Below are 57162 nucleotides of genomic sequence, written 5' to 3'. Positions count from 1 at the left end.
AACTGTCAACATAAAAACACATTAAAATTTAACTAACGATTCAAGAAAAAGGAAGCAATGTAACTGTACGATAAAATCATGATATCCAGCTAATTCCCTTCTCCTTAGCGATTTAGCGCATATACGTTACGAAAATGACAATCTCTATTTGTCAAAGGAAAGTGTTGGATTCTTTATGACAAAAAAGCTATGTTATGATTTTTCTGTAGAAACAAACAACTCTAGGAGGTTATGAACTAATGAAGAAAGCATTTATTTTATCTGCTGCCGCTGCGGTTGGATTATTCACATTCGGGGGCGTACAGCAAGCATCAGCGAAAGAACTCTCCTGCCAGCATGTGGTAACGGTAAAAACGGGGAACACTGTGCAAAACATGTCCCTTAACGATGCAGTGAAAAAACTGCATATGAAAACAAATATCAAAACATTAGACGCTGCAAACGAAAAAGAGATCAAGCAGCTTCTTCAAAAATATGCGAAGCAATCTAACATGAACATTCAGGATGTTCAAAAGACTGAAACTGCAAAACCTGCACAAAAAACTGCTGAAAAAGCAGCTGCTGAAAAAAACACTGCTTCTAAAGCACCAGCTGCTACTGAACACAACACCGCTTCTAAAGCACCTGAAGCTGAAAAAACAAACACAACTACATCTGCGCCTTCATCTGTAAGCGCCTATGAGAAAAAAGTTGTTGAGCTTACAAATGCAGAAAGACAAAAACAAGGGTTAAAACCTCTTCAAATTGATGAAACGTTGAGCAAATCTGCTCGCGCAAAATCTCAGGATATGAAAGACAAAAACTACTTTGACCACCAAAGCCCAACTTACGGCTCACCGTTTGATATGATGAAATCTTTCGGAATTAGCTACAAAACAGCAGGTGAAAACATCGCTAAGGGCCAAAAGACACCAGAGGAAGTTGTAAAAGCTTGGATGAACAGTGAAGGACACAGAAAAAACATTCTAAATCCTAACTTTACTCACATCGGTGTAGGCTACGTTGAGTCTGGAAGCATCTGGACACAGCAATTCATCGGAAAATAATAAATATCCTGTACGAGACAAGTAATCTTCAGCTTGTAGAGAAAACCATGTTTTCTCTACAAGCTTTTTTGTTTTTTATTTCTAATCTGTTTCCATAACAAGAAAAAGTTCCCGTATATCCAGCCCTGCTCGGATAGGTGTGTGATAATTTTCTTCATGTTTTGGCACACGGCTGCGAGGAAAACTCGTTCGGTCACTTCCGTTTTCCTTGAAACAGACAAACGATTTTGTCTTCCATACATGCGGGGTGATTTATATGATCGATGGCTTTTACAGTATGTGCAATTAACACCAAGTGATGGCGAAATAGAGGCTGCCGAGGTTTTCTCGACTGCCAGAGGAGCCAAAGAGTGGCTCCTCATTCTTTGATTAAGTTTAGTTTTCCTATTTTGTTACATTCTAATGCAAACCACACTGTTCCCTCATTATCACATCCAATTCCATGAGGTTCAGCATAAGGTGTATTGATTGTATATTCTTCAATTGTGTGATCAATTGTCAGCCTTCCTATTTTATTTGCCCCCCATTCGGTAAACCATAAATCAGATTTCACGCCTGCCACGATTGCATGGGGACGTGCATTTGGTGTAGGGATGTCATATTCAGTTATTTCACCGGAAACCGTAATCTTACCTACCTTATTACCCATTATTTCTACAAACCAAAGTGCATCATCATGCCCGTTTGTAATCCCTACTGGTCCTGCTGCTGGTGTAGAAATTGGAAATTCCGTTAACTCTCCTGACTCGGTTATTTTGCCTATAGCATTGTTCTGGTTTTCAGTGAACCAAATTGACTGATCTGAACCTACTGTAATAAAAGTAGGGTATGATCCTTGATTAGGTAGTTCATATTCATGAATCTTGCCCTCTGCCGTCAATTTACTTATTCGATTTCCATTCATCTCAGTAAACCAAATATCGCCGTTTGGACCTTCCGTAATTCCATATGGGGCGGAATTTGGATGCGGCAAAGGATATTCTATAAATTGCCCATTTGTTGTCAGTTTTCCTATCTTATTAGCTTCATTTTCGGTAAACCAAATATCTCCTTTTGAAGACACCGTTAAACACATTACTCTAGCATCAGGTGTCGGAACAGTGTACTCTTGAACTTGTCCCTTCTTATCAATACAACTAATCTTGTTTGCTTTATGTTGAGTAAACCATACCTTTCCCTCGGGTGAAACTGCTATTCCATATGGACCTGAATCAGAGCCTAGAATATTTATTTCCTGCTGTTCAAACTTCATATACACTCCCCCATTAAAAATGGTGTGCAAAAAAATGCCTCCTATTCTCATTTTTCTGAGATAGGAGGCAATGCATAGTTCATACCTAAGTAGGCTTGATCTTTAAAGCCACTTAGTCTGTACAAATAAAGAACATTACTTCATAATCCTATCTCAGAAAATCAATCAATAAACAAACCAAATAAGCATTCAGATCAACGAAAGAATTGTACTGAAACTGAATGAATATGTTAAGCTATTGATTCTTTCTCAAGTTAGTATTATTGAATCATGTTCTTATTTTCACCCTTCCGTATTAGTTAAAGCAACAGTAAAATAATTTTGTTAAATGAAAAAATGGGTATAGAAAAGGGTGATTTTTTAAGAAACAAGAATATAAAATAAATGCAGATCAGTGGCAACAGCATTGTAAACCGTATGCCTCAAGTTTTAATTAGAAAAGCTGTCAAGATTTTCTCGACAGCCTAATGGATCACTGTATGATTCAGATATCTTTTTTATTTCACCCAAAGCTTATATATACTTTGGGTTCCGCTGTTTTCTTCACCTTGTGCAGCGAGCTTGTCATATAAAGATTTTGCAAGTGACAAGCCTGGCATTTCTTCTCCCATTAATTCCGCTTCCTCTAGTGCAATTCCCATATCTTTTATAAAATGTTTCACATAAAAACCTGGCTCGAAGTCACCTTGCAGCATACGGGGAGCGAGATTTGACAGTGACCAGCTTCCGGCTGCCCCCGTTGTAATGCTTTTCAGGACATTTTCCGGCTGCAGGCCTGATTTTTGGGCATATGCCATCGCTTCAGCTACACCGATCATACCCGCCGCAATTGCAATTTGATTACACATCTTCGTGTGCTGGCCGCTTCCAGCCGGTCCTTGATACTGAATGTTTTCTCCCATTAAAGAGAAAATCGGCATACAGGCTTCAAATGCTTCTTTTTCCCCTCCAACCATTATCGCGAGTGTTCCGTTTTGTGCACCGATATCTCCGCCGGAAACAGGGGCATCTAAAGCGAACAATGCTTTTTCTTTGGCCGCTTCCGCAATCTTCTTCGCAAGCGAAGGTTTAGATGTCGTCATATCAATGAGATATGCGCCTTCTTTTGCATTTTCAATAATTCCGCCGCTTCCGAAATACACTTCTTCCACATCACTGGGATAGCCGACCATTGTAATGATAACGTCCGCTTCTTTAGAAAGATCTTTGACCGTTTCTTTCCATACCGCGCCTTTTTGCAGTATGCTTTCTGCTTTTTCTTTTGTCCGGGTGTACACCAAAACAGGATGGCCGTCATTGAGAATATGTGATGCCATGCTTTTCCCCATCACCCCAAGACCGATAAAACCAATTGTTTTTTTCAAGGTCATTCCTCCCAGATGTTTCGTTTTGATTTTAGCTAAAATTTATCATTTTCACTTCATTTTCTAGACTACCATATTCATTCTTTATATAGTAGAGTCTTAAAATAAAAAACTCCCCAAAACAAATCATGTTTTGGGGCTGTATTTGAATTACAATGTGAATTTTGCAATTGTGTTCATAAGCTCTTGGCTTGCATGTTTTAACGTTTCCGTTGAGTGTTTGACTTTATCAAGCGTGATTAGCTGTTCATCAGTTGATGCGTTCACTTCTTCTGCTGCAGCTGCCGATTCCTGTGATATGGCGGAAATGCTTTGAATGGCTTCAGAAATCGCAAGCTGTTCTTCACTCATCCTTTGAATTTCTTCGTAAATGTGATCAATGCCTTGTACCAGCGACTGCATTTCCGCAGTGATCGTGTTTAATACCTCTCCTGTCTCATGAATGGCACTGTTTTGTTCATCATTCATTCTGCTTGCCTCAACCATTGCGTGAGAGGCTTCTTTTGTCTCAAGCTGGATCAGCTTCACAGTCTCGCTGATATGCTTTGTAGAAAGGGCTGATTGCTCAGCCAGCTTCCGCACTTCATCGGCTACGACGGCAAAACCGCGTCCGCTTTCTCCGGCTCTGGCTGCCTCAATGCTGGCATTTAAGGCCAGCAGGTTAGTCTGATCAGATATATTCGAAATCGCTGTAACGACTTCTTCAATATTTTTTGTTTGATTTTCCAAATCCAGCAGCATCGTTTCAACCTTTTTCGTTTCCATGTTGGCTTCGTTTGACTTCATCAGCAGCTGGCCGAGCGCGTCAAGTCCTTTATAGCTTGCATCCTCAGATGATTTTGAGCGTTCTTTCATTCCGCCTGCCTCCTGAGCGATTTGTCTGATTTTCGTTGACAGGCTTTCTGATTTTTCGTTAATGGTTTCAACTTCAGAAGCCTGTTCTGATGCCCCTGCAGCTACTTCTTCAATCGCTTTTGCAATTTGTCCGCTTGTTTCATTTGTTTCCGCAGAGACAGCCGTTAATTGCTCAGAGGTATCAGATACTTTCCCTGAAGAAAGTCTCACTTGTTCAACCATTTCCCTCATATTTTCAACCATCTGGTTAAAGTCATTTGTTAAAATCCCGACTTCATCCTTGGATTTTGATTCAGCGTGCACTGTTAAATCGCCTGCGGAAACTGCCTTCGTTTTTGCAATCAGCTGCTGTATCGGACCGGTTATCGTTTTGGCCAGGAAGTAGCTGAGAATAATTGTGATGATAAGCGCAATCAATGATATCCAAAGATTCGCCCGATTCATTTTATCTGAAATCCACATTAATTGATCGGTATCAAATTGTGTGCCGACTTTCCATCCCGTTTCCCCAATCGTTTGGTACACAACCATTTTCCCATCCACATCCTGTATCCCTTTTTTCTCAGATGCAATGGTTTGCAGTGTTTGATCCTTTGATATATTTTTTCCTTGGTTTGACGGATGGGCCAAAAGATTGCCGCTTGCATCAGCTAAAAAGGCAAATCCATTGTAAGGCACCTGTTGCTTATTGACCATGCTCTGGATAGCAGAGAGCTTCAAATCGTAGCTGGCAACCCCTATCACTTTTTGCCCGTCAAGGATCGCTTTCGATGCAGTCACAATCATATCTCCCGTCACGACATCTTTATAGGGCTCTGTCCAAACAACTTGATCAGGGGTTTGAGCTGCAAGCTTATACCACGATCTTGAGGTCGGATCATAATCATCAGCAAAATCGGCTTTCGGATATGTAAACATTTCTTTTTTCGCGGTGCCTATGTAAGCCAACGCAACATAATCATCGTTATCTTTGATTTGTTTAATGTCATCGTTAAACAGCTGAGAAGCTTCTTTACTTGGTTTTGTTACAAATGTATGAGTTAATTCCCCATTAGCCAATCTTGATAACGAAATAGCATAACTCTTTAATTGCAATTCAATATTTTGTTCAAGTGACTGCGTCACGTTTTGAGTTGTATTTTTCCCATCCTCTGTAATCAGCGGTTTTAGCGTCAGATAAGAAGACAGCATTAAAAGAACAACTGTGACGATTAACATAATCGAAACAAAAACAGCAATCTTCATGTGAAGTTTTTTAAACAAACCAATCCCCTCCTAATTTTTATATCGGTCCTTTTGTTTTAAAAATGAATAATGAAGTAATAAATTATATGAACACCGGAATATATTTACTGAAAATTCAATCCTCATTATCATGGAACGACAACACAAGGAGGGGTGATGATCATACTAAAACAAATGTACGTGCACAACGGCAGAAAATTTGAGGTTCTGACCATCCGTAACTATTCAGAGACTGACATAAAGGGGCTGATGTCACTTCAAAGAGAATGTTTCCCCCCTCCGTTTCCTCAGGAATTGCTGTGGTCAGGGGAACAGCTTGACAGCCATATCAAAACCTTTCCGGAAGGCGCTTTGTGTGCGCTGATCAATGGCAAAATTGTCGGTTCTATGACTGCTCTTATCGTACATTTTGAGCCTGAGTCACCTGACCATACATGGGCGCAGGCGACAGACAACGGATCTATTAAAAATCATGATCCTCATGGGAATACTTTATATGTAGTGGATATTTCAGTTTCTCCTCAGTATCGAAAGCTTGGAATTGGAAAATGGCTGATGAACACGATGTATGAGCTGACTGTTGACAAACGGCTGGAGCGTCTTCTCGGCGGCGGGCGCATTCCTTTTTATCATAAATGCGCAGGTGAGATCAGCGCTGTACAATACGTTGAAGATGTAATAGAGGGCAGAAAAAAAGACCCTGTGCTGTCCTTTCTCCTGCACTGCGGCCGTTCTCCGATTCGAGTAGTCAGCAATTATTTAGAGGATGAAGAATCATTGAATTTCGGTGTTTTAATGGAATGGAAAAATCCTTTTTATAAAAAAACGAGCTGTTCATCAAAACAGCCCTTTTAAGTGAAATATTCGATTTTCGCATTAGGGAAGTAGGTATCGATATAGGATTCAAGCGCTTCCCGCAGTGCGTGCTCTTCATCTTTCTGATAAATGTACTTACCGATTCCGTAACGGCCCCATTTATAACGCCGTTTTTCTTCATCTAGCTCAAGCTTTGTCTTCGGATAATTCTTCTCGATAACCCGTTTGGCCGGTTTTGTAAAACGGTGCTGAATTAATTCAAACGTAATATCATGCCTGACATCCTCCGGCAAAGCGGCATCAAGTTTTTCAAACAAATGTCTGTACCCTTCTTCCCAGCCTTCATGAATATAAATCGGTGCAACAATAAAGCCTAGCGGATACCCTGCTTTTGCAACCTTTACGGCCGCTTCTATCCGCTTATCAAGAGGTGAGGTTCCCGGCTCAAAGTTTTTAATCACATAGTCAGCATTAATACTGAATCTGAATCTCGTTTTCCCGTTATGCTTTGCATCTAATAGGTGATCGACATGATGGAATTTCGTTACAAACCTGAGCTTTCCGAGCTCGCTTTGTCCAAAATGTTCAATGGCGCGCTTCAGCGTGTGTGTGAGATGATCGATTCCTACAATGTCTGACGTACATGAAGCCTCAAACCTGGTGAACTCTGGTGCGCGCTCCTTCATATACTTATCTGCCTGATCCAAAATCTCTTCGACGTTTACATAAGTTCTGATATACGGCTTTGACCCCATCGTTGTTTGCAGATAGCAGTAATGGCAATGCCCCATGCAGCCTGTTGCAAACGGTATGGCATATTCAGCCGAAGGTTTGGAAGAATCAAATTTTAATGTTTTCCTGACTCCGATGACTAAGGTTGACTTCGCATTGCGATATTGCTGAAGGTGGTTTTTTCCGGGAATATTACGCACCTGATTGTGGGATGTCGTTTCTCTGATTTCAATGCCCATTTTCTCAAATTTATCATGTAATTCCTGGGCCAGCGGATATTCCAGCGCTCTCGGTTCAATATACACAAGCTGCGGAACAAATGGGTTCTGCATAATGCCACATCCTTTTCCTTTACTACCGTTACTTTTCACATAAGACGGAAAGGATATGAGTTGTAATGATTTCCTTGTTACTCATACGGATCAATATCAAATAGTTCTTTGTAGAGTGATTTGGCTTCTTCATAGCTTGCAAACACAGCATCGTCCTCAGCAAACGGATGATAGGTTTCATAAATAAACAGGGAAAGCTCACCTTCATGGTATGGATGGTGCACAATTTCAGCTTCCTTTATGTGGGCAACATTGGCGGCGTGCGGATTTCTGTAAATAACGTAAACTGTATCTCCTGCGTTAAATTGGTTTGACATACTATCCCTCCTAGCCATGTTATTGTGCCCTTCTATACCCTTACTTATGAAAAAAACCAGACAGGCCGGAGGCCGTCTGGTTTTTGTATATTACTTGAATGTTTCTTTTACGAACGCGACAACTTCTTCTGTCGTGCTCATAGATAAGATTTTCTCTTTGAATGACTCAGCTTCTTGTTTAGACAATTTGCTGATTTGTGTTCTTGCCGGAAGGATAGACGTTGCGCTCATTGAGAACTCATCTAAGCCTAGGCCGAGAAGGATCGGAATCGCAATCTCGTCTCCTGCCATTTCTCCGCACATGCCAACCCATTTACCTTCTTTATGTGCCGCTTCAATTACAAGTGTAATTAGGCGAAGGATCGCCGGATTGTATGGCTGATACAGGTAAGATACACGTTCATTCATACGGTCAGCTGCCATTGTGTATTGGATCAAATCGTTTGTTCCAATACTGAAGAAATCAACTTCTTTAGCAAACTGATCAGCGATGACTGCAGTTGACGGAATTTCAACCATCATACCGACTTCAATATCGTCAGATACAGCCTGTCCCGCTTTTACAAGCTTTTCTTTCTCTTCAAGAAGGATCGCTTTTGCTTCTTTGAATTCGTTAACTGTCGCAATCATAGGGAACATGATTTTCAAGTTTCCGTATGTACTTGCACGAAGCAGCGCGCGAAGCTGTGTTCTGAAGATTTCTTGCTCTTCAAGGCAAAGACGAATCGCTCTGTATCCCAAGAACGGGTTCATTTCTTTAGGAAGCTGTAGGTAAGGAAGCTCTTTGTCTCCGCCGATATCAAGTGTCCGCACGACAACTGATTTTCCTTCCATACGCTCAAGAACCGTTTTATAAGCATCAAACTGCTCATCTTCTGTAGGCAGCTGATCTCTTCCCATGTAAAGGAATTCTGTACGGTAAAGGCCAACTGCTTCTCCGCCGTTTTCAAGAACGCCTTTCACATCATCAGGAGTACCGATGTTCGCTGCAAGCTCTACATGATGTCCGTCTTTTGAGACAGTCGGTTCATTGACTAGCTTCGCCCACTCAGCTTTTTGGGCCAAATAAGCATTATGTTTTTCTTCATACTCTTTTACAGTTTCCGCAGATGGGTCAATAATGACATCGCCATTGATGCCGTCAACGATAACAGTCACGCCGTTTTGGATCGTGCCTGTAGCCGCTTTCGTTCCGACAACTGCAGGAATCTCAAGAGAACGCGCCATGATGGCAGAGTGAGAAGTGCGTCCGCCGATATCAGTTGTGAATCCTTTTACGAACTCACGGTTTAATTGAGCTGTGTCAGACGGTGTTAAGTCTTCAGCTACAATAATAACCTCTTCTGAAATCATGCTTGGGTTTGGAATTTCAACGCCAAGCAGGTGGCCGGTTACGCGTTTTGTTACGTCGCGGATATCTGCCGCACGCTCTTTCATATATTCGTTGTCCATTGATTCAAACATGGTAACGAACATAGAAGACGTTTCTTTTAAAGCGAATTCAGCATTCACTGAATCAGTGCTGATTTTTTCTTTCACAGGGTTCAGAAGCTCAGGGTCACTGAGAACTAAAAGGTGAGCAGAAAAAATATCAGCTTTATCCTGACCCAGTTCTTTCAAAGCGTGCTCTTTGATTTTTTCGAGCTCTTCTTTTGAACGTGCAATCGCTTCATCAAAACGGCTTACTTCCGCTTCAGAATCAGAGATGTTTTTCTTTTCAACCGTTAAATCTGGCTCTTCAAGCCGGTACGCTTTTGCAATCGCGATGCCGGCTGAAGCACCAATCCCTTTTAATTCTTGCATTACTCGCCGAGTCCTTCGCTTTTCATTGTTTCTTCTAAAGCGTTAAGAGCATCGTTTTCGTCAGCGCCAGTAGCAGAGATTGTGATCTCAGCACCTTTAGCGATACCTAGAGACATAACGCCCATGATAGATTTAAGGTTAACTGTTTTGCCGTTATATTCTAAATTAACGTCAGCGTCGTATTTGCTTGCAGTTTGTACTAGAACTGTCGCAGGACGAGCGTGGATTCCAGAATCTGCAGTTACTTTAAATGTTTTTTGTGCCATTTTTATCATTCTCCTTTTAACTTAAAGCTTTATTACTTCACAATATTATATCATACAGCCGTACTTGTCATCTGACAAGCACAGCGTACTAACACCTTATTTTTCAATCTTCACAATATCTTCTTGTTCTCTGTTGACTGAGCCGCTTGCTTTAATGCTGACTGTTTCTCCTTCAGCAAGGTTCGTAAATACAATCGGTGTCATGAGAGATGGTACATTCGGTTTGACTGCGTCCAGATCAACTTCAAGAAGTTTTTGTCCAGGCTCAACGCGGTCTCCCTCTGATACGAAAGACGTAAATCCTTCGCCCTTCAGGCTGACAGTATCAATACCAAAGTGGATCAAAATTTCTCTTCCGCCGTCAGATTGCAAGCCGATCGCATGTTTCGTCGGGAATACATTTAGAATTTTTCCTCGCACCGGTGATACGACAATTCCTTCAGAAGGAAGAATCGCAAAACCGTCACCCATCATTTTTCCTGAGAAGACTTGGTCAGGAACATCAGTAATCGGGTGAATTTCCCCGGCAATCGGAGAAACGAAAACTTCCTCGCCGATTTCATTTTGCAGCGGTTCTGCAATCACTTCTTCAACCTGCTGTCCTACTTCTTCTTGAGCAGATGTTTTCGGTTCAGGTCTAGGCTTGCGGCCCGCAATAATGTCCTGCATTTGTGTTTTCAAACCGTCAGAACGCGGTCCGAAAATAGCCTGAATGTTGTTGCCGACTTCCAGCACCCCGGAAGCACCAAGCTGTTTCAGACGGTCTTTATCAACCTTTTTCTGATCGTTTACAGTCACACGCAGACGAGTGATACAAGCATCAAGGTGTTTGATGTTTTCCTGGTCACCCATTGCCTGCAGGATCTCATAAGGAAGATCTCCCGCTTCACCTGTTTTCCCAGCTGCTGCTGTTTCTTCCGCAGCATCCTCGCGTCCCGGTGTTTTCAGATTAAATTTGCGGATGGCAAATCGGAATCCGAAGTAGTAAATGAGCGCAAGTCCTAAGCCGACAGGGATGACAAGCCACCATGCCGTCCGGTTCGGCAAAATGCCGAATAGGAAGTAGTCAATTAAACCGCCGGAGAATGTCATACCAATCTTCACATTCAACAGCTGCATGACCATGAATGAAAGTCCCGCGAATACACAGTGAATCGCAAACAGGACAGGGGCAACGAATAAGAATGAGAATTCCAATGGCTCTGTGATCCCTGTTAAGAAGGATGTCAAGGCCGCTGAACCCATAATACCTGCAACGAGTTTTTTGTTTTGCGGTTTTGCTTCATGATAAATCGCAAGCGCCGCAGCAGGCAGACCAAACATCATAAATGGATATTTACCAGTCATGAACGTACCTGCTGTTAACTGTACGCCGTCTTTAATCTGCGCCATAAAGATACGCTGATCCCCGCGGATGATTTCTCCTGCTGCACTCTTGTAGCTGAAGAATTCATACCAGAACGGAGAATAGAAAATGTGATGCAAACCGAATGGAATAAGCGAACGTTCAATCACCCCGAAGATGAATGCAGCAAGGGTTGGATTCGCTTCCACTAATCCTGTTGAAAAGGCATTCAATCCATGCTGGATCGGAGGCCAGATCACTAACATAATAAGACCCAGAATCAGTGCAGAAATTGACGTCACAATCGGAACGAAACGTTTACCCGCAAAGAAACCAAGATATTGCGGCAGTTCAATTGTGTAAAATTTGTTGAACAATAATGCAGCTAATACACCGACGATAATACCGCCGAACACGCCTGTCGCCAATGTAGGTATCCCCAGCATGTTTACATATGCAGGATGGTTTTCCGTGAAGAACTTGGCTCTTTCAATTGAATCAGAAGGAATGGTTCCGTTTGCAAGAAGAACCGCACTCATGGATACGTTCATCACCAGATAACCGATAATCGCTGCAATCCCTGCAACTCCATCACCGTTGGCAAGCCCGATGGCTACACCCACTGCGAAAAGAAGCGGAAGGTTATCGAAAACAATTTGCCCAGCGCTTTCCATAACACCTGCTACGAGCTGTACATTGTCATTGCTCAAGAAATGAAGGACTTGAATCATGTCCTTATTTTGCATCGCATTTCCGATCGCAAGCAAAATACCCGCAGCCGGCAGGATTGCAACTGGAAGCATAAGCGCACGCCCAATTTTTTGAAGAACGCCGAATAATGCTTTAAACATAAGAATTGACCTCCTCTTTTTACTAGTCTGACCTTACAGCTAAAAATCATGACAACGAATTCACAGGCGTAAGTCTTCCAGTTTAACCGTTTACATTTGCCCTTTTACACAACAAAAAGGGCATGAGCAAAATTGGGTGCACAAAAGAACGAGAATGAACTTCCCGTTTTTTCCCCTCAATCACTCATGCCTGATCGGATCAGTAACACGTTATAAGGTTAAACTGAATTTATGAAATTTTATTGGTTAATCGGTACAGATGAAGCGTCAGATAAACCGCTTCCGCCTCATGAACTGGTTTCTTCAATGTTTGCTGCAAGATTTTAATCAATTTCCAAGCTGTATTGTAGCATAGCGGATATTCATTTTTCAATAACAACATTAATTTTTCTGGTTCTTTAGTCGGTTCTTCTTTTTTAATTCTTTCTATTGTAAATCTGATATGCCGGATCAGCCGCAAATAGTTGACACTTTCCTTGTTTACTTTCATTTGAAACGAGTCTTCAATCACCTCAACAAGCTGCGCCATCAGCTGCGAGTGCTGATTGACTTCGGACAACGGACGGTTTGTCAGGGCTGAATGGATATGCAGGGCGATAAAGCCGATTTCTCCTTCCGGTAAGCAGATTCCCGCTTTTTCATTGATTATATCTATGACTTCTTTAGCAATTTGGTATTCGTCAGGATATAGTGACTGAGTCTCCATTAAAAATGGATTTTTCATATCAAAGCCCTGCTGCTGTCTTTTAATCGCAAATGCGATATGGTCTGTCAGCGCAATGTGAATATGTTCATTTAATGAGTGGTTAGTCCTATTGCTGATGTGATAAATGACATCGTTTGAAATATCAACGAGCTTTTCATCAACATAGTCAAGGAGCTTTTTAAACTGCTTTTGTTCCTTCTCGTCCTTTAAAATGAACATTTTATCGTAGCCTTTATCTTCAATGACATCATCTTGTTTTTTTCCGAAACCAATACCTTTTCCGATTAAAACGACTTCGCTGTATTTATGATGAGAAGCAATTAATACGTTATTATTCAGTACCTTTTTCACTGTGAAGGACCCATTCACGATCCTCAGCTCCTTTTGTCATTCAATACATCATATCGTACATAACGAACGGAATGCACGTCAAACCTTTTTTCGATGCTTTCACTAAACAGTCGATCTTTTGATGAGACGGTAATCCAGAACCTTCCTTCCGATTGACTGCCCTTGAATTCTTTTTTGCAGCATGGCAAATGCCTGCTTTCCCATTTCCCTTGTCTGAATATCGATCGTTGTAATACCAAGCGCTTGGCTGATTTCATGGTTATCAACGCTTAGGATTGCAAGTTCATCCGGTACCGATACCCGCTGGTTCTTTGCTTCAAGAAAAAGCCCTGCTGAAACCTGGTCATTGGCAACAAAAATAGCCGTCGGCTTTTCCTTCCACTTTTTCCATTTATGAAAAAGCGCCTTGCCATCATTGATTGTAATCGCTTTCTCAACTACCCATTCTTCACGAAATACTTCTCCGATCTCTTCCAATGCTTCTTTATACGCTTTAATTCGAAAATGGCTGTTCATGCCCTTTTTCCTTGCCAAGCAGATCGCTATTTTTGTGTGCCCTTTGGCAATTAAATAGTCTAAGCCATTCCGGAATGCTTCCCGGTGAGGAATGCTGATGGTTGGAAAACGGCTGATATCTGAATTCTGGCAAAGCAGTATCGGTCCCTCCCATTCCATGAGTTTCTCATCAGCAAGCGCCTTTGAGCAAAAAATCAACCCGTCAACCTGGCGTTGCTTTAATTGGGACAACGCAAAGATTTCTTTCTGTACATCATAGTTTGTTTGGAATAAAGAGAGGTGAATTCCTGATTCTGCGGCTGCGTCAGCTATTCCTGCAATCAGCTCGGCAAAATAAGGCAGGTTAATCGTCGGCAAGACAACACCAATCATGTTTGAAAATCCTTTTGACAGGTGCACAGCGTGGATATTTCTCGTGTACTCCAATGCCTCCATGGCCTCAAGCACTCTATTTCTTTTGTCTTCGCTGACGTAAGGGTGATTGTTTATGACTCTGGAAACCGTTGTAACGGAGACACCGGCTTTTTCTGCAATGTCCTTAATATTCGCCATAGATTCCCTTCTTTCTAAATTCCCTTGATCTGGAATGCGTTTCATACAATATGATAGGGACGTACCAGACATATTTTGTGTTTTTAGCTGAAAGGAGAAGATCACATGGGTTTCTTCATTTTAATTGGATTATGTCTGACTGTTCTCGGCGGCAGTTGTCTTGCTGTAAAACCTCTCAACCAAAAACATGAAATTAAACCCTTTCGAACATTTGATGATTTTTTTATTTAATGCAGATAAAAAAGGACGATGTCGAGAACAAAGTCCTTTTTTATTTCTATTACGGCAGTATGATTAATTCCTTCGGATATTGGGTCAGGGCAACCGCTCCGTCCTTTGTTACGTGAACGTCATCCTCAATGCGCACGCCGCCAACTTCAGGCACATAAATCCCCGGTTCGATCGTGTAGACCATGCCTTCCTGCAACAGTGTATCGTTGGCTTGGCTCATAGATGGGTACTCATGGACAGAAATTCCGAGCCCGTGTCCAAGCCGGTGAGGAAAATAATCTCCGTATCCCGCTTTTTCAATGATGCCGCGCGCAGTTAAATCAAGGTCACCGATTCTGACACCGGGCTTGCTTGCCTCCATCGCGGCTTTTTCTGCTTGAAGCACGGTCTCGTAGATCTCCTCTTGCTTCGGATTGATGGACTTGTATGCAAACGTTCTTGTAATATCAGAGCAATAGCCATCAAGAATAACACCCAGATCAAATAAAACAAAATCACCTTTTTTCAATGTGGCTGTACCCGGATTTCCATGAGGCTGGCCTGATTTTTCTCCGAATAAAACCATTGTAGAGAAAGACATGCCCTGAATTCCTTTTTTCTTCAGCTCATACTCAATTTGAGCGAGCACTTCCACTTCACTGATGCCCTCTCGCAAAGCGGCTGTGCCGACTTCAACACCGTAATCAGCAAGCTTTGCCGCCTCTTTGAGCAAACGAATTTCATTGTCGTCTTTAGTCAGGCGAAATTGATTAAGTGTTTCTTCTGCTGAAACGAATTGAGCCCCGCCGGCCGAATGCTTCAGCTGTTCTGCGCGTGCTAGTGAGATTGAATCCTTTTCTACCGCAAGTGTATGTATGCTGACATTCCGCTTTTTCAAGGCTTTCTCTATCAGTTCCCACGGATTTTCGTGATCTGCATAGCCAATAATCTCATGATCCCAGCCGGCGCTGCGGGCCTGGTCTGCTTCCATTCCCGGGCAAACGAAGAAAGGCTCCTCTTCTTGAAAAATAAATAAGCCCATTAATCGTTCATGCGGCTCTGTGTAAAAACCAGTTAAGTAAAAAACATTTTCTTTCGTATGAATAAATGCGGCCGTATGCCCCGCTTCCTTCAGCCATGAAGAGACGCGCTCTATTCTATTCACTTTTTGTTCCTCCCTGCCATTTGCAATGCTTTGTTCTGTCTTTCATTGTAACAGGTTTTGCAGGTCTTTGCCTTTCGCGGCGCCTTCATTTTCACCCCTTTTATTTTCCGCCTCTCATCCTGTATACTGGGAGTAGAGTTCAATCGCAGGGAGTTGTTCCGTTTGCTGATGAATTTTTTCAGACGAAAAATAGTTATGCTCTTAACGGTTTTGGGAATTTCCGCTCCTTTTATCGGTATGAAGTTGGTCGGCTTTTATTATTACAGCTCTATCCTAGGCTGTGCTGCGGGTTTTCTCTGCTGCATTCTCGCGCTCATTATTATCACGAAAAGATCTGATAAAGACAAAAAAGAAGGCAAAGCTTGATACATAAAAAAACCAGCAGCCCGATTGGACTGCTGGTTTTATTTTAAAAGTCTTAACCCGTTTAAGATCACCAAAATCGTGCTTCCTTCATGACCGATCACCCCAAATGGCAATTCCATCACCTGCAAAAAGTTCGCGCAAATCAGCAGGCAGATCACGCCTAGAGAAAACACAATATTCTGTTTGACAATCCTGTTCATTTTCCGTGACAGGCTGCACATGTTTACGAGCTTTTTCAAATCGTTTTGCATAAGCACCATATCAGCGGTCTCAAGAGCGACATCTGTTCCGCCGCCCATCGCAATGCCGACATCCGCCGCCTTAAGTGCCGGTGCATCGTTTATTCCGTCACCGACCATTGCAATCGTTCCGAATTCTTCCTTTAACCGTTTGATTTCATTTACTTTTTGGTCAGGCAGGCATTCTGCCGCAACAGTTGTCATGCCGGCTTCCTTCGCTATCGCTTGGGCCGTGTCCTTATGATCTCCTGTCAGCATGGCTGTTTTAATCCCAAGCCGGTTCAGTTCCTCCATGACCTCTTTTGCTTCAGGCCTGATTTGATCTTTCAGTGCGATACAGCCCGCTATTTGATCATCCTTTTTCACAAATACAATCGTGTGCCCGCTTTGAGTGACATCTGATGCTGCTTGTTTTATAAATTGCCCTGCCATTTCCGCGCCGATAAAATCTGCTTTGCCGATCTTCCATTTTGCTCCCGACACTTCAGCCATAACGCCAAACCCTGATGTTTCTTCTATCGATATGTAGCCGGACTGATTCACGCCGCGGCTTTCAGCGTACGCTGTTATCGCTTGCGCGAGCGGATGGCTTGATTGCGTTTCGATGGCATAGACAGCCTCAAGAACCTCTGATTCACTGAATCCTTCTGCGATTCTGACAGTCTCAACAGCAGGCTGTCCTTTTGTCACAGTGCCTGTTTTGTCAAAGGCGATCATTTGCACAGAGCCGAGCTGCTCAAGAAAGACGCTCCCTTTAACAAGCATACCGTTGCGTGCGCCATTTGAAATCAAGGAAAGCGCCGCCGGCATAATAGAGGCAACAAGCGCACAAGGTGACGCGACAACCATAAACACCATTGCGCGGTAGAAGGTTTCACTCCAGCTCCAGCCAAGCGCAAAGTGCGGAACGAATAATAAGAGCCCTACTGCGATCAGCACACCTTTTACATAGGCATTTTCAAATCGCTCGATGAAAGCCTGTGCGGGTGACACACTGCTTTGCGCAGATTCAACCAATCTGATAATTTTTCTGAATAACGAATCTTCATTGGCTTTCGTGACACGGACCGTCAAGGAGCCGTTGCGATTCACAGTTCCCGTAAACACAGCATCGCCGGTGCTTTTTTCTACAGGCATTGATTCGCCTGTTAATGCTGACTCGTCAAGGCTTGTTGAGCCCGTTTCAATGACTCCGTCGGCCGCTACACGTTCTCCAGGTTTGATCACAATCATATCTCCGGCCTCTAAGTCCGAAACCGGAACTCTTTTGGTTTCGCCATTGACCATCAGTGTTGCTTCTTCAGGCTCAAGCTGCATTAAAGAAGTTAAATCTCTGCTGCTTTTATTCATCGTGTATGTTTCTAAAGCTCCGCTTAAGGAAAAAATAAATATTAAAATAGCACCCTCTGCCCAGTATCCGATCAAGGCGGAACCAATGGCAGCGAAAATCATTAAAAGCTCTACATTCAGTGTTTTGGATTCGAGCGTTTCTTCGATTCCTTCCTTTGCTTTAGCGAATCCGCCGATCACAAAAGCCAGCAAGTAAAGCGTTACTGATAATACTTGATGTCCGGATAAGAGCCAGCCTGCCAAAATAAGAGCGCCTGACACAAGTGCTGCGATAAGCTCAGCATGCTGCACCCAGTTTTTCTCTCTCTGTCCTGTATTTAATGGCTCGTGCGGATCTTGTTGAACGATAACTTGTTCATTCATATCAAAATCTCCTCTCTAATTGAGAACGCAAATCATCTTCATTTCTCTTATAAAAACAAAATCGCCGCCCAAAAGGCAGCTATATCGTCAGTATCTCTTGATGTCTATCTTTATTATAGCATGCGTGAAGAGAATTTCAATTATAATTATTTTAATTCCTTCTTGATAATAATTATCATTAATATTTATCCAATTCTTCATTATATGAAAAAAGCTGAGAGGCTATGCTCTCAGCTATTCTTCCGTCCATTCTTTCAGTTGTTCCGCCGTCATCGGGCCTATTTTTGTTTTTTCAATTTCTCCCTTTTCATTCAATAAAAACGAGGTTGGGATCGTGATGATGCGATATTCTTTCATCAATTCCCCTTTTGCATCAAGAACAATCGGAAATGTCAGCTTGTTTGCTTTTATAAAGTCTTCAACGGCTTGCTGATTTTGTTCCGAATTCACTAAATTTACCGTTACCAGCTTCACGCTGCCGGATTGATGGGCATCATAAAATGATTGAAACTGGGGGAGCTCTTTTTTGCAGGGCGGACACCAAGATGTCCAAAAATGCAGGATCGTTTTTTGCCCTTTATTCGGAATCGAGATATCCTCCCCTTCTATTGTTTTCATGAGAAAAACAGCGGGAACGGCAGGCTGTTTATCGTCAGCGGCTGACACAGCAGGAGACCATGCAATCATCCCCAATAACATAAGGCATACAGTAAGCAAGCGCTTTGTCAACATGGAATCTTCCTTTCATGCTTTTCAATTAGCTTGCCCCTGCTTTTTCTTTATCATCCTTCAATTCGCGGCGTTCTGCTTCCACCCGTAAGAAAAACTGATACCCGCAGCGCTTTGCAAATCTGTGTATAGTGAAGGCTCGTCAGTAAAATCATGCCTGTGTTCATCCCCAGGATAATCCCGAGCATTTGCAGATTCTCCATTGATCCCAGTACATACATCATACTTAAAGCAACGATATGGCTCCACACATTGTGATAAAACGCTTCTTTCACAAAGCCCATCCCGATTAAGCATGCCTGGAGCGGCATGACAAAAAGATGAAAGAGAAAGTAAGGCCACAACAGCTGCAGGTAATACTGAGCTTCAGGGGAGTGAAAAAACAGATGCGTGAGAGGTCCCGCAAACTGAAACATGATCCAGACAGCCGGGATACCGTAACCAAATGTAATGAAAATTGACTGTTTCAGCCTTTTTAGGACAACGTCATACTGCGAAAGCGCGTAAGCTTCAGAAATACTCGGTATCATAACGACCATTAACGAATGGGCAATAAAAGCGGGGAACGAGCCTATTGTCACAGCCACTCCTGCCAGCATTCCATACTGATCGATCGCCGCTGTCCCGGCAACACCTGCTCCCAAAAGCGCCCCTTTTATTAAAAAGGGTTCAATGGCATTGACAATGGCATGAAAAATGCGCAGCCCTGTTGTGGGAATGGAAACAGCAAGCAGTCTTTTTCTTACATCCTTTCCGCGCAAATGAATGTGCTGCTGGCCGGTTACCGCCCGCCTCGCCATGATGAATTGTGAGTATAAATAAACAAGCACGACCACATCACTCACGACCAAAACAAACAAGGAAATCAGCACCGCCATATCCAATTCGAATGAGTACCATTGAAAAAAGAGGAACAAGCACAAGAGCTGGATGATTTTTTTCAGCACATTGGCGACTGCGATCTTCCCCATTTTTTGCACACCCATAAAGTAGCCCCTGGCGATTGAAGTAAAGGCAACAACAGGAATTAAGCCGATGACAATCCCTTTAATAAACGGGTGGTATGTATCAAATACCGGAATAAACGGAAGCGCAATACTGGCGGCGGCCGTAGAAAACGCTGTAAAAACGGCTGTCATTCTGAAAGCGTGCCTCAGCATGCTTTCATGAAGCTTAGGGTTTGATTCGGCAATAAATTTAGAAATTGAAATCGGCAGTTCCAAGCTTGCGATGACAATAATTAAAAAGATTGTAGGCAAAATACTCATGTAAAGCCCCATCCCGTGCTCGCCAAGCTCCCGCGCCAAAATCATATTCACGACAAATTCAAGGCATTCAGCGAAAAAGGCGGCAATGGATAAAAGAATGATCCCTTTCACAAATCGATTCATGATGTCTCCCCTTGTCTCTTGTACTACCAACATCATATGAGACAAGTTCAAAAATTATTTTATTTTTACTCTTTATATGAAAAAAAGCATAGCTGAGACACATTGTCTCTTCTATGCTTAAATGGCAAAAACGTGCCTGCCGATTCTTTCTACGATCTTTCTTGAGCGAATCCAATCATCCGACGCTGTTTTCGGATTATAAAAGAATATGGCATCTGTTTCTCTATTTTTAGAAGACAGCGCTTCTTCAGCTGCTGCAATCGATTCTTGATCAGGCTCTTGATTAATGCTTCCGTTTGAGACTGGTTCAAAGGCGTTTTTCTGATAAATAACCCCTCTTATGGTATCAGGAAAACCTTTTTTCTCCGTTCTGTTCAGCACAACGCTCGCTACAGCAACCTTGCCTTTATATGATTCTCCCTTAGCCTCTGCGTGAACGAGGCGGGACAGCAAATCTTTTTCAGACTGTGTATATGTGTCTTTCTTTTCATTTGTTTCGGCTGGTTTGTCTTCCTCTTTCTTTTCAGTGTGTGCTGACAGCTTGATTGGCTTTATTTTTTTCTGGTCCTTATCAGCAGACAGTGAAGGGAAAGATTCGTTTGTGTCTAGATCTATATGTTCAAGCCATTTCGCTTCTTCATGTTTTGTCTTCTTTGTGCTCAGTAGTGAAGCTTGTGTATGTTCAATTTTTGCTGCAGGCATGAAACAAAGAAGAAAAACAGCCAGAGCAGTGAATTTCGACGTCATACAGTTTCCTCCTTAAAGTGCTCAAAAAACACTTCATAACCTTAACAAGAGATCCATTCATTTTCACGGAAAAAGATTTTCCAACTCTCCCAAAGTGGTATCAGGATGGAATATACCGGATGACGCGTTAGTTAACGGAAGAAAAACAGGATGAAATTCTATAAATCTTGTCATTTTAAAACATGTTTATCCATTTTTGGCGATTTACATTTTGTTTACGTATGTTACAAACGAATGTAATAAAGGGTCTTGATTCTGTCATATATGATAAAAAGGCTTCCCACGAGTGAGAAACCTTCAGCTTCTTGGCTGTTCTAAGTATTGAAATATAACATCTCCGCCTTGCTGGGCAATGCCTCGGAAATGTTTAAAATCATCTTGTTTAGATAACACGGCCCTGAAATCCAGGAAATGCTCTTTCTGGACTCTCAGTTCGTTTATTGCACCAGTGCGCAGCTGTTCAATCAGTTCAGTTATCTCTTCGGGATGCAACGAAAATTCCCCCTTTTTCTTTCTTTTGACGAAAATCAATATATCATCTTTATAACGTCAGGACAATTCCTTAGGGAGATAAAACTCCTTATCGCTTTACTTCTCAATGAAAATACTGCAAAATACTTTCAAAAGGCATTATTATGTTTAAAGGAGAGGAAGCTTGTGAAAATCGCTAAGGTTGGAAACGTCATTGAATTTAAGAACGGATTAACCGGTGTTGTTGAAAAAGTAAATGAGAATTCTGTTATTGTTGATGTGACGATCATGGATAACTATCGGGATCTTGAGTTAGATTCATTGACAGTTGTTAATCATAAAAATTACAAGATCATCAGAGACTCCTATTAAAACCTCCTTATTTCCACATTCATACGCAACTGCAAGACGATCAATTAAACACCTTACATATGAAATTCGCTTTCTCAAAAGCTGCCGCCGGCAGCTTTTTTACATAAAAACACCGATTATGAATCGGCGTTTTTGTCTGTTTCCGTTATTTCTATATAAAATTCGCTGGCGGATCCTGGTTCGTACAGGTTGACCAATGACGTTGAATAATTTGTGATTTCCCCGTTGAAGACAAGGTTTCGCTCCGGAACCTCGACGTTAAACGTTTTTTCATACAACAGGACAGCGATATCATGGTAAGTCTCACTCGTCACGTTAAGGGTAAATAAAATTTTACGCTTCGGCTCGTTTTCTTCTTGATATGCAGCCATTTCTAACGTAACACCGTTTAATCGCAATGTCTTCACTTTTCATCACTCCTTTATAGTCCATGCATCTTAGCATATCTTAGCGGACGTTTACAATGAATCTGTTCCGATCGTTATGTTACCCAATTCGTAAGAAAAGACACCTTTACAAACATACGTTCGATATTTTATAATAAAACAGACGAGCTGCCATCCAGCATCCCGTCTTTTCATTAGAAAGCGGCGAGTGACATTCCCCCGGATTCACTCGTCTTTTTTATGTAAAAACCTCCTCATTTCTCAGGAGAAACTATATGATCGATTATCAACAAATTACGGTTCACCATGCGGCACTGTGTCAGGCTTTGTACGAATCACGGATCATAACAGAAATGCTGTATCTTGGCATCCATTAATGAGAGCGGTCAATCAAGCCGTTCATGTGAAGTTCATACAATCACATTCATTATATTTTTAAAAAAGCATCCATTTTGCAAAAAATTACATGTGTGTATGTTTCGTGCTTCTCCATATCAATCCTGAACACTTCTGAATGAAATGTAATCATCCTGCTCACAAGGTAGCGTGTGTATGGTTTCCATCATGGAAGCAGATTCTACATGAAATGCGCTCTATAACAGAGTTTGAATCTGTATTTCAAGCACAATATACTGCCTCTTAGAACATTTTCGGACAAGAATCTATGGAATGCAAACCCTTGTCCTCACTATTTACCTGTTCTCATAATAAGGATGTCCAAGATTTAGAGATTCAATGCAATTATCTTCGATTTTTACTCTGACCTATACATCCTTATATATTGTTAAATACTGTGTCCCAGACTGACGTATTCTCTTGTCCAAGACTCCAGCTGCCAAGACCCTTCAGATGATATTTTTGAACGAGTTTTATTTTTGCTATGAGTGATTGTTCATTTTTAAACCATAATGTATATGTTCCCTGTGGCCATGGGCCCTTGCAGTGTTTGACAGTAAAAACAGCTTTTAGAGATTGACTCTTCGTATCAAAAATAATTGTCCCGTTATGTCTTTTTATGATTGAGTTAACAAGGGAAAGGGAAATGGCTTGTGAGGCAGAGTGGCCTTGCATCCAGCAACAGCCATAGAAAGGCAATCCTAAAACTAGTTTTTGGGGAGAGATTTTTTGAATGAGAGCATACTGAATGGACTTTTCCACCCAGCCTACACTTGCAGTAGGCCCAGCAGAGCGGCTTTCATCATAGGCCATAACCATAAGATAGTCTGCATACTTAGCTAAATGCTCATAATCATATGATCCGTGCCAGCCCTTCGTCCAGCCAAAAGGATTTGCCGCCACTGCAACTGATACCTCTTTACGCTTAGGAATACCTTTTCTCACCAGTCTAACAAAATCCGTAAATGCCTGCCGATCTTTCTCTGTAAGATTTTCTATATCGATATTGACTCCGTCTAGGTTCAGTTCTTCTATTGCATTAGAAATTTGTTTAGCCAAAAGCACTCGGTTCTTTAATGCAGATCGTCCCAAACCCTGATCCCAATGATTGCTTAGAAAAGGAACTACTTTTAATTTTCTTCTATGAAGGGCCTTAATTACATCGGGATTAGCTGAACGGAGAAGCAATGATCCATCTTTCCTGATATAGAAAAAGTCAGGAGACACGACATTTAATACTCCATTCGTTTGATCAACGTGATGAATATAATCGCAACCTAATCCAGAATAGAAATAGCTCATTTGAAACATATCATAACCCCTTCATCCCCAAAAATATCAAATTCCCACAAATAAAAAATGAAGACGGATTATTTCAATTTGTTTCGTTTCCGAAACCTCTCAATTATCTCTCTCTTATCTTTATCATTTGTCCAGGGTAAATGATATCCGAAGAAAGCTTATTAAGGTTCATCAGTTGTTGTACCGGAATATTAAAGGATTTGGAAATCGTCCATAACGTATCGCCAGATTCCACATGATATACTTCGTAAGTCACGGGAAATTCCATATAACGGGGCGTTCTTTTTGCTTTATTCACTTGGTTTCTTGTTTTAGGTATTTTTCCCTTCATTCATATTACTCTCCTTTAGAAGAATATGTTTTTCACATCTCTAGACCGTTTCTTTCTAATCTTAATAATTTGTCCAGCATATATTTGATCTGATTTAAAATGATTAAGCTCCATGATTTGCTGCAGAGCAACTTTATACTTCATGGCAATTTTCAATAATGTTTCACCGGGAGTAACATGATGAATCTCGTATTTTTCTTTGAGAACATCTACGTAATGTATGGTTTCCCCTACGTTCCTTATGATTCCTCTTCTTTTTAGCACCTCAATCATTCTCTCAGCTCTATGCCGATAGGAGTCATTCTTCACTGCCTTTTTACCGTTTATCTGAATCTTTTTTCTCTCGCTATCGTGATTCAAATAGTATTTCACCTTTTCAAATGTTTCTTTTGGCGAGGAAGAGACGATGAGATCGCGGCCAGGTTTGAATTTACCTCGAACTGCCGGTGTATCCGATGTTAATAAAACCCCGCCGGAACCAAGAATCTCATAGGTGCGCTGCGTAAGCTGGCTTTCACAGTTTTGCAAACCGATAATGATTTTTGCTGAACTGTAAACTTTATATGCTTCAGTATAATCGAGGTATCCATGAATCCAATTACGGGGAATTTCTTTTCCTATATGTTTACTCATTTTTTCCCAATTTTTCCCCCAGAAATCTATGCGAATCCCTTTTCGTATAAGAGGGCGAATAAGCGTTTTTAAAGAGGACGAACGGAACACTTCCGGATGTTCTTCAAGATAATTAGGGTAAGCATTAGCCACCACTGCTATATCACAACTGTATTTCTCCAATGGTTTAATCTGATGATGTATACTTTCGTGATATGCAAAGTCTAAGTGAGCTGCTTTAATCCCCATGCTTTCATAAATTTTACACAGAGAAGGTGTAACGGTGAAAACAAAATCCGGTTTCATCTTTTTAATTAACGGGATGGTAAAGTTTTGAGTGTGCAGCGGGTCTTCAGTTGCCCAATAAACGAGAGGGATATTCACCTTTTTAGTTGCGTTGCGAATCCAGGCTTGCTTTTCTCTTGAATGCTCTGGTGTCCATCCCATAGATACGATTAGATCCGGTTTAAATTCGTCTATCATTTCAGTAATATTTTCCCGGCTCACAGGACCCGAAATCATTACGGTATGGCCTGCTTCCCTAAACCCATTCGGTAAACCATAGAGCCACATGGGATGACTCTCAAGAAAAAGAATTTTCACACAATTTCGTCCTCTCTTTCACTTTTTGATGTCTACTTTATTGGTATGTAGACGTAATATAACTTGTCGCGGTACTAGTCTAAAAAAGACGTTCAAGCTTCCTGCAAAATAAATTTAAGAGAACGTAAACTTCACCACTGAAAAATGCAGAGGATAACTGGAATATACTTAAGGTGCTTCCGGATTGCGCTACCCATATACAGTGTAAATAATAGCTTGTGCGGATGTCCTACAGAAAAAGCAGGCGATTTTCAACATATTTCCCTCTGATTTTGCCAGCCTCTCTGTCAAAGAACTTACGTAAGTATTTTTGCACAAAAAAAGACGTACATATTTGTACGTCTTACATTACTTCCGCGACCGTAATTCACTGCATAAGAGTCCACTTTTATGTGGCTTCTCTTATTACCGATTATCAATCGTCTCCGGATATAAGTCATGATTCATCATACGGTATTCGGCCATTTTCTCATACTTCGTGCCAGGCTTTCCGTAGTTTGTGTATGGGTCAATGGAAATTCCGCCTCTTGGCGTGAATTTGCCCCATACTTCAATGTAGCGCGGGTCCATTAATTCGATCAAGTCATTCATGATGATGTTCATGCAGTCTTCGTGGAAGTCACCATGATTTCTGAAGCTGAACAAGTATAGCTTTAATGATTTGCTTTCAACCATTTTTTCATCAGGAATGTAGCTGATATAGATTGTTGCAAAGTCAGGCTGTCCTGTTTTCGGGCATAAAGATGTGAATTCAGGACAGTTGAATTTTACAAAGTAATCACGGTTTACATGTTTATTTGGGAAGGATTCAAGCACGTCCGGCGCATATTCAAACAAATAATTTGTTCCTTGGTTGCCAAGCAGTGTTACACCTTCTAATTCTGATTCTTTTCTTGTCGTCATATTTATCTTCCTTTCTATTATACTCCGCGTTTGTTTCCCCATAACAGGGTGTGCAGCTGCGGGAGCACTCTGACCAGATTCAGCTCCGCATCAACAGCTACCTTATCAACAAGGGCTTCATATTTTCCAAGCAAATGGGCAATCAATGTCTGATCATCCGTCGTATGCACGTCATCATTACCGACTTGTAAATAAAACGGGATTCCCGGGTAACGCTTGTGCACTGTTTTGGCAAACTCCAAATCTTCATCATTAAAAATGACTACCTTCAAGCTGACAGCATGCTGTCTATTATTCTCTTTAAGCGAAGTTAAAATGTGATCAAGCTTTTGGAAGTTCGTCACCATTTTTGAGCTTGGCGGTTTTGGGGAAATCGTCAGATCATCGATCAGCGTAAACCAATCCTGATAAACGGTTCCCTGGGTTTCAAGCGCTGCACGGATGTTATTTTCCTTCAGCAGTTCAATAAAAGCATCCAGCTGCTTTAACAGGGCCGGGTTGCCGCCCGAGATCGTCACGTGGGAGAACGCGTCTCCCCCAATATCCTTAAGCTCTGCAAAAATCTCCTCAGCCGTCATCCAGCGAATATCTTTTTTAGCAGAACCGTCCCAGGTGAAGGCGGAGTCACACCAGCTGCAGGAATAATCACAGCCCGCTGTCCGGACGAACATTGTTTTCTGTCCGATCACCATGCCTTCCCCTTGAATCGTCGGGCCGAAAATTTCTAACACAGGAATTCCTTTAGCCATTCGAACCACCCTTTTTCGGACGGTAAACACAATAACTTGTCGGTGTTTCACGGACAAACACCTGTACACAGCTTGGCTTATTCTCCAATGTGTCTAAGTAAGCCTGCACCTTGTCATAAATCGTTTTCGCCACGACTTCAGTTGTCGGCAGTGAATACCGGTCGTCCTTAGAAAATTCTTCATGATCATTTAAAAGCGTATGATCATAGTTTCCGTGCACCAATTTTTTTAGCACGCTGAAATTGACAAGAAAGCCTGAATCGTCAAGTTCGTCGCCGGCAATGGTTACATTTACGGTATACGTATGGCCGTGAACCCTGCTGCACGCGCCTGCACTTTCCCGAGGGATAAAATGAGCAGCAGAGATGTGCATGTCCTTATTCAATTCAAATGAATATGGGTGCTGGGCCTGCGGATAAATTTGAGATAACAATTTATGCACGCTCTCCTTTCATTGCCATATATTCTTCATACCCTTTTGAACGAAGGTGGCATGCCGGACATTCGCCGCAGCCGTCTGCGATGATGCCGTTATAGCATGTCAGCGTGTTGTTTTTTACAAAGTCAAGGGCACCAAGCTCATCTGCAAGCTTCCACGTTTCCGCCTTATTGAGCCACATAAGAGGCGTATGAATCACAAACGGCTTCTCCATCGCCAGGTTCACCGTTACATTGCAAGATTTTACGAATTCATCACGGCAATCAGGATAGCCGCTGAAGTCTGTCTCGCAAACTCCCGTAATAATGTGGCGTGCGCCAATTTGGTATGCCAGGATAGACGCAAAGGATAAGAATACCAAGTTGCGGCCTGGAACGAATGTAGATGGCAATTCACCATCTTTTGCTTCTATTTCAATATCATTTCTTGTCAGAGCATTCGGTGCAAGCTGATTTAAAAGTGACATATCAAGCAAATGGTTTTTCACACCAAGCTTTTCTGCAATAGATTTTGCCACTTCAATTTCCTGCGAATGACGCTGATTATAATGAAAAGTCACCGTTTCGACTTCTTCGAATTCCTTTAGGGCCCACAGTAAGCATGTGGTGCTGTCTTGACCGCCGCTGAATACGACAATTGCTTTTTCTTTTTTCATGATTCCTCTCCTTCTCCGCAATAAAAACGTCGGCGAGAGACATCGCTACAGCTGATTCACGCAAAAAAACACCTTTTCGGAAGGTGCTCTAGAAAAACATAAAAAAGGCCGTATCCAAGGATACAGCTCGTCCTTAGTTTTTTATAGAGGGTGTAGCTAGAACCTCTCCCGCATATCGCACGGATTTTCTTCAATTTTTTTCACTTCCGCTATCTTACCATAATGTTGTTTTTCTTGACAATAAAAAAAGTAAGCTCCAGCGTCCCGGTCAAACGCTGTTCTGCAATGACGGCCCGCTTCATTATATATGTGATTATAAACTGTGCCGCCGCGGAGCCTTTTTGCAAATCAGGGCGCCAATAAAGGCCAGACTTACATAACCAAACAATGGATAAATCGTTGAAATGAGCTTGCCGTACCCGATTTGGCTCGTGATATAAGCCGTGATCATAATGGCTGCAAAGATATATTTGCTTTTGATTGGAAGAAAGCTTTGCACTTGTTTTTCTAATCCGTATAGATTGCCGATAACCGATGTGAACACTTCACCGAAAATAATGAGCAAATAAATCAAATGGACAGATCGTGCAAAGAGATAAACCACTTGAGCCATCGGTATATCATACAAAAATACATCCGGGAGCATCGATAAAGACAGAAAACTCGCGGACAGCACAATCGTCAGCATCGTGCCTCCGATTAAAGCGCCTTTTTTGATCACTTTTTCGGATGACATTTCATTCGCCAGCGGAACCAAAACCGCTTGGGCAAGCGATAAATTCAAAGCGCCGTAAGAAAACGCTGATAAGAGCCAGTCCCAGCGATGGGGCCATATCCACTGAGCTGCGTTTCTCGACTCGCTGAAAATAAAAGAATCGGCCACCACAATCATAGAAAAGATGATCAAAAGAGGAACAACAAACACGTTGACACCGAAAATGCCTTTTACACCTCTAGTCATCACAATTAAGCTCAACCCAATTGTAATCAGCATCCCAATTTGAGCGGACATCCCCAGCTGCTCCTCAAAAAGCGCCCCTGCGCCTGAGAGCATAACAGATGTGACGCCGAGGAGAACAAACAGCATAAACACATTAATAATCCGGCCAGCCGTTGCCCCGAACAAGAATATGTTCATTTCTTGATATGACTTGGCATTGATTCGCTTTGAAATGATCATCAGCTTGGCTCCCAGTAACGTAAACATCCCGCCGCTGACGATAATGCCGAATAAACCGAACCAGCCGAACTTCAGAAAAAACTCAACAATTTCCCTGCCAGTCGCAAATCCAGCTCCAACCACTGTGCCGATATACACGAAAGCAAGCTGACTTGCTGATCCTTTTGATTGTTCCATTTCTCCCCTCCGAACGAACCGCAGTTTGATCCATCTATGCCTTTTTATAACCTATGAGACAAGTTCCTTGAAAAGACGAAGAAAACATGTTTTACTGTGTAAACAAATTCAAAAATTTTTTACGCAAAAGACTTGAAAGTCAAAGATAGTCAGAGTATACTATTAATCAAAGTTGGTCAAACGAATCGGCCTTTTTTAAAACTCAATTGGTCAAAGTTAGTCAAATAGTCAGACTGCTTTGAGCATATTGTTTTGAAAGCCGTTAAGTTTGCCGTATACTATTAGTCAAAGAAGGTCAAATCCAAACGGCCTTTTTCTTCACATTCATTGGTCAAAGAAGATCAAACTTTTAAGGAGGTTTTGGCAAATGCGTTGTCAACATTGTCATAAAAACGAGGCGACGATTCGCCTTAACATGCAAATAAATTCTGTTCATAAACATATGGTTCTATGCGAAACTTGCTATAACGAACTGACCCGTAAACCTTCAATGAGCATGGGTCCTCAATCTTTCGGTTTTCCGTTTGAACAAGCATTCCAGCCGAGAGAACAAAGCGCAGCAAAACAAAGCGAGAAAAAAGGATTGCTTGATGAGCTGGCCCAAAATATTACAAACGGTGCAAAAGCGGGCCTCATTGACCCTGTCATCGGCCGTGATGAAGAAGTGGCGCGCGTGATCGAAATTCTGAACCGCCGCAACAAAAACAATCCAGTCCTCATTGGTGAGCCGGGTGTAGGGAAAACCGCCATCGCCGAAGGACTTGCTTTAAAAATCGCTGAAGGTGATGTTCCAAACAAACTGAAAAACAAAGAGCTTTACTTGCTTGATGTTGCATCCCTTGTTGCAAACACAGGAATCAGAGGCCAATTTGAGGAGAGAATGAAACAGCTGATCACTGAGCTGAAAGAACGAAAAAATGTCATTCTGTTCATTGATGAAATTCACCTTCTCGTCGGCGCAGGCTCTGCAGAAGGATCAATGGACGCAGGCAACATTCTCAAACCCGCCCTTGCCAGAGGCGAACTGCAAGTTATCGGTGCGACTACATTGAAAGAATATCGTCAAATCGAAAAAGATGCCGCGCTGGAAAGACGTTTTCAGCCTGTCATGGTGCAGGAGCCTTCAATTGAACAGGCCATCCACATTCTGCAAGGAATTAAAGACAAATATGAAGCCTACCATGGCGTGACATTCAGTGATGAAGCAATCAAAGCTTGTGTGACTTTATCATCCCGTTACATTCAAGACAGACACCTGCCGGATAAAGCAATTGACCTATTGGATGAAGCAGGGTCAAAGGCCAACCTGTTAATTGATGAACTGAATGATGAGGATGCGGCTGAACGTTTAACTGCGATTGAAGCTGAAAAAACAAAAGCCCTGGAAGAAGAAAATTATGAACTGGCTGCAAAGCTTCGTGATGAAGAAATCGCATTGGAGAAAAAACTGAACAGCTCTTCCGCTCATTCCGATGTCACTGTGGAGGCTGAGCACATTCAGGAAATTGTTGAACAAAAAACAGGCATCCCTGTCGGCAAACTGCAGGCAGATGAACAAACAAAAATGAAAGAGCTTGAGGCAAAACTTCATGAACGTGTCATTGGACAAGAAGCCGCTGTTCAAAAAGTGGCAAAAGCGGTAAGACGAAGCCGCGCAGGATTAAAATCCAAAAACAGACCAGTCGGCTCCTTCCTCTTTGTCGGCCCTACCGGGGTAGGGAAAACAGAGCTTTCTAAAACACTGGCAGATGAATTATTCGGCACGAAAGATGCCATTATCCGCCTCGATATGAGCGAATACATGGAGAAGCATGCCGTATCTAAAATCATCGGTTCACCGCCTGGATATGTCGGCCATGAGGAAGCTGGTCAATTAACAGAAAAAGTGCGCCGCAATCCATACAGCATCGTGTTGCTGGATGAGATTGAAAAAGCACACCCTGACGTTCAGCATATGTTCCTCCAAATTATGGAGGATGGCCGTCTGACAGACAGCCAAGGCAGAACCGTAAGCTTTAAAGACACTGTGATTATCATGACAAGCAACGCGGGTGCTGGCGAAAAACAAATAAAAGTCGGTTTCCAATCAGATGACAGTGTAATCGAAGAACAAACATTGATTGATTCACTGAGCATGTTCTTTAAACCTGAGTTTCTCAACCGTTTTGACAGCATTATTGAGTTCCGCTCACTGGAAAAAGAACACCTGGTCAAAATCGTCGGCCTGCTGCTTGGTGAACTTGAAGAAACATTGGCAGAACGCGGCATCAGCTTGAGTGTGACAGACGAAGCGAAAGAAAAAATTGCTGAGCTGGGCTACCACCCGGCATTCGGTGCACGTCCGCTCAGAAGAACCATCCAAGAATGGGTGGAGGATGAAATGACTGATCTGCTGCTTGACAATAGTGAAATCACACGTTTTCACGTTACTGTAGAAGACCATACAATCAAAGTGCAAGCGAAATAACGATCAGCGGGTTCCTATTTAGGAAGCCGCTTTTTTTGTGCATTCATACTCTTGGCTGAGAAAATACCATTCCTTCCCCTGAAGCCTTCCTCTCCTTCATCTCTTACACTTTTCTTAAGGAGGGATGGAGCGTGTTCATATACAGTGAGTTGATATTTCTATTATTATATGAAGACAGTCTGAAGAACAGCTTGCAATCAAGCTGCCAGGTTCACTATCGCTAAACTGCGGGCTTTTCAATTTTGAAAGGCCCGTTTTTGTTTATTTCTCCCTTCTATGCCTCTTCCTTGAATATTTCATGAACAAATTCACAATGTCCCTAAAGTTCCGGGCACCGAAACCGATATTAACCATAGACAAGCTAGTAAAAAAGGATTTGGTGAAAACTATGGATAAAACTTCGTTAATCGGTATTATTCTTGCTTTTGTGGCATTGAGCGTCGGGATGGTTCTAAAAGGCGTCAGTTTCAGCGCGCTTGCAAACCCCGCTGCCATTTTAATTATTATCGCAGGGACGATCTCAGCAGTAGTTATCGCATTCCCAACAAAAGAAATTAAAAAAGTGCCTGCGCTGTTCCGAGTGTTGTTTAAGGAAAACAAACAGCTGACAATAGAAGAGCTTATTCCTATGTTCTCTGAATGGGCCCAGCTTGCACGCCGCGAAGGTTTGCTTGCTTTAGAAGCAAGCATTGAGGATGTAGATGACGCTTTCCTGAAAAACGGACTCAGCATGGCTGTTGACGGGCAAAGCGCAGAATTTATCAGAGATATCATGACAGAGGAAGTTGAAGCGATGGAGGACAGACACCAAGCCGGAGCCGCTATTTTTACACAAGCGGGAACTTATGCGCCGACACTCGGAGTACTCGGCGCTGTAATCGGACTGATTGCCGCCCTCTCTCATATGGACAATACAGATGAGCTTGGACACGCCATCAGTGCAGCCTTTGTTGCCACCCTTCTCGGTATCTTTACGGGATATGTGCTATGGCATCCTTTCGCAAATAAATTAAAACGAAAATCAAAACAAGAAGTAAAACTGCGTGAAGTGATGATTGAAGGCGTCCTGTCCGTATTAGAAGGACAAGCACCGAAAGTCATCGAACAAAAGCTTTTAATGTACCTTCCTGCGAAGGACCGCTTGAAATTTGCAGAACAAGGAGAGGCGCAAAATGGCGAGAAAAAAGAAGAAGAAGCATGAGGACGAGCACGTTGATGAATCGTGGCTGGTTCCTTACGCCGATATCCTTACTCTTCTCCTGGCATTATTTATTGTGCTGTACGCGAGCAGCTCGATTGACGCAGCTAAATTTCAAATGCTTTCAAAATCATTTAATGAAGTCTTTACAGGCGGCACCGGCGTACTGGACTATTCCAGTGTCACCCCTACTGAAAACGAGTCAGACGGCATCGATGAAGTGAAAAAAGAAAAAGAAGAGAAAGAGAAAAGCAAGAAAGAAAGAGAAAAAGCAGCTGATCAAGAAGAACTTAAAAATGTGAGAAGCCAAGTGGAAAAGTTCATCAAAGATAAAAAGCTGGAACATCAGCTGGAAACAAAGATGACAAGTGAAGGCCTGCTCATTACGATTAAAGACAGTATTTTCTTTGATTCTGGAAAAGCGACCATCCGCAAAGAAGATGTTCCGCTTGCAAAAGAGATTTCAAATCTTCTTGTGATTAACCCGCCGAGAAATATTATTATCAGCGGACATACTGATAATATGCCAATTAAAAATTCTGAATTCCAATCAAACTGGCATTTAAGTGTCATGAGAGCCGTAAACTTTATGGGGCTCCTGATTGAAAACCCCAAACTTGACGCAAAAGTGTTCAGTGCCAAGGGCTATGGTGAGTATAAGCCGGTGGCTTCCAACAAAACAGCGGAAGGCCGAAGCAAAAACCGGCGCGTTGAAGTTCTCATCTTGCCGAGAGGCGCAGCAGAAACAAATGAAAAATAGTAAAAAAGGAAGCCTTGTGACATATCAGGCTTCCTTTTTTTACTTATTATGAAATTGTTTTGCGTTTAATCCTACTCTTTTTAACATTTCCGTGCACATCTCTACCTCTTCTTCGCTTAATACGCTGATCATTTCATCAATTTCAGCAGCGTGACCAGGAAAAATATCGTTCAAAAGACCGATGCCTTTTTCAGTAATTTGTGCAAACGTCACTCGTCTGTCTGTAGGAGACGCTTTTCGAATAAGGAGTTCTTTTTGCTCCAGCTTATCTACTACGTATGTGATGCTCCCGCTGGCCAAGAGAATTTTATCCCCTATCTGCTGCAGCGGCTGATCGCCTTTATGATACAAGAGCTCAAGCACAGCAAATTCAGTCGGATTCAGCCCATGCTTATGAATATGCTTATTCATATGATCGTTAATAGAACGATACGCGCGCGACAGCACGATAAATAACTTCAGTGATTTTTCTGTCATGTCTCAATCATCCTTTTAGAAACCGTTACAGAGAAACATTAATAAACAAAGACCGAAATGTCAATAAAAATCTTTCCAATATTTCTCTTCTTTTTTATGTTGTAAGCTGTTCAACATCTTTTTCTAATTTTTTTGGTTATTTTTTCTTATTAAAGATGAAGAAACAATGATATAATACCTCTAATCAGGTGTATGTTGGAGCGATGCAAATTGAAAATACTAAAAGGCGCCTGCGGGAGAGTCAAACTTTATATTATACTGGTCGTGATTCCGGCAATCGTCATCAGCTTTTTTGTATATGAAAAAGAAAAAGATACAATAGCTGCAGAACATAAGCAAGAAGCGAGTGTCCTGCTGAACCTTCACCGCAACAAAATCAATTATTTAATCGGAGAAACAAAGGCGAGGATGACCTCCTTGTCCATCGCCATTGACAGACCGGTTGATATAAAGAAAATGCAGTCAGTTTTGGAAAAAACCTTTGATTCAGAGCCAAGATTTTCGGGCCTCTATTTTCTAAATGCCAAAGGAGACGTCACCGCAAGCACAACGGAATTAAAAACGAAAGTAAACCTGGCCGACAGATCTTTTTTTACAAAAGCAAAGGAAACAAAAAAGACAGTCATTTCAGATAGTTATTCGAGCAGAATTACAGGTCAGCCGATTTTTACCATTTGTGTCCCTGTTTTGAACTCGGAAGAAAATGTGACTGATTATCTTGTCGCAGCTATTCAAATTGATTATTTGAAAAACCTTATTAACTTGCTGAGCCCTGATGTTTATATCGAAGTTGTGAACCAAGACGGGAAAATGATTTTTACGAGCGGACAGGCCTCTCATGCAGAAGATCAAAAACCCGTCAGCGGATATCTGGATGATATCAGCTGGAATATGAAAGTATATCCGAACCCGGTCACAATAGAAGAACTGACGAAAAGCCTTGTGCTCCCACTTTCATGTATTATTGTTCTACTGAATATCCTTTTTATTCTCGTGCTGTATTATTTGCTGAAGCGGCAGACCCAGCTGGAGCGCTCGGAAAATGAGGCACAAAAATTAGAGCTGATCGGAACGCTTGCAGCCAGCACGGCCCATGAAATCCGTAACCCGCTCACCGGCATAAGCGGCTTTATTCAGCTGTTGCAAAAGAAATATAAAGGCGAAGAAGATCAGCTTTACTTCTCTATCATTGAACAGGAGATAAAGCGCATTAATCAAATTGTGAGTGAGTTCCTCGTTCTCGGCAAGCCGACAGCTGAAAAATGGGAGCTGAACTCGCTTCAAGATATTATCGGCGAAATTATGCCGATCATCTATTCAGAAGGCAACCTATACAACGTTGAAGTCGAATTACAGTATTTAACTGAGCAGCCCTTACTAGTAAAATGTACAAAAGATCATATTAAACAAGTGATTTTAAATGTAGCAAAAAATGGCCTCGAGTCAATGCCTGAAGGAGGCAAACTGACGATCTCCTTGGGAGCTTCGGATAAAAAGGCCATCATCAAAGTTGTGGATCACGGTCAAGGGATTTCTCAGGAAATGCTGGATCATATCTTCCTTCCCTTTGTGACTTCTAAAGAAAAAGGAACGGGTCTCGGCCTTGTCGTATGTAAACGGATCGTGCTGATGTACGGAGGCTCCATTCATATCGAAAGTGAAGTGCGAAGAGGAACAGAAGTGACGATCACTCTCCCAGTATCCGCTTCATAGCCCCCTGACTGTGTCAGGAGGGTTTTTTACCGTCGTGACCGGGCATTGCCGTTCGATTTGTTTGCTGTTCTGCCAGAAAAGAGCATTTTGATCAAGCGCAACAACATTTTCAAAAGCAAAAACAACATAAAGAATACCAAAAAACCCTTTAAGCCTTCAGTAGCATCTAAAAACTCCATATTCCCTCTCCCCGTCACTTTTTGCTGAATTTCAATCGCAAATACGATGACGATAATGACTGTAACGGTATAGATAAAGGATAGGGCTGTCATGCTCCACTTAGAAAGCCATGTAAACACAGCGTGAGTGACGCCGAAAAAGAAAATGCCAAACATGCCGATCACCCAAAAATGCATTTCTTTGTCGGTTAAATGAATGCCAAACATGCCGCATAATGAAATAAAAGCATCGTGAAATTGATTAACCATTTCAGTAATGATAATCGCCAGTTCTTTCATCAGTTCCCTCTTTCATATGAATTTTTCCAGAAAAAAAGAGCGCTCCTGAAAAGCTCTCTCTCTTTATATATGCATCTGATAACGCCGCTATTTATTTGCATCATATGCAGGCATAACATCTCTGCGGGGCCACAAGCCTAATTTCTTAACAAGGCCTTGAATACCTTGAGAATGTTCGTTTTCTTGCATGAGCTGGTGATATTCATTTATTAAACAATCCAGCTCCTGACTGTGTTTGATCGTGTCATGCCCTGTAAATCCCTGCTTTCTAGCGGCATCTATCATTAACTTTCTTTTTTCATCAATAGACACCAACAATCTTTCTTGTTCTGAAGAACCGCCCATTCACTTCACCCCTCGCCGCTAAGAAATAGGAAACAAGTTTGATTGGGTTATTGTGCATTATTACAGATTATACTTTATTTGTAAACATATTTTCATTAAATAAGTTAATTTTTCAGGTATAATAGATATATTGATAGGATTAGAAGAATAATACCCAGGTGATGAATATCTTAAACACCCGCCAGGCAGGAGGTATGCTTTATGAAGAAAAAGAAAGCAATAATGCTCGGAGCGGCAGGCGGAAAAGCAATTTTAAAAAGGAAAAACCGAAAAAAATGCATGCAGCACATCAGCGTTTTTTTTCAAATGCTTCGCGATTGGAGAAACGGCAACTACCCTCGTTCACAGGTTAAAACGCTTTTGCTTCTGATTGCTGCCATCTTGTATATCGTCATGCCGCTCGATATCATTCCAGACGTTATCCTCGGTCTTGGGATCATTGACGATGCAGCTGTTTTAGGTTTAATTTGGACGCTAATTAAAAAAGAAATGTCACAATATGAAAAGTGGCGTTTGCAATAAATATAAAAAGCCCCGTTTTGATAAACGGGGCTTTTCCTGCTTATTGATTCACGCTGTCTTTTTCATAAATCGGAACCCAGCCTTCAGTTGTGACAAAGATCCTCACCGCAACCACTTTGCGGTCCTCCTGAAGTGTGAAATAATGGCGGATATTCTCAGGCACTGAGATTAAATCTCCGGGGTTTAAACGGACATCAAAAAACGTGCCGTCTTTGCCTTGAATGACAAAAATGCCGTGTCCGCTTACGATAAAACGGACCTCATCGTCTGTATGGTGATGCTCTCTTTTAAAGTTCTCAAGCAGTTCATCAAGTTTTGGATTGCTGTCTGACAATGAAATAACATCCTGTGCTTTATAGCCGCGGCGGGCTGAGATATCTTTAATTTCAGTTTCAAAGGTATCAAGAATTTGCTGTTTTTCTTCTTCGGTCAGATCATATTTCTCAGAGAGCTGTTCCGGAAGCTTCGCAATATCCCACTGCTCATAAATAACCTCTTGACTATCTAGAAAGCTTGCTACTTCCTCTTGATTTTCAATCGTTGTATTCGCCTCATCATGAATTCGAATAGTTGCCATTTCAGTTCCTCCTTTTATTTAACCAGCTGATGCTGGAGTGTTTTCAATTTCAAATGGTAGCTGAACAAAAATTCATATGCTTCAAGCACTCTTTTTGCTTCAAATGCCGTTCTCCCCCAAGCGGTAATACCGTGATTTCGGATCAGAACAGCTCCTGAATCTTCTGAAACCTCTTCGGCAAACAGTGCCGCGAGCGTCGGAATATGAGCCGGATTTTCAAGTATCGGAATGGTCACTTCTGCATTCTCTTCCCACAGGCCGAGCGCTTTTATAATCTCCTGGCCTCTGAAGGTGATTTTCTTTTGGTCTCCATATAACTCTGATATCACATTATTGTTTACCGTGTGGACGTGCAGGCAGCATCCGGCATTTGTTTTATTGTACAAGTGTGTATGTAAGAGCGTTTCCGCTGACGGTTTCAAAGAATGTCCGTTTTCGGCAGGCTCTCCATTTTGATCCACCAGCAGAAAATCTTCATCCGTTTCTTTTCGTTTATCTTTTCCGCTTGCGGTTACGAGAAATGTTAAAGGCTCATCAGAAACCTTAATAGACAGATTGCCGCTAGTCGCCGGAAACCAATCTCGTTCAGCCAATTCCCGTTTTACTTCAGCGAGCTCTTGCCAGCGCTTTTGTTTTGCAGCCATTTCTGTACCTCCGTTACGTTCTCAATATCTTTTCTAATCTCATTAAAATCCTGATACGGGAGATGATTCAGGTGATGCTCCCGGCATTCGTTTAATAAATAATCCCTTGCAAAACAAAGATCCGACAGCTTTGCCGCCTCTACATCCGTAACCGAATCACCGATCATGATGATATATTGGTTCGGTTCAGAAAGCTCTTGTATCACCGACGGCTTGCAGCACCCGCATTGATTGCTGCACGTCCCCTTGCATGAATGAGGCCAGTCAATATGAATATAGTCTTTGTCAAAGGAAGCATGGTTGCAATAAATGCGGTCTTTCTCCACAATGCCTTCAAGCAATGGATATACAAAAAAGTCCATGCCTCCGCTTACGACATAAAACGGAATCTCATTCTCCTTGACAAACGCTACGAATTCCCGAAAGCCTTCCCTGATTTTTGCATCTTGCAATACAAATCTTGTAATCTCGTCTTTTAAACGGCTTGGCAAAAGGCCGAACATCTGTCCGACACCTTCCTTAATGGACAGCGTTTTGGACAGCACGCCGTCTTTTAATGCCGTCCACTCCGGCGGAGCGAATGTTTTCATGATGCTTATAATGTTGTCATTCATCGTAATGGTTCCGTCAAAATCGCAAATAATTAAAGGCTTTCGAGTCATCATACCGCTTCAACCTTTCCCCATTTCTCTAGCGCAAGCTTCAGATCCTTGCAATGTTCGGCTTTTTCATCAATCGGCTGGGCTTCTAAGACTGCATCAATAATGGCTCTGAACGCTTTGCCTCCGCCTTGGGCGCCGTTCGGATGACCGTGTATGCCTCCCCCGGCGTTAATAATATGATCTATGCCGAAGTCCCGCATGAGAAGCGGAACCATACCGGGATGAATGCCTGCGGACGGAACAGCAAATGTTTGGTTAAAAGCATCCTCTCTTACACATTCTTCATGAATCGCCAGCGCATCCTCTTTTGGAAGCGCAACCGAACCGTACGGAGACGGAAAGAGACTGAAGTCAGCACCGCAATACCGGTTTAATTTTCCTAGCAATAGAGCGTGAGAAAAGCCGTAAAACGGCGAGGATGTAAATGCCCCGCTGACCGCTGGGTGCGCCATAATCGGGATTGAGATCTGAGGATCTTCCGCAAGGCTCTGCATGACGTCCAAGCCGTAAGAGAAGACATTAAACAAAAGCGCATCCGCTCCCAATTCGGCGGCGCGTCTCGCTTTATCTTTCAGATCAGCCGTACGTCCAGTCAAATTCACAGCATACAGCGTTTTATGTCCGGTTTGCTCATACGTTTCTCTCAATATTTGCTTTCCCTCTGTAATTCTTGTTTCAAAAGGCGCCAGACCTGTCTCAAAGAAAATTTCATCATCCTTAATCAAGTCAACTCCGCCAAGGGCCTGCTGTCTGAGCTGTTCTTTAATATCACTCAGGTCTCTTCCGATAACCCCTTTAAAAATGCTCATTAACAGCGGCCTCTCAAACTCCCCAAGCAGCTTCCGAATGCCGTATATGCCAAACTTCGGCCCTGGCAACGTGCGTTTAAACGCTTCAGAGAAGTGAAGATCGATTAATTTAATTTTTCCGTCCAGCGACAGCTTGCCAAACACTGTTGTCAGCAAAGCCGGGATATCCTGAGAGAAATTGATTTCAGGATAGGCAATTGTGATCACTGCTTGATTTGTTCCCTCTCTCTCCTCAACCTTTATTACCCGCCCCTTGTGCTTTTGCAATTGCTCCTGTTTTACCAGAGGCAGATCAGTCCAGGAGCCTACTGTCAATCCTGTTGCGATCTGTTCTGCTTTTTTCTCTGTATCGGCTCCCGGTTCTGTCAGGAGATATGTTGCTAATAACTCACTCATGCCAGAGCTCCTTTCATTTTCGTCCATATAAAAAAACCTCTTCAAACTGCAATCGCGTCTAAAGAGGTTTCGTTTCACGTCCGAATCTTATCTCTCAGCCGCTAGCTGCAAGAATTAGCACCGTGCTTTATAAGTCGGTTGCCGGGCTTCATCGGGCTCGTCCCTCTGCCTGCTCTTGATAAGAAAATATAGATTTTATAAATTATTTTGAATTATCCCACCGTTATAAGATCTTGTCAATGCTTTTTTGGGTAAACAGGTTCAGTTTCCCAATTCGATAAGCCGCTTCCTTGAGTCTTTCTTCACTTGTCAGCAGTCCGACTCTGACGTAGCCCTCGCCATATTCACCGAAGCCGTTTCCAGCGGCAACCGCTACATTCGCTTTTTCCAGCAAAAGATCTGAGAACTGCTCAGAAGTATAGCCTTCAGGCACAGGCAGCCATGCAAAAAATGAACCCGCCGGAGCTGTTACATCCCAGCCGATTTCCCGGCATGCTGCAATCCAAGCGTTTCGCCTGCTCTCATAACGGGCATTTTGCTCCGCCACACACGTTTGATCAGCTAACAGTGCCGCCGCTGCAGCCTCCTGAGTCGCTCTGAAAAGACTGACAAACATATGGTCTTGATAAAGATTGATCGCTTCAATGACAGTAGCGTTTCCGACAGCAAAGCCGACCCGCCACCCTGCCATATTATATGTTTTTGACAGCGTATATATTTCAATTCCGATATCCTTCGCACCTTCAGCCTGCAAAAAACTTAAAGGCTTGCAGCCGTCAAATCCTACAGCGCCATAAGCAAAATCGTGAACGACACAGATCCTGTTTTCTTTCGCAAAACGCACGGTTTCTTCAAAAAAATCAGAAGTAGCAACTGCTCCAGTCGGATTATTCGGATAATTTAAATACATCAGTTTCGCCTGATCCCTCACTTCAGCGCCGATGCTGCTGTAATCAGGAAGAAACGCCCTGTCCTCTACGAGCGGCATCCTCTCCATCTTCGCTTTCGCGAGTGTGACACCTGACCAGTAATCAGGATAGCCGGGATCCGGCACTAAAATCGTATCACCGGGATTCAATAAGCATTGCGGGAGCTCGACAAGACCGGCTTTACCGCCGAATAAAACAGCGACTTCAGTTTCAGGGTCAAGATCAATGCCGTATTCTCTTTTATAAAATGCTGCCGCTGCTGACTTCAGTCTGTATGAGCCGCGAAAAGACGAATATTTATGATTTTCAGGATCAGCAACGGCTCGTTTCATTTCCTCGACGATATGTCCCGGAGTCGGCTGATCCGGATTTCCCTGTCCGAGATTGATGACGTCGTGTCCTTCTGCGAGCTTTCGGTTCACTTTCTGCACCAGAGAAGCGAAGAATTGTTTAGGCAATTCCTTCAATATCTGAGACTGTTCAAATTTCATCTATTCTCACCTTCTAAAAAAATCTTGAAATGATAGTCCATCATCATATATGGTTAAATGAAAAAAGTAAAGAAAAATTTGGGGTGTTAAAAGATGAAATGGACGATATCTTGTCTTCAGTTTGATATTTCATATGGTAAACCTTCGGAAAATATAAAAAAGGCTGAATCTTTCATCGAAAAGGAAAGCAAACATGCTGATGTTCTTGTTCTGCCTGAATTATGGACGACCGGATATGACCTGTCTAACCTTGATGAGCTTGCTGATGAAGATGGGCGTTCTGCTAAGAGCTGGCTGAAGAAAACGGCAAAAAAACATCGCGTTCATATTGTTGCAGGATCGGTCGCTGTCAGGAAGGGTTCTGATGTTTATAATACAATGTACATTGCGGATAAGGAAGGACAAATCATTAAAGAATACAGAAAAGCCCATCTCTTTCAGCTGATGGATGAGCATGTGTATTTATCAGCCGGCTCCGAAGACGGATATTTTGAGCTTGATGGCGTCAAAAGCTCAGGACTGATCTGTTACGATATCCGTTTTCCAGAGTGGATCAGAAAACATACGACAAAGGGCGCCAACGTGCTGTTTATTTCCGCGGAATGGCCTCTTCCCCGCCTTGATCATTGGAAAAGCCTGCTTATTGCGCGGGCCATTGAAAATCAATGCTTTATCGCAGCCTGCAATTGCACCGGTTCAAATCCGGATAATGAATTCGCCGGACACAGCCTGATTATTGATCCATGGGGGCGTGTACTAGCTGAAGGCGGCCGGGAAGAAGGCATTGTCAGAGCGGAAATTGACCTTCAGGAAAGCGCCGAGGTGCGGGAAAGCATCCCTGTTTTTGATGATATCAGAAAAGATTTATATTAAAAAATATATTGACAACTTATTAAAACACCTGTTAGTATGTTCATCAACTGATAAATTAGAATTGTTTAACAAGTGAATATATTCTCTTATCGAGAGTTGGGCGAGGGATTTGGCCTTTTGACCCCAACAGCAACCGACCGTAATTCCATTGTGAAATGGGGCGCATCTTTTTCGCGCCGAGACGCTGGTCTCTTAAGGCACGGTGCTAATTCCATTCAGATCTGATCTGAGAGATAAGAGAGGCGGACATAGATGTTAGCCTCCTTCTCTCTGAGAAGGAGGCTTTTTTACGGCCATTCAGCTGCAAACATATTTACAGATTACATAATTGGAGGTTATGACGATGGCAGTCACGAAAACACCTTTATACGAAACGTTAAATGAAAGCTCCGCTGTGGCACTGGCGGTGAAGCTTGGCTTATTCCAAAGCAAGAGCACGCTGACCTGCCGGGAGATCGGCGACGGCAACCTAAATTACGTGTTTCATATTCATGACCAAGAACATGACAGAGCGCTGATCATTAAACAGGCGGTTCCTTATGCAAAAGTGGTCGGAGAAAGCTGGCCGCTGACAATCGATCGTGCAAGAATCGAAAGCAGCGCTCTCATCCGCCAGGGCGAGCATGTCCCTCATCTGGTTCCAAGAGTGTTTTATTCTGATACGGAAATGGCGGTTACCGTCATGGAGGATCTTTCTCACCTGAAAATCGCAAGAAAAGGACTTATTGAGGGTGAAACCTATCCGCACCTTTCACAGCACATCGGTGAATTTTTAGGAAAAACACTTTTCTATTCATCAGACTACGCGCTTGAACCCAAGGTGAAAAAACAGCTTGTTAAACAGTTTACAAATCCGGAGCTGTGCGACATAACGGAAAGGCTCGTCTTTACAGACCCTTTCTTTGACCATGACACAAATGATTTTGAAGAAGAGCTTCGTCCCTTTGTCGAAAAGCTTTGGAATAATGACACCCTCAAAATCGAAGCCGCAAAGCTGAAAAAGTCATTTTTAACGTCTGCAGAAACGCTGATTCATGGTGATTTGCATACAGGAAGCATTTTCGCCAGCGAACATGAAACAAAGGTGATTGATCCTGAATTTGCTTTTTACGGACCGATCGGCTTCGATGTAGGCCAATTTATCGCCAACTTATTTTTGAACGCTCTCGGCCGTGACGGCGATGACAGAGAGCCGTTATATGAACATGTCAGCCGGGTTTGGGAAACGTTTAAAGAGACGTTCAGTGAAGCCTGGGAGAAGGACAGCCTGGATGTTTACGCCAAAATCGACGGGTACCTTGCGGATACGCTCACTCATATTTTCGAAGAAGCGATCGGGTTTGCCGGCTGCGAACTGATACGCCGCACGATCGGTCTGGCACATGTGGCTGATCTGGATGCGATCGTGCCGTTTGATAAACGAATCAGCAGAAAACGGCTGGCGCTGGACACAGGCACAGCTTTTATCGAAAAACGTTCGGAATTCAAAACGATAACGGAAGTTATTGAATTATTTAAGTTACTTGTAAAGGAATGATCCATTCATGACCCATTCATTTGCTGTTCCGCGTTCTGTTGAATGGAAAGAAACAGCGATTACCATTTTAAATCAGCAAAAGCTTCCCGATGTGACGGAATATTTAGAGCTTACGACGAAAGAGGATGTATATGACGCCATTGTCACGCTAAAAGTAAGAGGCGCTCCGGCCATCGGCATTACGGCTGCCTTCGGGCTTGCGCTCGCTGCAAAAGAAATCGAAACAGATGATGTCACGGAATTCCGCGAGAAACTGGATGACATCAAACAGTATTTAAACAGCTCACGGCCTACGGCCATTAATTTATCATGGGCGCTTGAGAGATTGAGTCACTCGATCAAAAACGCCATTTCCGTAAATGAAGCAAAAACAAATCTTGTCCATGAAGCGATTCAGATACAGGTCGAGGATGAGGAAACGTGCCGGATGATCGGCCAAAATGCCCTGCAGCTTTTCAAAAAAGGCGACCGGATTATGACGATCTGCAATGCCGGCTCTATCGCGACAAGCCGCTACGGTACGGCACTCGCTCCATTTTACTTGGCCAAACAAAAGGATTTGGGACTGCATATTTATGCTTGTGAAACAAGGCCTGTCCTTCAAGGTTCACGCCTTACTGCGTGGGAGCTGATGCAGGGAGGCATTGATGTCACTCTGATCACAGACAGCATGGCCGCCCATACGATGAAGGAAAAACAAATTTCCGCTGTCATCGTTGGAGCCGATCGAATTGCAAAGAACGGTGATACGGCAAATAAAATCGGAACATACGGTCTCGCGATTTTAGCAAACGCCTTTGATATTCCGTTTTTTGTCGCCGCACCATTATCTACATTTGATACGAAAGTGAAAAGCGGCGATGATATCCCGATAGAGGAACGGGATCCCGAGGAAGTAAGGCAGATTTCCGGAGTCCGCACCGCTCCAGCCGATGTGCCTGTCTTTAATCCCGCTTTTGACATTACACCGCATCATCTCATTTCAGGAATTATCACAGAAAAAGGGATTATGACCGGTTCCTATGAAGAAGAAATTGAACAGCTGTTCAAAGGCGAAAAGGTTCACTAAAAAACCGCTGGACTTTGCTCATTTTGGGCCGAGTCAGCGGTTTTTTTGTTTGTTTTTATTAATATTGATGATTTCATCTTTTTGAGCGCTTGATAAGATATGCAGTTTCACAAACAGTTTGGCAAAAACAGCAATTTTTTCAGAGCGGCTCGGCTTCAATTGCTTTGTCCTCCTTTTTCATCAGACCAACTTTTTTCACTTAATAAAATGATATGTCGGCCGTGAAAAAAGGGAACGTGCCATATGTTTTATTTTTCTTTGTAGGAAATTTGCTCGATGTTCAGCAAAAATGCTTTGATATCAGTTTTGCTCCCGGCGTATCCTGTTAACGCGCTGTTTTTGCCAATCACTCTGTGGCATGGGACAAAAATCGGCAGGTTATTCCTTTTGTTAGCCTGTCCGACTGCGCGCACCGCTTTCGGGCTGCCGACCGCAGCGGCAATGTCACCATAGCTACGGGATTCTCCGTATGGTATCATCGCCAGCGCCTCCCACACTTTTTGCTGAAAAGGAGTGCCCTTTTGACTCAGCGGCAGTGAGAATGTCTTCCTTTCGCCGGCAAAATATTCATGAAGCTGTTTTTTCGCTTCTGCCAAACAAGGCGTTTCTTTGTGCTCTGTGTTCTGAACAGCTTCTTTCCAGTCTATCCAATCTTCATGACTGAGAAATAGACGGGTGATTTTGCCGCCTTCTTCAGCAATAATGAGTTTCCCGACCGGCGTTTCCGCTGTCGTATAGTAGTTCATTCATCAATCCTTCTTTCTTCAGCATTCTGTCTGACGGGAAGCGTAAGGTGGAAAACGGTGCCCTTCCCTTCTTCACTTTCGACCATGATTTCGCCTTGATGTTCTTCAATAATTTTATAGCTTACCATAAGCCCAAGTCCAGTGCCCCGTTCCTTTGTCGTATAAAACGGTTCACCAAGGCGCTTTAATTTATCTTCTGTCATTCCGATTCCCTCGTCTTTTAAGGAAATGAGAACATGATCTTGATCCAGTGTCCTTATCGTCACAAAAATGTTTCCGCCGTCAGGCATCACTTCGATGGCATTTTTTAATATATTGATAAATACCTGTTTCAGCTGATTCGGTTCACAATAGATCGGGGGAATGTCGTCCATTAAATCAAGATAAATTTGTACGTTGCTTAAATTGGCTTGCGCGTTTAGAAGGTCTATGGTGTCTCTCATGATTTGGGTCACATGTTTTTCTTCATACATAATGGCCTGGGGCTTGGCTAAAATCAAGAATTCGGTGATGATGGATTCGATGCGCTTAAGTTCTGAGGTGATCACGTTGAAGTAAAGGGCGTAGTCTCCCTCCACACTTCCTTTCAGGAGCTGAATGAAGCCTTTAAGAGCAGTCATCGGATTTCTGATTTCATGAGCGATGCCGGCAGCGAGTTCGCCGACAACATGAAGGGTATCCGACTTGCGCAGGCGCTCTTCCAGTTCTTTTCGCTCGGTTACGTCTTTAAAGATAGCCAGGTTCATATTTTGTATGATATTTCGTTTAAATGAGAATTCCAGTTTTCTGTTGTCATTGCTGCTCAGCAAGAACGGAATTTCATTGTCCATTTCATCAAAATTAATCTGTCTCGCCGGTGATGCAAGGTTTTCTATTTCATATGATGAGATAATATCCAGCAGGCTGTGCTTTTTAATCTCTTCGTGTGATAGGCCTAATATATTGCTTGCTAACGGGTTGGCGTCGATGATTCGGTATTGATTGTCGAACAATACATTGCCGTCCATTGAGCCATTGAACACCTTTCTGAATTTCAGCTCGCTTTCCCGAAGCTCCTTTTCCATCCGCTTTCTGTCGCTGACATTTCTTAAAATCGTCAAGTGCTGGTTTTCAAGGATTGTCCGCTTTGAAGTAAATTCGAGTTCCTTGAACTGCCCGTTCCCCATTTGAAACAGCAGCTCTTCCCTGATCTCTCCGTATTTTGCGTATTTCCTTTTCGTTATGCTGTATTTCTGCTGTGAGTCAACGAGAAAATCACACAGTCTTCTTTTTAACAGCAAATTCATCGGCAGCTCAAAGATTTTACAGGCTGACTGATTGGCCTTCACGATTCTTCCATCATTCGACCAAATGATAATGGCGTCCATCGCATTTTCAAATATTTCTCTGAAGCGCTCCTCACTTTTAAAGAGCTGCAGTTCCATAGACCTCTTCTCTGTGATATCCCTCATAATGGACATGTAAAAACCGCTGATGATGTTTGATGTAATCGTGAATTCAAATAGCTTTTGGACTCCTGAACGAAGCTTGACGGGCAGCTCTCCTTTCGCTTTTCCTTTGCGGTTGAGCGTCCTCCAGACATTATCGAAATCTTTGCGTGAGCCGCTGTCTATGAATTCATACAATGACAAATGAGACAGCTCATTTTGATTGATTTCAAAACTTTTACAAAAAGACAAATTAGCATCAATAAAACCGCCATCTTTATCAAACAGGACGATACCATCAACAGCTCTGTCAAACAAGTCCTTAAAAAGCTGTTCATTCATAGAAAATTCCCGTTCTAGAATCTTCTTGGAAGATATGTCTCTCATGACAACAAAAAAGTAATCCTCGCCAATCCCTCGTTTGGCCAGAAACTCTATGTATTTTGTTGCTCCGCTATCAAGCCTGATTGGAACCTCCTTCCATAAGAACCCTTTCTTAAAAAACTTCTTTACGGCTAAATTCAACTCATCCTTTGGGATAGAAAACAAAAAATCCAAAACGGAACGCTTTTTCAAATCTTCCGAATCAACTTGAAGCATCCTCTCTGTCGCTTCATTCGCCTGAACGATCCGCATTTCATTATCACATATAAAAATAGCATCGAGCGTATTGTTAACAATCACTTGATGCTGATTCAATTCCTTTTTCAGCCGGGCATTTTCTTCTTTAAGACGCTTCAATTCTTCCCGCAGCTCTGAGTTTGTCTGGACATCAAGAGTTTCCATGCGTGTACACTCCTTCTTCAAAACCTATCCCTCAATATTTCTACAAAATGCGGGAACTTCCTTCATTTGCCCTATAAATTTCAGAAAATGTCAGCGTGATTACATTATGAAGACAATTTCTACGATCCTTACCGCCACTTTACATCGTCCTAACAATCAGTGATTTTTTAGATTCCTTTTTCATCTTTTATTTTAAAATATGTACCAGCAGGGAATAATCTTTTAGTGACTGATTAAAGAGAAGGTGATGCTATGAGTAAATCGCGGGACAGTTATTTTGATAATGCAAAATTCTTATTGATATTCCTTGTTGTATTCGGTCATATTCTTCGTTCTTTTATTAATGATAACAACTTTATGCTCTACCTCTACAAGTTCATTTACACATTCCACATGCCTGCCTTTATTCTCGTATCCGGTTATTTCTCGAAAGGCTTTAAACGCCCGGGGTATGTAAAAAAGCTGGCGGTCAAGCTGATTATTCCGTATTTGATTTTCCAAATCATCTATTCCGTCTTTTATTACATTATGCAAGACGAAAGCATGGCAAATGTGAATCCGATTGATCCGCAATGGTCGTTATGGTTTCTCGTCAGTTTATTTTTTTGGAACCTGCTGCTATATCCTTTTTCAAAGCTGCCTAAGCTATGGGCGCTGTTTGTCAGCTGCGGAATTGCCGTGCTGATCGGTTATCTTGACTTTGTCAGCAGCACTCTGAGTTTATCGCGAACGTTTGTATTCTTGCCGATGTTCCTTGTCGGATTTTATTTGAATAAACATCATTTTGATTTATTGAGATCGAAACGAGGCAAACAAATTGCCCCCGGAGTGCTTGCCGCCGTATTTGTCATCTGCTGGGGCATCGATTTTGACTATTCATTTTTGTTCGGTTCTAAACCATATTCTTCATTCGGAGACGTGACCGTGGCAAGCGGCCTGATCAGAATCGGCTGGTATGTACTCGCCTTTGCGGCCACTTTCAGCTTTTTAGCACTTGTTCCGCAAAAACGCTATTTCTTCACTAAATGGGGCACGCGGACATTTTACGTCTATCTGCTCCATGGGTTTATCATAAAAACGCTGCGGCAGATTGGCCTTGAGGATCAGCTCACTGACTATCAGAACCTCGTCATTCTATTGCTTTTAACCGCTGCCCTTACGTCTATTCTCTCCAGCAATTTTGTGAAGACAGTTGCTCAGCCCTTCATTGAGCTGAGAATGACCAGCTTTATGCAATTCGTCAGGGGAAGCAGCAAAAATGCTTATTTAAAATAGAAAAGCACCTCTTAAGCGGGACACCGCCTAAGAGGTCTTTTTTATTTTTGCTTTTTCTCTTTTTTCTTTTTAGGCTTTGTGATTTCCAGTGTTTCGATGATCTTCCCGGCATTGTAATCCCCTAATTCACTTGAGAATTCTTCTTCAAGCACCTTCTTATTCATCGGCTTTTTATGATTTTGCATATCTCTGCTGTGACGGTTTTTCTTCAAAATCACATGCCTCCTTGCTGACCCTGTTTGGAATTGCGGTTTGCACCCCTAAAATTCGGATCGTCATGGTACTGTGTCTTATATGAATTTGGGTCCATGCTCTCGGTAGGTGTATTGTTATTTTTTATGGCTTCATTCACTTCAGCTTTGCGCTTCATACGAATCCCCCTCGCCCGTTTTTCAGACATTTTACTTCATTAAAAGGTGCAAAATCGTTAACTGCACCTGTTGATGTTAGGTTCTCCAACTGAAACAGCATCACACATCTTTTTTTTGGCAATCAAAAAAACACCGCAAAACATGCGGTGCCGTTTTATCCGATAATCACTCTTTCCTTCGGATAATGATAATTCGCTTCGATCTCTTTTCTTCCAATCAGATACAAGAAGGTCAGAATACCGATTCGCCCGATAAACATGACAATCATAATAACGCATTTTCCAACGTCACTCAAATCAGCAGTAATTCCAAGTGACAGGCCGGTTGTACCGAATGCCGAACACACTTCAAACAAGAGCTCCGGCAGAGAATGCTTTTCTGTAATGGTCAGGATAAGTGTCGCGCCAAAAACGAGCAGGATGGCCATCATTGTGACAACGAGCGACTTCATGAGATCAGCAGGATGAAGCTCCCGCTTGAATACCTTTACCGCTTTATTGCCGCGGGCAAAATGAAACAGCGCAAGAAGGTTCAGGGCGAAAGTCGTTGTCCGTATCCCTCCTCCCACTGAGCTTGGCGACGCTCCGATAAACATCAGCGCGCAAATAAAAAAGATTGTAGCATCGGACAATTGGCTGATATCAATAGTAGCCAGCCCCCCGCTTCGGGTTGCCGTTGATTGAAAAAGGGACAGAAACAAAATGTCATGCCATGATTTTCCGGCAAACGCGTGGTTTGCTTCCAGGATATAAATGCCGATAGCCCCAAACACGACAAGTGAGCCAAACGTAATCGTTGTGATTTTCGTAAAGAGTGTAAACGGGTATCTTCGATGCTTTGAAAACAAGAAATCCTTTACTTCCACAAGAACGGGAAATCCAATTGCGCCAAATACAATTAAAAGCATAGTAATAAATTGCACAAAATAATCGTGGCGGAAAGGGATCATCGAATTACCGGTAATATCAAATCCGCCATTTGTGGTTGCGCTGATACTGGCAAAAAATCCGTGTAAATAAGCCTCCTGATAGGAATCATAGTAGGTTAAGAAATAAGTGCCGAGTATGAGCCCGCCAAAAAATTCAATCCACAAGATCAGAAAAAGAACCTGCTTCATGAGATTGACAATCCCTGAAAACTGGGATTGGTTTTGGTCAACCATAATCAGTTTCCGTTCTTTCAGCCCGATTCGTTTTCCCATGATCAGCCAAATGAACGTTCCGAGCGTCATAATCCCGATTCCGCCAAATTGCAGAACAAATGCCAATATAAAAATGCCTATTGTGCTGAATGTATCAGCTGTATCCACTACTGTCAGCCCCGTTACGCTGACTGAGCTGACAGCCGTAAACAGCGCATCAATAAACGTCCAGTCCGCCCCCGGTTTATGCGCCGCCGGCAGACTCAGCAATATAACCGCCACAGTAACTGCAAGAAAATAATATAATGCAATCAGCTGGGCTGGAGATAATGCCTGTATCAATTTTCCAAGCTTAAATTTCATGTAAAATCCTTCTGCCTCTCTTTTTAAGTACGGTAATTATTCTAAAGATATTAGGCCCATTTTTAAAGGCTTTTACGAAACATTTTCTTAACTTGCTTCATTTTTTATTGTTTTAGTCAAAGGAATAAAAAAACCTCTGAGGATGGTCTCAGAGGAATGTTGTTATTTAGCTTCTAACCGTCTGATTCGCTCATCTAAATCAGGGTGAGTAGAGAAAAGCGAAGATCGCTTCCTGCCGTTAATCTTTAATGTTTGAACAGCTGTCTGATCGTCTTCCATAATGCGGGAAGAATAGCTCTTAAGCGTACGGAGCGCATGAATCATCTTATCCTTGCCGGCTAGATCCGCTCCGCCCCTGTCAGCATGAAATTCACGATGGCGTGAGTACGCAAACACAACCAGGCTGCCAAGAATTGAGAAGACGATATCAAACACAATCATTGCGATAAAATGAACGATCGGCGCAAGATCTTCCTTGACAAAACGGCTCGCAATCCACGCTGCAATACGGGATAAAAAGACGACAAAGGTATTAACGATACCTTGCAATAGCGTCATTGTCACCATATCACCATTAGCGATATGGGCGACCTCGTGGGCAAGCACACCTTCAACCGCGGCGTCATCCATTTGCTCCAGCAGTCCCGACGAAACTGCCACAAGGGAACGCCGTTTTGACGGTCCAGTCGCAAACGCGTTCACTTCAGGTGAACGGTAAATTCCGACCTCCGGCATTTTCGTTAACCCGGCAGAGCGGCTTAATCGGTGAACACGATCAACCAATTGCTGTTCCTCGTAACTGAGCGTGTGCTTGTTCGGATTCAGCACTCTTACGCCCATCATCGTTTTTGCCATCCATCTGGACATCGCAAGAGACGTAAACGAGCCGACGAAACCAACAACTAAGCTGAATACAAGGAGCGCAACTGGGTTGATACCGCCATCAGCTGTAAAGTACGTTCCGACGCCAGTAACAGAGCTTAAAACCGACAATACGATCCCGATTGTTGTTAGCACCAAAATATTCGTTAAAAGAAACAGAAAAATTCTTTTCGCCATAATAACCTCCGTTATTTTAAGTTCAAAAGAACCTGTATATTTAAATTATAAAACATCAGTTTGAAAATGCAAGTAATTAGACGTATGATGTTATTGTATTGCTGACGCTTTAATTTTGAATTCATACATAGCCTTATATCTGCGTCAAATTGTATTGAAGAGGTGAACAATGAACACTTTTAAACTCACTCGAATCGATATGGTACGGCTGCTCTATTCTCTAAAAGGACTGGGAGAAACAAGCCCGCTTGACATTCTCGTCCAATCAGCGAACATGTCAGCAGAAAAAGCAGCCAATCACCTTGAAATTCCTGAATTTCTTTTAAGATACGAACGAAAAAAACAGAAAAAAGAATACGGTCTCTCAACAAACGAGATCGTAGAACTTGGCAACTTATGCGAGCTGACTTCGTTAAAGTCGACCGCGATCCAAAACTGGGTAAAGCGTGATATTAAAGATCTGATTGGACACCCAGAACTGGGCAAGAAGTATTCAGTTGAACAGGCAGTCATTCTTTTAATTGTACGTGATTTAAAATCCATTTATGACTTTGAACATATACGCGCAATTTTAAAAGTGGCCTTTAACACCATCTCAGACAGATCAGATGATGTTATCAGCCCGATTGCTTATTATGAAAGCTGTGCATATGTGCTTGATGCCATTTATCACCAAGATACGCCTTCTATGAAAGAATCAAATCTGCAGGAGATCGTCGAACAGGAGACAGATCGACTTCGCCGCCGTTTTGAAGAACTGAATGACAGCCAATGGCTTAAAATCAGACAGATTATCGTCATTACAGTCCTCTCCATTTTGACCTTTCATATTCAGGCGACCGCCTATAAAATGACAGCAGATATTCTATAGTCTGCGTCTCCCCCCGGCTCAAAACCGGGGGTTTTCTTATCTTCCACAACAATTGCCAGCATAAATAAACCCCGTACATTTCAAACTAAATACGCGTTAAGAATTTCTTTATAGAAAAAGGAGATGAAAAAGATGGCGAGCAGAAATAAACTCGTTGTTCCAGGGGTGGAGCAGGCACTTGACCAATTTAAACTCGAAGTGGCTCAAGAATTCGGTGTAAACCTTGGTTCTGATACAGTCGCACGCGCTAACGGCTCTGTAGGCGGGGAAATGACAAAGCGGCTGGTACAGCAAGCACAATCACAATTAAATGGCACAACTAAATAAATTCAGGTCTTTATTCGCCGGGGTCACTCGGCGAATCTTCAGTTTGAGCTGAATGATTATTACTGCTGTAGCCGTTTGGATTACGGCGGTCAGAATCGTTATCCCCGCTTGACGAAGAACGGTTCTTACCTTGTTCACCGTTATTCCAGTTCCTATGATACTGGCCTTGGCCTCTTTCACCGTTATTCCAGTTTCTGTGATATTCGCTTTGGCCCTTTTCACCGCTGCTGTCTTCATTTCCTTTATCTTGAGGATCTAGTGTTGGGGTTTGCTCATGATCCCCATCTTTTTCAGCATTCGTGTTTTCATCTGATTCCTTTACATTTTTATCTTCACGATCATCAGTTTGTGTATCCGTTGCATCTTCTGTCTGTTCTCCGGAATCCGGGTCATCCAGCTGTTCCTTATCTCCTTGCTTATTGTCCTGGCCGTCTGTTTGGTCAGTGTTTTCATCCTCATTTCCGGCATTCTTTTGATCCTCTTCTCCGGATGGTTTGCTGGAGTCTTCTTTTGAATCTTTATTTTTCTTTTTATTTGATTTAATGTAGCTGCCTGTTGAAACGCCTTCCTTCTGTGCTTTTTCTCTCGTTTGCATATCTGACTCGAGAGATTCCATGCGGTATGTCGATTTATATTTTTCCGTCACATCATTGAGCTGCTTTTTCACAGCAGTTTTATATGTATTGTCGTCCGAATTTTCATAAACAGTGGAAATCAATATTTCTTTCGATTCCTTCACATATCCGTGCTCACTGCAGTCAGTTATAATATCATCAATCACCTTTTTAAAATCAGTCTTCTCCCAGTCATCTATATCATTTACGACCTTTTTTCCTTCATCGTTTAAAGGAGTCAGTTCAATCACTTCGTAATCGCTGTTTAATGCCATTTCAACGCTTGGATTGATATCAATTGTCATATACGCATAGGCTTTATTATTAGAAAAAATGGGGAGAACTATAAAAATAAAGAGCATAATAGCAGTCATCGTAAAAATCCCCATTTTGAAAGGGCGCAGTTTAAAAAAATCAAAAAAGCTGGCCCTTCTGCCCATGCGTGTTTCACTCGGAATCATGATTTCTTCTCCGATTTCATAGCTGCGGCGATCATTTTTGGCTTTTAAAAATTGTCCGTCAGGGGTCAGCAACGTGACGAATTTTTTATTTTTCTCTACTATGATCCCTCTTCTCATGAGTGCAGCACCCCTTTAAGATAATCTTTTAAATAAATATAATCACCCGTAATGATAATACACATCGCAATAATATATTTTCTGTTTCTCTCAATTGTTTTCCGGCTTACAGATACAAGCTGTTCAAGCTGTTTCACCGGAAGCTGTTTTTTTGTATACAGGATAGCGGCCAATTCTTCATGTTCCACAAGGGTCATCGCCACCTTTATGGCGTTTTGTCTTGCATCCGCATGCTTTGGAGAGTTTTCAAGCAGCTCTTGAAACGATAAACCATAATCTTTAAGCTGTTTTTGAAAATAGAGGATTTCCTCCCGCCTTTGCTCTTGTTCAATTTGACGGCGGTATTCATCAATGGAAAGCTCGGCTTCAATCAGGCTTTGTGATGACTCCTGATCGTCTCCTTCCTGTAAATCGATATTTATGTTTTGTGCGCTTCTAGCTTCTTTTCTGATGTAATCAATGACTTTTCTTTTTATAATAAGCTCGGCAAATGCGAGCAATGAATTGCCTTTTTCGGGTGAGTATTTTTCAATTGCTTCATTAAATGCGATCAGCCCGATGCTGAACTCATCGTCTTTTTCATCTATATATCGTTTACAAACGGATGAAACCGTCTTTGCGATAAATGGCTTATATTGCTGTATTAATTCGTTTTGCAGATCTTTATTGCCTTTTTGTATACTTTCAACAGCTTTTTCAAGCGTTTGCTTCTTTTTTCCCAATTTAAACAAAAGGCTAAGCACTGGTTTCACCTCAGTTCCTCCCTATAACTACTCATTAATGATAGCTAATTTGATAGGGAATCGCAAAGGCGAAAAAGAAATATTGATTTCCAATGTCTCAATTATGACAAACCATTCTGACGTACTATACATGATTTCGTGCCTTTATCGAGAATTAAGGGGGTTTTATACGTGTTTTTTGTAACAAAGCTGTTATAAAAATGTTATTTTATTTCGCCATTGAAAACGCTTTAAACACGAAAAGACTCTGCTTTACAAGCAGAGTCTTTCAGATTACGCCCTTTCCCGGCTGCTGTTCTTTTGTTCGTTTTGTGCGCTCTCCGGCTGTTTTTTTGCACCTGACATAAACCAGCCGCAAACCGCGATTGCCGCTAAGACACCCCAGAATATCAGCTTCCATGTTCCAGAATGGATAAAGTGCTCAGAAACAACCGCTATATCGTGATGGGCAAGTGTATATAAAGCAAGCTTCACTCCGACCCAGCCGACAATGACAAAGGCTGCTGTTTCTAGGCTTGGACGTTCCTTTAATAATTTAACAAACATTGAAGCTGCAAATCGCATGATCACCAGGCCGATGATACCTCCGGCCAAAATGACGATAAATTGTCCTCCGTCAAGTCCGCCGATCTTCGGAAGCGATGTTGCAGGAAGTGTCACCGCGAGAGCTACTGCCGCTAAGATGGAATCAACCGCAAACGCGATATCTGCCAGTTCAACTTTTAAAACAGTCGGCCAAAAACCGCTTTGCTTCGTCTCTTTATGCGTGTCTTCCTTCTTAAATACATATCTTTTTAATAAATGGCTTGCTGAGATATACAGCAAATAGAGCGCGCCAATTGCTTGAACCTGCCATACGTTGACCAAAAATGAAATGGCGAATAAAGAGCCAAACCGCAGAACAAAAGCCCCTGCCAATCCATAAAATAACGCTTTTTTCCTTTTTTCCTCCGGCAAATGTTTTACCATTACCGCCATAACTAACGCGTTATCAGCGGCTAAAATACCTTCCAGCCCGATCAAGACGAGAAGAACCCAACCATACTCTAATAATAGTGCTGCATCCATAAAAGATACCCTCCCCAAAAAGTTGTATTCTTTCTCTTCATCCGATCTTATGCCGGCCGGACCATGCAAAAAAGACCTTTGCCGACATAAGGCAAAGGTCTTGCTAGACATGAATAAAGCATGCCAACAAAGCCGATGGATATGGCAATCCATGAAATGACGACTTTGTTTCCGGAAAACATTCCGGACGCTACTCCCCTTTGGGATTTCAAGAAATATAATATTATACGTCAATGATATGCGGAGCTCGATTATTTGTCAACGTTTATTTTTCAAAAATACAGATAAATGTTCAGACTGCGTTCGTTTTTTCCTCTTTTTTATCAGCAAATAGAGCGCGAAAAGAGCTAAAATTGCTATCCCGATCGGAAGCATATATTG

At 42.4% G+C, this 57162-nt stretch carries 58 protein-coding genes, 1 pseudogene and 3 riboswitches (1 of these 62 running past the window's edge); of the genes and pseudogenes, 15 read left to right on the top strand and 44 right to left on the bottom strand.

Going from position 1 to position 57162, the window contains the following annotated elements:
• The first annotated feature begins 239 nt into the window (after positions 1–239).
• Positions 240–1046, top strand: a complete 807-nt coding sequence (locus MOB98_RS08110) for a CAP domain-containing protein (protein ID WP_268362204.1) — start codon at positions 240–242, stop codon at positions 1044–1046.
• A 358-nt stretch (positions 1047–1404) separates the two neighbouring features.
• On the opposite strand, the gene MOB98_RS08105 is transcribed toward MOB98_RS08110, so the two are convergent.
• The 3 genes from MOB98_RS08105 to mcpC all read right to left on the bottom strand — a co-directional run bounded on the left by MOB98_RS08105 (position 1405) and on the right by mcpC (position 5780).
• Positions 1405–2298, bottom strand: coding sequence for a Virginiamycin B lyase (locus tag MOB98_RS08105; protein ID WP_268362201.1), 894 nt, complete (start codon positions 2296–2298; stop codon positions 1405–1407).
• A 497-nt stretch (positions 2299–2795) separates the two neighbouring features.
• A complete protein-coding gene (locus MOB98_RS08100; RefSeq protein WP_268362200.1) occupies positions 2796–3662 on the bottom strand; it encodes an NAD(P)-dependent oxidoreductase in 867 nt (288 codons plus the stop codon).
• A gap of 150 nt (positions 3663–3812) precedes the next feature.
• Positions 3813–5780 carry a methyl-accepting chemotaxis protein McpC gene (gene mcpC / locus MOB98_RS08095; RefSeq protein ID WP_268362198.1) on the bottom strand — a complete coding sequence of 656 codons (1968 nt, stop codon included), beginning with the start codon at positions 5778–5780 and terminating at the stop codon, positions 3813–3815.
• A gap of 138 nt (positions 5781–5918) precedes the next feature.
• Between mcpC and MOB98_RS08090 the strand changes: the two genes are divergently transcribed.
• On the top strand, positions 5919–6617 hold the full coding sequence (locus tag MOB98_RS08090; protein WP_268362195.1) for a GNAT family N-acetyltransferase: 699 nt from the start codon (positions 5919–5921) through the stop codon (positions 6615–6617).
• Here the strand turns inward: MOB98_RS08090 and splB are convergent.
• From splB to papB, 8 genes are all read right to left on the bottom strand, one after another.
• A complete protein-coding gene (splB, locus tag MOB98_RS08085) occupies positions 6614–7642 on the bottom strand; it encodes a spore photoproduct lyase (RefSeq protein WP_268362192.1) in 1029 nt (342 codons plus the stop codon). The genes MOB98_RS08090 and splB overlap by 4 nt on opposite strands.
• Before the next feature lie 77 nt (positions 7643–7719).
• Positions 7720–7959, bottom strand: coding sequence for a splAB operon transcriptional regulator SplA (gene splA, locus MOB98_RS08080; RefSeq protein WP_003218644.1), 240 nt, complete (start codon positions 7957–7959; stop codon positions 7720–7722).
• 90 nt (positions 7960–8049) lie between these two features.
• Positions 8050–9762 (bottom strand): phosphoenolpyruvate--protein phosphotransferase, encoded by a 1713-nt coding sequence (ptsP, locus tag MOB98_RS08075; RefSeq protein ID WP_003218638.1) that lies wholly within the window; start codon positions 9760–9762, stop codon positions 8050–8052.
• Positions 9762–10028, bottom strand: a complete 267-nt coding sequence (locus tag MOB98_RS08070) for a phosphocarrier protein HPr (protein ID WP_003218637.1) — start codon at positions 10026–10028, stop codon at positions 9762–9764. The genes ptsP and MOB98_RS08070 overlap by 1 nt, the downstream gene beginning before the upstream one ends.
• A gap of 96 nt (positions 10029–10124) precedes the next feature.
• Positions 10125–12224, bottom strand: coding sequence for a PTS glucose transporter subunit IIABC (ptsG, locus tag MOB98_RS08065; protein ID WP_268362190.1), 2100 nt, complete (start codon positions 12222–12224; stop codon positions 10125–10127).
• Between the two features lie 229 nt (positions 12225–12453).
• A complete protein-coding gene (glcT, locus tag MOB98_RS08060; protein WP_268362188.1) occupies positions 12454–13299 on the bottom strand; it encodes a glucose PTS transporter transcription antiterminator GlcT in 846 nt (281 codons plus the stop codon).
• 84 nt (positions 13300–13383) lie between these two features.
• Positions 13384–14349 carry a LacI family DNA-binding transcriptional regulator gene (locus tag MOB98_RS08055; protein ID WP_268362186.1) on the bottom strand — a complete coding sequence of 322 codons (966 nt, stop codon included), beginning with the start codon at positions 14347–14349 and terminating at the stop codon, positions 13384–13386.
• Between the two features lie 280 nt (positions 14350–14629).
• On the bottom strand, positions 14630–15724 hold the full coding sequence (gene papB, locus MOB98_RS08050) for a di/tri-peptidase (protein ID WP_268362184.1): 1095 nt from the start codon (positions 15722–15724) through the stop codon (positions 14630–14632).
• Between the two features lie 162 nt (positions 15725–15886).
• On the opposite strand from papB, the gene MOB98_RS08045 reads away from it, so the two are divergent.
• Positions 15887–16090, top strand: a complete 204-nt coding sequence (locus tag MOB98_RS08045) for a hypothetical protein (RefSeq protein ID WP_268362182.1) — start codon at positions 15887–15889, stop codon at positions 16088–16090.
• A gap of 38 nt (positions 16091–16128) precedes the next feature.
• Here MOB98_RS08045 and pfeT read toward each other — a convergent pair whose 3' ends face one another.
• The 5 genes from pfeT to MOB98_RS08020 form a co-directional block, all read right to left on the bottom strand.
• Complete coding sequence (gene pfeT / locus MOB98_RS08040; RefSeq protein WP_268362179.1) at positions 16129–18042, bottom strand: metal-transporting ATPase PfeT; 1914 nt, start codon at positions 18040–18042, stop codon at positions 16129–16131.
• A 234-nt stretch (positions 18043–18276) separates the two neighbouring features.
• The gene (stoA, locus tag MOB98_RS08035) at positions 18277–18774 is read right to left on the bottom strand and encodes an endospore biogenesis thiol-disulfide oxidoreductase StoA (RefSeq protein WP_268362177.1); all 498 of its coding nucleotides are present in this window, start codon (positions 18772–18774) and stop codon (positions 18277–18279) included.
• 50 nt (positions 18775–18824) lie between these two features.
• Positions 18825–20162: a sporulation protein YkvU gene (ykvU, locus tag MOB98_RS08030; protein ID WP_268362175.1), complete on the bottom strand. Its 1338-nt coding sequence runs from the start codon at positions 20160–20162 to the stop codon at positions 18825–18827.
• 117 nt (positions 20163–20279) lie between these two features.
• A complete protein-coding gene (locus MOB98_RS08025) occupies positions 20280–20909 on the bottom strand; it encodes a cell wall hydrolase (protein ID WP_268367056.1) in 630 nt (209 codons plus the stop codon).
• 297 nt (positions 20910–21206) lie between these two features.
• Positions 21207–21401: a hypothetical protein gene (locus MOB98_RS08020; protein ID WP_268358223.1), complete on the bottom strand. Its 195-nt coding sequence runs from the start codon at positions 21399–21401 to the stop codon at positions 21207–21209.
• Between the two features lie 165 nt (positions 21402–21566).
• On the opposite strand from MOB98_RS08020, the gene MOB98_RS08015 reads away from it, so the two are divergent.
• Positions 21567–21752, top strand: a complete 186-nt coding sequence (locus MOB98_RS08015) for a YkvS family protein (protein ID WP_003232446.1) — start codon at positions 21567–21569, stop codon at positions 21750–21752.
• A 116-nt stretch (positions 21753–21868) separates the two neighbouring features.
• Here the strand turns inward: MOB98_RS08015 and MOB98_RS08010 are convergent, their stop codons facing one another.
• From MOB98_RS08010 to MOB98_RS07970, 9 genes are all read right to left on the bottom strand, one after another.
• Positions 21869–22159: a DUF3219 family protein gene (locus MOB98_RS08010; protein ID WP_268358224.1), complete on the bottom strand. Its 291-nt coding sequence runs from the start codon at positions 22157–22159 to the stop codon at positions 21869–21871.
• A gap of 753 nt (positions 22160–22912) precedes the next feature.
• Entirely contained in the window at positions 22913–23845 is a 933-nt protein-coding gene (locus MOB98_RS08005; protein WP_268358225.1) for a glycosyl hydrolase family 18 protein, read from the bottom strand.
• Between the two features lie 94 nt (positions 23846–23939).
• Complete coding sequence (locus MOB98_RS08000; RefSeq protein ID WP_268358226.1) at positions 23940–24167, bottom strand: LysM peptidoglycan-binding domain-containing protein; 228 nt, start codon at positions 24165–24167, stop codon at positions 23940–23942.
• A gap of 15 nt (positions 24168–24182) precedes the next feature.
• Positions 24183–25382, bottom strand: a complete 1200-nt coding sequence (locus tag MOB98_RS07995; protein WP_268358227.1) for a glycosyltransferase family protein — start codon at positions 25380–25382, stop codon at positions 24183–24185.
• 405 nt (positions 25383–25787) lie between these two features.
• The gene (gene queF, locus MOB98_RS07990; RefSeq protein ID WP_003218613.1) at positions 25788–26285 is read right to left on the bottom strand and encodes a preQ(1) synthase; all 498 of its coding nucleotides are present in this window, start codon (positions 26283–26285) and stop codon (positions 25788–25790) included.
• Between the two features lie 17 nt (positions 26286–26302).
• Positions 26303–27034, bottom strand: coding sequence for a 7-carboxy-7-deazaguanine synthase QueE (queE, locus tag MOB98_RS07985; RefSeq protein WP_268358228.1), 732 nt, complete (start codon positions 27032–27034; stop codon positions 26303–26305).
• The gene (gene queD, locus MOB98_RS07980; RefSeq protein ID WP_268358229.1) at positions 27027–27476 is read right to left on the bottom strand and encodes a 6-carboxytetrahydropterin synthase QueD; all 450 of its coding nucleotides are present in this window, start codon (positions 27474–27476) and stop codon (positions 27027–27029) included. Before queD ends, queE begins: the two co-directional genes overlap by 8 nt.
• Positions 27469–28128: a 7-cyano-7-deazaguanine synthase QueC gene (gene queC, locus MOB98_RS07975; protein ID WP_003238979.1), complete on the bottom strand. Its 660-nt coding sequence runs from the start codon at positions 28126–28128 to the stop codon at positions 27469–27471. The genes queD and queC overlap by 8 nt, the downstream gene beginning before the upstream one ends.
• A 127-nt stretch (positions 28129–28255) precedes the next feature.
• A riboswitch (PreQ1 riboswitch) is annotated at positions 28256–28300 on the bottom strand.
• Between the two features lie 141 nt (positions 28301–28441).
• A complete protein-coding gene (locus MOB98_RS07970; RefSeq protein ID WP_268358230.1) occupies positions 28442–29485 on the bottom strand; it encodes a hypothetical protein in 1044 nt (347 codons plus the stop codon).
• A 367-nt stretch (positions 29486–29852) separates the two neighbouring features.
• On the opposite strand from MOB98_RS07970, the gene clpE reads away from it, so the two are divergent.
• The 3 genes from clpE to motB all read left to right on the top strand — a co-directional run bounded on the left by clpE (position 29853) and on the right by motB (position 33910).
• The gene (gene clpE / locus MOB98_RS07965; RefSeq protein WP_268358231.1) at positions 29853–31952 is read left to right on the top strand and encodes an ATP-dependent protease ATP-binding subunit ClpE; all 2100 of its coding nucleotides are present in this window, start codon (positions 29853–29855) and stop codon (positions 31950–31952) included.
• A 388-nt stretch (positions 31953–32340) separates the two neighbouring features.
• Entirely contained in the window at positions 32341–33153 is an 813-nt protein-coding gene (gene motA / locus MOB98_RS07960; protein ID WP_003238984.1) for a flagellar motor stator protein MotA, read from the top strand.
• On the top strand, positions 33125–33910 hold the full coding sequence (motB, locus tag MOB98_RS07955) for a flagellar motor protein MotB (RefSeq protein WP_268358232.1): 786 nt from the start codon (positions 33125–33127) through the stop codon (positions 33908–33910). Before motA ends, motB begins: the two co-directional genes overlap by 29 nt.
• A 39-nt stretch (positions 33911–33949) precedes the next feature.
• Here the strand turns inward: motB and mhqR are convergent, their stop codons facing one another.
• Positions 33950–34387 (bottom strand): MarR family transcriptional regulator MhqR, encoded by a 438-nt coding sequence (gene mhqR / locus MOB98_RS07950; RefSeq protein WP_021479410.1) that lies wholly within the window; start codon positions 34385–34387, stop codon positions 33950–33952.
• A 192-nt stretch (positions 34388–34579) separates the two neighbouring features.
• Here mhqR and kinD point away from each other — a divergent pair, with 192 nt between their 5' ends.
• Entirely contained in the window at positions 34580–36100 is a 1521-nt protein-coding gene (gene kinD, locus MOB98_RS07945) for a sporulation kinase KinD (RefSeq protein ID WP_268358233.1), read from the top strand.
• A 26-nt stretch (positions 36101–36126) separates the two neighbouring features.
• On the opposite strand, the gene MOB98_RS07940 is transcribed toward kinD, so the two are convergent.
• Complete coding sequence (locus MOB98_RS07940; protein WP_268358234.1) at positions 36127–36558, bottom strand: hypothetical protein; 432 nt, start codon at positions 36556–36558, stop codon at positions 36127–36129.
• An 87-nt stretch (positions 36559–36645) separates the two neighbouring features.
• A complete protein-coding gene (spo0E, locus tag MOB98_RS07935) occupies positions 36646–36903 on the bottom strand; it encodes an aspartyl-phosphate phosphatase Spo0E (protein WP_268358235.1) in 258 nt (85 codons plus the stop codon).
• Positions 36904–37104: 201 nt separating this feature from the next.
• Between spo0E and MOB98_RS07930 the strand changes: the two genes are divergently transcribed.
• Positions 37105–37425: a YkvA family protein gene (locus MOB98_RS07930; RefSeq protein WP_268358236.1), complete on the top strand. Its 321-nt coding sequence runs from the start codon at positions 37105–37107 to the stop codon at positions 37423–37425.
• Between the two features lie 40 nt (positions 37426–37465).
• Here MOB98_RS07930 and mtnD read toward each other — a convergent pair whose 3' ends face one another.
• The 5 genes from mtnD to mtnE form a co-directional block, all read right to left on the bottom strand.
• On the bottom strand, positions 37466–38002 hold the full coding sequence (gene mtnD / locus MOB98_RS07925) for an acireductone dioxygenase (protein WP_061187350.1): 537 nt from the start codon (positions 38000–38002) through the stop codon (positions 37466–37468).
• 14 nt (positions 38003–38016) lie between these two features.
• Positions 38017–38646 (bottom strand): methylthioribulose 1-phosphate dehydratase, encoded by a 630-nt coding sequence (locus MOB98_RS07920; protein ID WP_268358237.1) that lies wholly within the window; start codon positions 38644–38646, stop codon positions 38017–38019.
• On the bottom strand, positions 38604–39311 hold the full coding sequence (gene mtnX / locus MOB98_RS07915) for a 2-hydroxy-3-keto-5-methylthiopentenyl-1-phosphate phosphatase (protein WP_268358238.1): 708 nt from the start codon (positions 39309–39311) through the stop codon (positions 38604–38606). Before mtnX ends, MOB98_RS07920 begins: the two co-directional genes overlap by 43 nt.
• Positions 39308–40513 carry a 2,3-diketo-5-methylthiopentyl-1-phosphate enolase gene (gene mtnW, locus MOB98_RS07910; protein ID WP_268358239.1) on the bottom strand — a complete coding sequence of 402 codons (1206 nt, stop codon included), beginning with the start codon at positions 40511–40513 and terminating at the stop codon, positions 39308–39310. Before mtnW ends, mtnX begins: the two co-directional genes overlap by 4 nt.
• 84 nt (positions 40514–40597) lie before the next feature.
• Positions 40598–40698, bottom strand: a riboswitch (SAM riboswitch).
• 38 nt (positions 40699–40736) lie between these two features.
• On the bottom strand, positions 40737–41933 hold the full coding sequence (gene mtnE, locus MOB98_RS07905; protein ID WP_268358240.1) for a methionine-glutamine aminotransferase: 1197 nt from the start codon (positions 41931–41933) through the stop codon (positions 40737–40739).
• 93 nt (positions 41934–42026) lie between these two features.
• Here mtnE and MOB98_RS07900 point away from each other — a divergent pair, with 93 nt between their 5' ends.
• The 3 genes from MOB98_RS07900 to mtnA all read left to right on the top strand — a co-directional run bounded on the left by MOB98_RS07900 (position 42027) and on the right by mtnA (position 45412).
• Positions 42027–42806: a carbon-nitrogen family hydrolase gene (locus MOB98_RS07900; protein ID WP_268358241.1), complete on the top strand. Its 780-nt coding sequence runs from the start codon at positions 42027–42029 to the stop codon at positions 42804–42806.
• Between the two features lie 83 nt (positions 42807–42889).
• Positions 42890–43046: riboswitch (SAM riboswitch) on the top strand.
• A gap of 103 nt (positions 43047–43149) precedes the next feature.
• The gene (gene mtnK, locus MOB98_RS07895) at positions 43150–44343 is read left to right on the top strand and encodes an S-methyl-5-thioribose kinase (RefSeq protein ID WP_268358242.1); all 1194 of its coding nucleotides are present in this window, start codon (positions 43150–43152) and stop codon (positions 44341–44343) included.
• Positions 44344–44350: 7 nt separating this feature from the next.
• Entirely contained in the window at positions 44351–45412 is a 1062-nt protein-coding gene (gene mtnA, locus MOB98_RS07890; RefSeq protein ID WP_268358243.1) for an S-methyl-5-thioribose-1-phosphate isomerase, read from the top strand.
• Between the two features lie 33 nt (positions 45413–45445).
• Here the strand turns inward: mtnA and MOB98_RS07885 are convergent, their stop codons facing one another.
• The 3 genes from MOB98_RS07885 to kinE all read right to left on the bottom strand — a co-directional run bounded on the left by MOB98_RS07885 (position 45446) and on the right by kinE (position 48371).
• The gene (locus MOB98_RS07885) at positions 45446–45571 is read right to left on the bottom strand and encodes a hypothetical protein (RefSeq protein WP_003218585.1); all 126 of its coding nucleotides are present in this window, start codon (positions 45569–45571) and stop codon (positions 45446–45448) included.
• Positions 45572–45660: 89 nt separating this feature from the next.
• Entirely contained in the window at positions 45661–46158 is a 498-nt protein-coding gene (locus MOB98_RS07880; RefSeq protein WP_268358244.1) for a methylated-DNA--[protein]-cysteine S-methyltransferase, read from the bottom strand.
• Positions 46155–48371, bottom strand: coding sequence for a sporulation two-component system sensor histidine kinase KinE (gene kinE / locus MOB98_RS07875; protein ID WP_268358245.1), 2217 nt, complete (start codon positions 48369–48371; stop codon positions 46155–46157). Before kinE ends, MOB98_RS07880 begins: the two co-directional genes overlap by 4 nt.
• 252 nt (positions 48372–48623) lie before the next feature.
• On the opposite strand from kinE, the gene MOB98_RS07870 reads away from it, so the two are divergent.
• Entirely contained in the window at positions 48624–49646 is a 1023-nt protein-coding gene (locus MOB98_RS07870; RefSeq protein ID WP_268358246.1) for an acyltransferase family protein, read from the top strand.
• A gap of 41 nt (positions 49647–49687) precedes the next feature.
• On the opposite strand, the gene MOB98_RS07865 is transcribed toward MOB98_RS07870, so the two are convergent.
• The 4 genes from MOB98_RS07865 to htpX form a co-directional block, all read right to left on the bottom strand.
• Complete coding sequence (locus tag MOB98_RS07865) at positions 49688–49858, bottom strand: hypothetical protein (protein WP_268358247.1); 171 nt, start codon at positions 49856–49858, stop codon at positions 49688–49690.
• A gap of 2 nt (positions 49859–49860) precedes the next feature.
• Entirely contained in the window at positions 49861–50016 is a 156-nt protein-coding gene (locus MOB98_RS07860) for a hypothetical protein (RefSeq protein WP_003232510.1), read from the bottom strand.
• 155 nt (positions 50017–50171) lie between these two features.
• A complete protein-coding gene (gene ktrD / locus MOB98_RS07855; RefSeq protein WP_268367055.1) occupies positions 50172–51521 on the bottom strand; it encodes a Ktr system potassium transporter KtrD in 1350 nt (449 codons plus the stop codon).
• A gap of 162 nt (positions 51522–51683) precedes the next feature.
• On the bottom strand, positions 51684–52580 hold the full coding sequence (gene htpX / locus MOB98_RS07850; RefSeq protein ID WP_268358248.1) for a protease HtpX: 897 nt from the start codon (positions 52578–52580) through the stop codon (positions 51684–51686).
• A 169-nt stretch (positions 52581–52749) separates the two neighbouring features.
• On the opposite strand from htpX, the gene htpK reads away from it, so the two are divergent.
• Positions 52750–53451 carry a transcriptional regulator HtpK gene (htpK, locus tag MOB98_RS07845; protein WP_268358249.1) on the top strand — a complete coding sequence of 234 codons (702 nt, stop codon included), beginning with the start codon at positions 52750–52752 and terminating at the stop codon, positions 53449–53451.
• A 132-nt stretch (positions 53452–53583) separates the two neighbouring features.
• Positions 53584–53778 carry an acid-soluble spore protein SspD gene (gene sspD / locus MOB98_RS07840; protein ID WP_003218568.1) on the top strand — a complete coding sequence of 65 codons (195 nt, stop codon included), beginning with the start codon at positions 53584–53586 and terminating at the stop codon, positions 53776–53778.
• A gap of 10 nt (positions 53779–53788) precedes the next feature.
• Here sspD and MOB98_RS07835 read toward each other — a convergent pair whose 3' ends face one another.
• The 4 genes and pseudogenes from MOB98_RS07835 to MOB98_RS07820 all read right to left on the bottom strand — a co-directional run.
• Entirely contained in the window at positions 53789–54970 is a 1182-nt protein-coding gene (locus MOB98_RS07835; protein ID WP_268358250.1) for an anti-sigma factor domain-containing protein, read from the bottom strand.
• A complete protein-coding gene (sigI, locus tag MOB98_RS07830; RefSeq protein WP_268367054.1) occupies positions 54967–55722 on the bottom strand; it encodes an RNA polymerase sigma factor SigI in 756 nt (251 codons plus the stop codon). The genes MOB98_RS07835 and sigI overlap by 4 nt, the downstream gene beginning before the upstream one ends.
• Positions 55723–55986: 264 nt before the next feature.
• Positions 55987–56781, bottom strand: coding sequence for a TerC family protein (locus MOB98_RS07825; protein WP_419900977.1), 795 nt, complete (start codon positions 56779–56781; stop codon positions 55987–55989).
• Between the two features lie 258 nt (positions 56782–57039).
• Positions 57040–57162 (bottom strand): annotated as a pseudogene (locus tag MOB98_RS07820) (DedA family protein) (it continues 541 nt past the right edge of the window).

Origin of the sequence: Bacillus sp. N13C7, assembly GCF_026790065.1 — a bacterium.
Classification (GTDB): domain Bacteria; phylum Bacillota; class Bacilli; order Bacillales; family Bacillaceae; genus Bacillus.
Note: the sequence above shows the minus strand (reverse complement) of the source record. Positions and strands in the feature narration are given on the sequence as shown.

Excerpts from the sequence above, each read along its gene's own strand:
- htpX (WP_268358248.1), bottom strand. The coding sequence starts at position 52,580 with ATGGCGAAAAGAATTTTTCTGTTTCTTTTAACGAATATTTTGGTGCTA.
- ptsP (WP_003218638.1), bottom strand. The coding sequence starts at position 9,762 with ATGCAAGAATTAAAAGGGATTGGTGCTTCAGCCGGCATCGCGATTGCA.
- sspD (WP_003218568.1), top strand. The coding sequence starts at position 53,584 with ATGGCGAGCAGAAATAAACTCGTTGTTCCAGGGGTGGAGCAGGCACTT.
- pfeT (WP_268362179.1), bottom strand. The coding sequence starts at position 18,042 with ATGAATGAACAAGTTATCGTTCAACAAGATCCGCACGAGCCATTAAAT.
- ptsG (WP_268362190.1), bottom strand. The coding sequence starts at position 12,224 with ATGTTTAAAGCATTATTCGGCGTTCTTCAAAAAATTGGGCGTGCGCTT.
- stoA (WP_268362177.1), bottom strand. The coding sequence starts at position 18,774 with ATGTTGACAAAGCGCTTGCTTACTGTATGCCTTATGTTATTGGGGATG.
- MOB98_RS07880 (WP_268358244.1), bottom strand. The coding sequence starts at position 46,158 with ATGAACTACTATACGACAGCGGAAACGCCGGTCGGGAAACTCATTATT.
- MOB98_RS07870 (WP_268358246.1), top strand. The coding sequence starts at position 48,624 with ATGAGTAAATCGCGGGACAGTTATTTTGATAATGCAAAATTCTTATTG.
- MOB98_RS08005 (WP_268358225.1), bottom strand. The coding sequence starts at position 23,845 with ATGTTTCAAATGAGCTATTTCTATTCTGGATTAGGTTGCGATTATATT.
- kinE (WP_268358245.1), bottom strand. The coding sequence starts at position 48,371 with ATGGAAACTCTTGATGTCCAGACAAACTCAGAGCTGCGGGAAGAATTG.
- MOB98_RS08070 (WP_003218637.1), bottom strand. The coding sequence starts at position 10,028 with ATGGCACAAAAAACATTTAAAGTAACTGCAGATTCTGGAATCCACGCT.
- MOB98_RS07825 (WP_419900977.1), bottom strand. The coding sequence starts at position 56,781 with ATGGATGCAGCACTATTATTAGAGTATGGTTGGGTTCTTCTCGTCTTG.
- mtnA (WP_268358243.1), top strand. The coding sequence starts at position 44,351 with ATGACCCATTCATTTGCTGTTCCGCGTTCTGTTGAATGGAAAGAAACA.
- MOB98_RS07900 (WP_268358241.1), top strand. The coding sequence starts at position 42,027 with ATGAAATGGACGATATCTTGTCTTCAGTTTGATATTTCATATGGTAAA.
- MOB98_RS08025 (WP_268367056.1), bottom strand. The coding sequence starts at position 20,909 with ATGACGTCGAAATTCACTGCTCTGGCTGTTTTTCTTCTTTGTTTCATG.
- spo0E (WP_268358235.1), bottom strand. The coding sequence starts at position 36,903 with ATGGGCGGTTCTTCAGAACAAGAAAGATTGTTGGTGTCTATTGATGAA.
- mhqR (WP_021479410.1), bottom strand. The coding sequence starts at position 34,387 with ATGACAGAAAAATCACTGAAGTTATTTATCGTGCTGTCGCGCGCGTAT.
- mtnX (WP_268358238.1), bottom strand. The coding sequence starts at position 39,311 with ATGATGACTCGAAAGCCTTTAATTATTTGCGATTTTGACGGAACCATT.
- kinD (WP_268358233.1), top strand. The coding sequence starts at position 34,580 with ATGTTGGAGCGATGCAAATTGAAAATACTAAAAGGCGCCTGCGGGAGA.
- htpK (WP_268358249.1), top strand. The coding sequence starts at position 52,750 with ATGAACACTTTTAAACTCACTCGAATCGATATGGTACGGCTGCTCTAT.
- MOB98_RS07835 (WP_268358250.1), bottom strand. The coding sequence starts at position 54,970 with ATGAGAAGAGGGATCATAGTAGAGAAAAATAAAAAATTCGTCACGTTG.
- MOB98_RS07860 (WP_003232510.1), bottom strand. The coding sequence starts at position 50,016 with ATGAAGCGCAAAGCTGAAGTGAATGAAGCCATAAAAAATAACAATACA.
- mtnE (WP_268358240.1), bottom strand. The coding sequence starts at position 41,933 with ATGAAATTTGAACAGTCTCAGATATTGAAGGAATTGCCTAAACAATTC.
- MOB98_RS08110 (WP_268362204.1), top strand. The coding sequence starts at position 240 with ATGAAGAAAGCATTTATTTTATCTGCTGCCGCTGCGGTTGGATTATTC.
- ykvU (WP_268362175.1), bottom strand. The coding sequence starts at position 20,162 with ATGAATCGATTTGTGAAAGGGATCATTCTTTTATCCATTGCCGCCTTT.
- MOB98_RS07970 (WP_268358230.1), bottom strand. The coding sequence starts at position 29,485 with ATGGAACAATCAAAAGGATCAGCAAGTCAGCTTGCTTTCGTGTATATC.
- clpE (WP_268358231.1), top strand. The coding sequence starts at position 29,853 with ATGCGTTGTCAACATTGTCATAAAAACGAGGCGACGATTCGCCTTAAC.
- splB (WP_268362192.1), bottom strand. The coding sequence starts at position 7,642 with ATGCAGAACCCATTTGTTCCGCAGCTTGTGTATATTGAACCGAGAGCG.
- queC (WP_003238979.1), bottom strand. The coding sequence starts at position 28,128 with ATGAAAAAAGAAAAAGCAATTGTCGTATTCAGCGGCGGTCAAGACAGC.
- splA (WP_003218644.1), bottom strand. The coding sequence starts at position 7,959 with ATGTCAAACCAATTTAACGCAGGAGATACAGTTTACGTTATTTACAGA.
- MOB98_RS08055 (WP_268362186.1), bottom strand. The coding sequence starts at position 14,349 with ATGGCGAATATTAAGGACATTGCAGAAAAAGCCGGTGTCTCCGTTACA.
- MOB98_RS07930 (WP_268358236.1), top strand. The coding sequence starts at position 37,105 with ATGAAGAAAAAGAAAGCAATAATGCTCGGAGCGGCAGGCGGAAAAGCA.
- motA (WP_003238984.1), top strand. The coding sequence starts at position 32,341 with ATGGATAAAACTTCGTTAATCGGTATTATTCTTGCTTTTGTGGCATTG.
- queF (WP_003218613.1), bottom strand. The coding sequence starts at position 26,285 with ATGACGACAAGAAAAGAATCAGAATTAGAAGGTGTAACACTGCTTGGC.
- queE (WP_268358228.1), bottom strand. The coding sequence starts at position 27,034 with ATGGCTAAAGGAATTCCTGTGTTAGAAATTTTCGGCCCGACGATTCAA.
- ktrD (WP_268367055.1), bottom strand. The coding sequence starts at position 51,521 with ATGAAATTTAAGCTTGGAAAATTGATACAGGCATTATCTCCAGCCCAG.
- MOB98_RS07920 (WP_268358237.1), bottom strand. The coding sequence starts at position 38,646 with ATGGCTGCAAAACAAAAGCGCTGGCAAGAGCTCGCTGAAGTAAAACGG.
- mtnD (WP_061187350.1), bottom strand. The coding sequence starts at position 38,002 with ATGGCAACTATTCGAATTCATGATGAGGCGAATACAACGATTGAAAAT.
- MOB98_RS07940 (WP_268358234.1), bottom strand. The coding sequence starts at position 36,558 with ATGAAAGAACTGGCGATTATCATTACTGAAATGGTTAATCAATTTCAC.
- motB (WP_268358232.1), top strand. The coding sequence starts at position 33,125 with ATGGCGAGAAAAAAGAAGAAGAAGCATGAGGACGAGCACGTTGATGAA.
- MOB98_RS08000 (WP_268358226.1), bottom strand. The coding sequence starts at position 24,167 with ATGAAGGGAAAAATACCTAAAACAAGAAACCAAGTGAATAAAGCAAAA.
- mtnW (WP_268358239.1), bottom strand. The coding sequence starts at position 40,513 with ATGAGTGAGTTATTAGCAACATATCTCCTGACAGAACCGGGAGCCGAT.
- MOB98_RS08090 (WP_268362195.1), top strand. The coding sequence starts at position 5,919 with ATGATCATACTAAAACAAATGTACGTGCACAACGGCAGAAAATTTGAG.
- mtnK (WP_268358242.1), top strand. The coding sequence starts at position 43,150 with ATGGCAGTCACGAAAACACCTTTATACGAAACGTTAAATGAAAGCTCC.
- MOB98_RS08105 (WP_268362201.1), bottom strand. The coding sequence starts at position 2,298 with ATGAAGTTTGAACAGCAGGAAATAAATATTCTAGGCTCTGATTCAGGT.